Source organism: Pseudomonas sp. 2822-17, assembly GCF_002742485.1.
GTDB classification, from domain to species: domain Bacteria; phylum Pseudomonadota; class Gammaproteobacteria; order Pseudomonadales; family Pseudomonadaceae; genus Aquipseudomonas; species Aquipseudomonas cyclaminis.
Genome location: NZ_LJRZ01000740.1, coordinates 113679 through 156867 on the forward strand (window position 1 = coordinate 113679; position 43189 = coordinate 156867).

General features: G+C 59.6%; 45 protein-coding genes. 23 read left to right on the top strand and 22 right to left on the bottom strand.

Annotated elements, in window-relative coordinates:
• Positions 1 to 113 precede the first annotated feature (113 nt).
• Both AOA60_RS26150 and htpX read left to right on the top strand, forming a co-directional pair.
• On the top strand, positions 114 to 1325 hold the full coding sequence (locus tag AOA60_RS26150) for a pyridoxal phosphate-dependent aminotransferase (RefSeq protein WP_017136168.1): 1212 nt from the start codon (positions 114 to 116) through the stop codon (positions 1323 to 1325).
• Positions 1326 to 1630: 305 nt separating this feature from the next.
• Positions 1631 to 2518 (top strand): protease HtpX, encoded by an 888-nt coding sequence (htpX, locus tag AOA60_RS26155; RefSeq protein ID WP_099586798.1) that lies wholly within the window; start codon positions 1631 to 1633, stop codon positions 2516 to 2518.
• Between the two features lie 57 nt (positions 2519 to 2575).
• On the opposite strand, the gene AOA60_RS26160 is transcribed toward htpX, so the two are convergent.
• A complete protein-coding gene (locus tag AOA60_RS26160; protein WP_099586799.1) occupies positions 2576 to 3232 on the bottom strand; it encodes a thiopurine S-methyltransferase in 657 nt (218 codons plus the stop codon).
• 103 nt (positions 3233 to 3335) lie between these two features.
• On the opposite strand from AOA60_RS26160, the gene AOA60_RS26165 reads away from it, so the two are divergent.
• Positions 3336 to 4103 (top strand): class III extradiol ring-cleavage dioxygenase, encoded by a 768-nt coding sequence (locus AOA60_RS26165; protein WP_099586800.1) that lies wholly within the window; start codon positions 3336 to 3338, stop codon positions 4101 to 4103.
• 86 nt (positions 4104 to 4189) lie between these two features.
• Here the strand turns inward: AOA60_RS26165 and AOA60_RS26170 are convergent, their stop codons facing one another.
• Positions 4190 to 5863, bottom strand: coding sequence for a DEAD/DEAH box helicase (locus AOA60_RS26170; protein ID WP_027606997.1), 1674 nt, complete (start codon positions 5861 to 5863; stop codon positions 4190 to 4192).
• 422 nt (positions 5864 to 6285) lie between these two features.
• On the opposite strand from AOA60_RS26170, the gene AOA60_RS26180 reads away from it, so the two are divergent.
• Positions 6286 to 7077: a crotonase/enoyl-CoA hydratase family protein gene (locus AOA60_RS26180; RefSeq protein ID WP_099586801.1), complete on the top strand. Its 792-nt coding sequence runs from the start codon at positions 6286 to 6288 to the stop codon at positions 7075 to 7077.
• Positions 7078 to 7174: 97 nt separating this feature from the next.
• On the opposite strand, the gene AOA60_RS26185 is transcribed toward AOA60_RS26180, so the two are convergent.
• Positions 7175 to 7930, bottom strand: a complete 756-nt coding sequence (locus AOA60_RS26185) for a spermidine synthase (protein WP_099586802.1) — start codon at positions 7928 to 7930, stop codon at positions 7175 to 7177.
• Between the two features lie 124 nt (positions 7931 to 8054).
• Here AOA60_RS26185 and AOA60_RS26190 point away from each other — a divergent pair, with 124 nt between their 5' ends.
• Positions 8055 to 9401 carry a class II 3-deoxy-7-phosphoheptulonate synthase gene (locus AOA60_RS26190; RefSeq protein WP_099586803.1) on the top strand — a complete coding sequence of 449 codons (1347 nt, stop codon included), beginning with the start codon at positions 8055 to 8057 and terminating at the stop codon, positions 9399 to 9401.
• Between the two features lie 104 nt (positions 9402 to 9505).
• Here the strand turns inward: AOA60_RS26190 and AOA60_RS26195 are convergent, their stop codons facing one another.
• Together AOA60_RS26195 and AOA60_RS26200 are read right to left on the bottom strand one after the other, a co-directional pair.
• Entirely contained in the window at positions 9506 to 10720 is a 1215-nt protein-coding gene (locus AOA60_RS26195) for a winged helix-turn-helix domain-containing protein (protein ID WP_099586804.1), read from the bottom strand.
• A 45-nt stretch (positions 10721 to 10765) separates the two neighbouring features.
• A complete protein-coding gene (locus AOA60_RS26200; protein WP_244653888.1) occupies positions 10766 to 10972 on the bottom strand; it encodes a DUF1127 domain-containing protein in 207 nt (68 codons plus the stop codon).
• 70 nt (positions 10973 to 11042) lie between these two features.
• On the opposite strand from AOA60_RS26200, the gene AOA60_RS26205 reads away from it, so the two are divergent.
• The gene (locus tag AOA60_RS26205) at positions 11043 to 11924 is read left to right on the top strand and encodes a LysR family transcriptional regulator (RefSeq protein WP_099586806.1); all 882 of its coding nucleotides are present in this window, start codon (positions 11043 to 11045) and stop codon (positions 11922 to 11924) included.
• Here the strand turns inward: AOA60_RS26205 and AOA60_RS26210 are convergent.
• Positions 11914 to 12663: a sulfite exporter TauE/SafE family protein gene (locus tag AOA60_RS26210; protein WP_099586807.1), complete on the bottom strand. Its 750-nt coding sequence runs from the start codon at positions 12661 to 12663 to the stop codon at positions 11914 to 11916. The two genes, AOA60_RS26205 and AOA60_RS26210, sit on opposite strands and share 11 nt — an antisense overlap.
• Before the next feature lie 108 nt (positions 12664 to 12771).
• Between AOA60_RS26210 and AOA60_RS26215 the strand changes: the two genes are divergently transcribed.
• The 4 genes from AOA60_RS26215 (at position 12772) to AOA60_RS26230 (ending at position 15863) form a co-directional block, all read left to right on the top strand.
• Entirely contained in the window at positions 12772 to 13722 is a 951-nt protein-coding gene (locus AOA60_RS26215) for a LysR family transcriptional regulator (protein ID WP_099586808.1), read from the top strand.
• A gap of 78 nt (positions 13723 to 13800) precedes the next feature.
• Positions 13801 to 14253, top strand: coding sequence for a MarR family winged helix-turn-helix transcriptional regulator (locus tag AOA60_RS26220; protein ID WP_099586809.1), 453 nt, complete (start codon positions 13801 to 13803; stop codon positions 14251 to 14253).
• A 146-nt stretch (positions 14254 to 14399) separates the two neighbouring features.
• Positions 14400 to 14819 carry an organic hydroperoxide resistance protein gene (locus AOA60_RS26225; protein ID WP_099586810.1) on the top strand — a complete coding sequence of 140 codons (420 nt, stop codon included), beginning with the start codon at positions 14400 to 14402 and terminating at the stop codon, positions 14817 to 14819.
• 27 nt (positions 14820 to 14846) lie between these two features.
• Positions 14847 to 15863: an alpha/beta hydrolase gene (locus tag AOA60_RS26230; protein ID WP_099586811.1), complete on the top strand. Its 1017-nt coding sequence runs from the start codon at positions 14847 to 14849 to the stop codon at positions 15861 to 15863.
• Between the two features lie 64 nt (positions 15864 to 15927).
• Here AOA60_RS26230 and AOA60_RS26235 read toward each other — a convergent pair whose 3' ends face one another.
• Both AOA60_RS26235 and earP read right to left on the bottom strand, forming a co-directional pair.
• Positions 15928 to 16500, bottom strand: a complete 573-nt coding sequence (locus AOA60_RS26235; RefSeq protein ID WP_032889016.1) for an elongation factor P — start codon at positions 16498 to 16500, stop codon at positions 15928 to 15930.
• Between the two features lie 49 nt (positions 16501 to 16549).
• Positions 16550 to 17683 (bottom strand): elongation factor P maturation arginine rhamnosyltransferase EarP, encoded by a 1134-nt coding sequence (earP, locus tag AOA60_RS26240; RefSeq protein WP_099586812.1) that lies wholly within the window; start codon positions 17681 to 17683, stop codon positions 16550 to 16552.
• Between the two features lie 129 nt (positions 17684 to 17812).
• On the opposite strand from earP, the gene AOA60_RS26245 reads away from it, so the two are divergent.
• Both AOA60_RS26245 and AOA60_RS26250 read left to right on the top strand, forming a co-directional pair.
• Positions 17813 to 18184, top strand: a complete 372-nt coding sequence (locus tag AOA60_RS26245; protein ID WP_099586813.1) for a hypothetical protein — start codon at positions 17813 to 17815, stop codon at positions 18182 to 18184.
• A 12-nt stretch (positions 18185 to 18196) separates the two neighbouring features.
• The gene (locus AOA60_RS26250; RefSeq protein ID WP_099586814.1) at positions 18197 to 18679 is read left to right on the top strand and encodes a GreA/GreB family elongation factor; all 483 of its coding nucleotides are present in this window, start codon (positions 18197 to 18199) and stop codon (positions 18677 to 18679) included.
• 5 nt (positions 18680 to 18684) lie between these two features.
• On the opposite strand, the gene cysB is transcribed toward AOA60_RS26250, so the two are convergent.
• The 5 genes from cysB to AOA60_RS26275 all read right to left on the bottom strand — a co-directional run bounded on the left by cysB (position 18685) and on the right by AOA60_RS26275 (position 22587).
• Positions 18685 to 19659, bottom strand: a complete 975-nt coding sequence (gene cysB, locus AOA60_RS26255) for an HTH-type transcriptional regulator CysB (RefSeq protein WP_003189876.1) — start codon at positions 19657 to 19659, stop codon at positions 18685 to 18687.
• Between the two features lie 104 nt (positions 19660 to 19763).
• The gene (locus tag AOA60_RS26260) at positions 19764 to 20264 is read right to left on the bottom strand and encodes a universal stress protein (protein WP_099586815.1); all 501 of its coding nucleotides are present in this window, start codon (positions 20262 to 20264) and stop codon (positions 19764 to 19766) included.
• Positions 20265 to 20317: 53 nt separating this feature from the next.
• Positions 20318 to 21235, bottom strand: coding sequence for a 5'-nucleotidase (locus tag AOA60_RS26265; protein WP_099586816.1), 918 nt, complete (start codon positions 21233 to 21235; stop codon positions 20318 to 20320).
• 15 nt (positions 21236 to 21250) lie between these two features.
• Positions 21251 to 22204, bottom strand: coding sequence for a putative 2-dehydropantoate 2-reductase (locus AOA60_RS26270; RefSeq protein ID WP_099586817.1), 954 nt, complete (start codon positions 22202 to 22204; stop codon positions 21251 to 21253).
• Positions 22201 to 22587 carry a thioredoxin gene (locus tag AOA60_RS26275; protein WP_099586818.1) on the bottom strand — a complete coding sequence of 129 codons (387 nt, stop codon included), beginning with the start codon at positions 22585 to 22587 and terminating at the stop codon, positions 22201 to 22203. Before AOA60_RS26275 ends, AOA60_RS26270 begins: the two co-directional genes overlap by 4 nt.
• Between AOA60_RS26275 and AOA60_RS26280 the strand changes: the two genes are divergently transcribed.
• Positions 22586 to 23020, top strand: coding sequence for a pilus assembly protein PilZ (locus AOA60_RS26280; RefSeq protein ID WP_099586819.1), 435 nt, complete (start codon positions 22586 to 22588; stop codon positions 23018 to 23020). The genes AOA60_RS26275 and AOA60_RS26280 overlap by 2 nt on opposite strands.
• 130 nt (positions 23021 to 23150) lie before the next feature.
• Entirely contained in the window at positions 23151 to 24227 is a 1077-nt protein-coding gene (locus AOA60_RS26285) for a 3-deoxy-7-phosphoheptulonate synthase (RefSeq protein WP_032888996.1), read from the top strand.
• Between the two features lie 63 nt (positions 24228 to 24290).
• On the opposite strand, the gene AOA60_RS26290 is transcribed toward AOA60_RS26285, so the two are convergent.
• Positions 24291 to 24572 (bottom strand): GNAT family N-acetyltransferase, encoded by a 282-nt coding sequence (locus AOA60_RS26290; protein WP_064451529.1) that lies wholly within the window; start codon positions 24570 to 24572, stop codon positions 24291 to 24293.
• Positions 24573 to 25184: 612 nt separating this feature from the next.
• On the opposite strand from AOA60_RS26290, the gene oprI reads away from it, so the two are divergent.
• Positions 25185 to 25436: an outer membrane lipoprotei OprI gene (oprI, locus tag AOA60_RS26295; RefSeq protein WP_003172710.1), complete on the top strand. Its 252-nt coding sequence runs from the start codon at positions 25185 to 25187 to the stop codon at positions 25434 to 25436.
• Between the two features lie 153 nt (positions 25437 to 25589).
• On the opposite strand, the gene AOA60_RS26300 is transcribed toward oprI, so the two are convergent.
• The 3 genes from AOA60_RS26300 to AOA60_RS26310 form a co-directional block, all read right to left on the bottom strand.
• Positions 25590 to 26558, bottom strand: coding sequence for a L,D-transpeptidase family protein (locus AOA60_RS26300; protein WP_099586820.1), 969 nt, complete (start codon positions 26556 to 26558; stop codon positions 25590 to 25592).
• 86 nt (positions 26559 to 26644) lie between these two features.
• The gene (locus tag AOA60_RS26305; protein ID WP_003172705.1) at positions 26645 to 26938 is read right to left on the bottom strand and encodes a hypothetical protein; all 294 of its coding nucleotides are present in this window, start codon (positions 26936 to 26938) and stop codon (positions 26645 to 26647) included.
• A 58-nt stretch (positions 26939 to 26996) separates the two neighbouring features.
• Entirely contained in the window at positions 26997 to 27602 is a 606-nt protein-coding gene (locus AOA60_RS26310; protein ID WP_160385058.1) for an arylesterase, read from the bottom strand.
• Between the two features lie 10 nt (positions 27603 to 27612).
• On the opposite strand from AOA60_RS26310, the gene AOA60_RS26315 reads away from it, so the two are divergent.
• The gene (locus AOA60_RS26315) at positions 27613 to 28296 is read left to right on the top strand and encodes an ABC transporter ATP-binding protein (RefSeq protein WP_016972350.1); all 684 of its coding nucleotides are present in this window, start codon (positions 27613 to 27615) and stop codon (positions 28294 to 28296) included.
• Positions 28296 to 30806 (top strand): ABC transporter permease, encoded by a 2511-nt coding sequence (locus tag AOA60_RS26320; RefSeq protein ID WP_099586822.1) that lies wholly within the window; start codon positions 28296 to 28298, stop codon positions 30804 to 30806. The genes AOA60_RS26315 and AOA60_RS26320 overlap by 1 nt, the downstream gene beginning before the upstream one ends.
• A 45-nt stretch (positions 30807 to 30851) precedes the next feature.
• Here the strand turns inward: AOA60_RS26320 and greB are convergent, their stop codons facing one another.
• Complete coding sequence (gene greB / locus AOA60_RS26325) at positions 30852 to 31325, bottom strand: transcription elongation factor GreB (protein WP_053130756.1); 474 nt, start codon at positions 31323 to 31325, stop codon at positions 30852 to 30854.
• Between the two features lie 112 nt (positions 31326 to 31437).
• Complete coding sequence (locus AOA60_RS26330) at positions 31438 to 32424, bottom strand: hypothetical protein (RefSeq protein ID WP_099586823.1); 987 nt, start codon at positions 32422 to 32424, stop codon at positions 31438 to 31440.
• A 211-nt stretch (positions 32425 to 32635) separates the two neighbouring features.
• Here AOA60_RS26330 and AOA60_RS26335 point away from each other — a divergent pair, with 211 nt between their 5' ends.
• From AOA60_RS26335 to AOA60_RS26345, 3 genes are read left to right on the top strand one after another with little or no spacing between them, the layout of a single operon-like run.
• Positions 32636 to 33562, top strand: coding sequence for an ATP-binding cassette domain-containing protein (locus tag AOA60_RS26335; RefSeq protein ID WP_099586824.1), 927 nt, complete (start codon positions 32636 to 32638; stop codon positions 33560 to 33562).
• Entirely contained in the window at positions 33559 to 34284 is a 726-nt protein-coding gene (locus AOA60_RS26340; RefSeq protein ID WP_099586825.1) for a heme exporter protein CcmB, read from the top strand. The genes AOA60_RS26335 and AOA60_RS26340 overlap by 4 nt, the downstream gene beginning before the upstream one ends.
• A gap of 15 nt (positions 34285 to 34299) precedes the next feature.
• Positions 34300 to 36045 (top strand): Gldg family protein, encoded by a 1746-nt coding sequence (locus tag AOA60_RS26345; RefSeq protein WP_099586826.1) that lies wholly within the window; start codon positions 34300 to 34302, stop codon positions 36043 to 36045.
• Positions 36046 to 36049: 4 nt separating this feature from the next.
• Here AOA60_RS26345 and AOA60_RS26350 read toward each other — a convergent pair whose 3' ends face one another.
• From AOA60_RS26350 to AOA60_RS26360, 3 genes are all read right to left on the bottom strand, one after another.
• Positions 36050 to 36358 (bottom strand): hypothetical protein, encoded by a 309-nt coding sequence (locus AOA60_RS26350; protein WP_099586827.1) that lies wholly within the window; start codon positions 36356 to 36358, stop codon positions 36050 to 36052.
• A gap of 260 nt (positions 36359 to 36618) precedes the next feature.
• On the bottom strand, positions 36619 to 37053 hold the full coding sequence (locus AOA60_RS26355; protein ID WP_099586828.1) for a DoxX family protein: 435 nt from the start codon (positions 37051 to 37053) through the stop codon (positions 36619 to 36621).
• Positions 37054 to 37155: 102 nt separating this feature from the next.
• A complete protein-coding gene (locus AOA60_RS26360) occupies positions 37156 to 38577 on the bottom strand; it encodes a transglycosylase SLT domain-containing protein (protein WP_099586829.1) in 1422 nt (473 codons plus the stop codon).
• Between the two features lie 236 nt (positions 38578 to 38813).
• Between AOA60_RS26360 and AOA60_RS26365 the strand changes: the two genes are divergently transcribed.
• From AOA60_RS26365 to AOA60_RS26375, 3 genes are all read left to right on the top strand, one after another.
• Entirely contained in the window at positions 38814 to 39620 is an 807-nt protein-coding gene (locus AOA60_RS26365; RefSeq protein ID WP_099586830.1) for a TatD family hydrolase, read from the top strand.
• A 96-nt stretch (positions 39621 to 39716) separates the two neighbouring features.
• A complete protein-coding gene (locus AOA60_RS26370) occupies positions 39717 to 41198 on the top strand; it encodes a methyl-accepting chemotaxis protein (protein ID WP_099586831.1) in 1482 nt (493 codons plus the stop codon).
• 198 nt (positions 41199 to 41396) lie between these two features.
• Positions 41397 to 43189 (top strand): DUF6531 domain-containing protein (locus AOA60_RS26375; RefSeq protein ID WP_256592888.1); only part of this gene is annotated, 1793 nt, incomplete at its 3' end.

Here is a 43189-nt window from a genome sequence, read left to right on the forward strand (position 1 = left end):
CTGGCACCCGCGCTATCGGCATTCAAACGTATTTATGGGTGCGGGTCCCGCAGGTTTCACAGTACGGTAGTGTCCACACCGTCTGGATCGTTCATTTTCAGGATCACATCGCCATGCAGGTCAGCAAATCGAACAAGCTCGCCAACGTCTGCTATGACATTCGCGGCCCAGTGCTCAAGCACGCCAAGCGCCTGGAAGAGGAAGGCCATCGCATCCTCAAGCTGAACATTGGCAACCCGGCGCCCTTTGGTTTCGAAGCGCCGGACGAAATCCTCCAGGACGTGATCCGCAACCTGCCTACCGCACAGGGCTACAGCGACTCCAAGGGCCTGTTCAGCGCACGCAAGGCGGTGATGCAGTACTACCAGCAGAAGCAGGTTGAAGGTGTCGGCATCGAAGACATCTACCTGGGCAATGGCGTGTCCGAGCTGATCGTGATGTCCATGCAGGCGCTGCTGAACAACGGCGACGAAGTGCTGGTACCAGCACCGGACTATCCACTGTGGACCGCCGCCGTGACCCTGGCCGGCGGCCACCCGGTGCACTACCTGTGCGACGAGGGCGCCGATTGGTTCCCGGACCTGGCCGACATCAAGGCCAAGATCACCCCGAACACCAAGGCGCTGGTGATCATCAACCCGAACAACCCTACCGGCGCCGTTTACTCTAAAGAAGTGCTGCTGGGCATGCTCGAACTGGCCCGCCAGCACAACCTGGTGGTGTTCTCCGACGAGATCTACGACAAGATTCTCTACGACGATGCGGTCCATATCTGCACGGGCTCCCTGGCGCCGGACCTGCTGTGCCTGACCTTCAACGGCCTGTCCAAGTCCTACCGCGTGGCGGGCTTCCGCTCCGGCTGGATCGCCATCTCCGGTCCCAAGCACAACGCCCAGAGCTACATCGAAGGTATCGACATGCTGGCCAACATGCGCCTGTGTGCCAACGTGCCGAGCCAACACGCAATCCAGACCGCACTGGGCGGCTACCAGAGCATCAATGACCTGGTTCTGCCCCAAGGCCGCCTGCTGGAGCAGCGCAACCGCACGTGGGAACTGCTCAACGCGATCCCGGGCGTGAGCTGCGTGAAACCCATGGGTGCGTTGTACGCGTTCCCACGGATCGACCCGAAGGTGTGCCCGATCCTCAACGACGAGAAGTTCGTGCTCGACTTGCTGCTGTCGGAAAAACTGCTGGTGGTGCAGGGCACCGCGTTCAACTGGCCGTGGCCGGATCACTTCCGCGTGGTTACCTTACCGCGTGTGGATGACCTGGACATGGCGATTGGACGTATCGGCAATTTCCTCAAGTCCTATCGCCAGTAGGGGATATGGCGCTGTACGACCGACATTCGGTCGTACAGCGATTATCTGGCAACACTTCTCTGTCTTTACCCCTCCCCTCATACCGCCCGTGCCGCTCTATGGCCTCAAGCCCCCTATAATTGTTGGGCCACACGACCATGAACGGCTTGTAAGGGGTAGCATTCCCGGTCGGAAAATCCCTTCAAGACTCTACATTCGAGCTGTAGGACACAGTTTGAAATAGTCGCTCGGTTGAATCACCCCATGCCGCACCTTATATACCCCGCAGTAAGCGACATATTAAGCATGAGGAGAACTCTACAACCATGATGCGCATCCTGCTGTTCTTGGCCACCAACCTGGCGGTCGTGCTGATTGCCAGCATCACCCTGAGCCTTTTCGGCTTCAACGGGTTCATGGCGGCCAACGGGGTTGATCTGAACCTCAATCAGCTGCTGATTTTCTGTGCGGTCTTTGGTTTTGCCGGCTCGCTGTTCTCGCTGTTCATCTCCAAGTGGATGGCGAAGATGAGCACCAGCACCCAGGTCATCACCCAACCACGCACTCGCCATGAACAATGGCTGATGCAAACCGTGGAGCAGTTGTCCCAAGAGGCAGGTATCAAAATGCCCGAAGTCGGGATTTTCCCTGCTTATGAGGCCAACGCCTTTGCAACGGGCTGGAACAAGAACGACGCGCTCGTGGCCGTCAGCCAGGGCTTGCTCGAACGTTTCTCACCCGATGAAGTGAAGGCAGTACTCGCGCACGAGATTGGCCACGTTGCCAACGGCGACATGATCACCCTGGCACTGGTGCAAGGCGTGGTGAACACCTTCGTGATGTTCTTTGCGCGGATCATCGGCAATTTTGTCGACAAGGTGATCTTCAAGAACGAAGGCGGTCGCGGTATCGCCTACTTCGTGGCGACCATCTTCGCCGAAGTGGTACTGGGCTTCCTGGCCAGTGCGATCGTGATGTGGTTCTCGCGCAAACGCGAGTTCCGGGCAGACGAAGCCGGCGCACGCCTGGCGGGCACCAGCGCAATGATCAGTGCGCTGCAACGCCTGCGCTCCGAACAGGGCCTGCCGGTGCACATGCCTGACAGCCTGACCGCCTTCGGCATCAACGGCGGCATCAAGCAGGGCCTGGCGCGCATGTTCATGAGCCACCCACCGCTGGAAGAGCGTATTGACGCGCTACGTCGTCGGGGCTGATACCCGGTAATGCAAAAAAGGGGCGATCGGATCGCCCCTTTTTTTGTGGGCGCCCCTTTATACCCGCGCCATTTTGTAGACGCGCTCGTCCAAGCCCGTGACGCCGTCCTGCACGAACTTCCAGCTCTCACCAAGAATGTCTTGCTCCTCGATCACCTGCAGGCTCCAGTGCGCTTCCAGCAGCACCTTCACCTCGTCATCCGTCACGGCAAACGGCGGGCCGGCCTTTTGCGTCTGGTCGTAGTCGAGGGTGATGAGCAATCCTTGGCAGCCTGGGCGCAAGCGGCTGTTCAGATGCTCGGCGTACTGCGCGCGCATCAGCGGTGGCAAGGCGATCAGGGCGGCGCGGTCGTAGAGCGCAGTGCAATCAGCCAGCACCTCAGCGTCCAGGGCGAAGAAATCACCGCACCACACTTCGATCAAATCCGCCTGGTACACCTTGAACGCGCCGCGCCGAGTGGTTCGCGGCGTCAGGTTCTGCTCACTGAAGAAGGCTTCAACCGCTTGCTCCGACAGTTCAACGCCGAGCACGCGATAGCCGTGGCTGGCCAGCCACATCAAGTCCAGGCTTTTGCCACACAACGGCACCAGCACCTTGGCGCCCTCAGCCAACGCCAAAGAAGCCCAATGCCTTTGCAGGTAAGGGTTGACCTCGGGCAGATGGAAGCCGATCTGATTGCGCGCCCAGCGCTCCTGCCAAAACTTAGGTTCCATGAATCCCCCAGAAATCTCGATCAAAAGGCACTAAAACTTATATTAGATTTAGATCAATGATCTGATTGAAGATGGGCCCATGTTAACGCTCAGGACCCCACTTATGCTCCCTAGCCTGTTTATCTCACACGGTTCGCCCATGCTCGCCCTGCAACCTGGCGCCAGCGGCCCGGCGCTGCAACGCCTGGCGGCCGAGCTGCCCCGCCCGAAGGCAATCGTGGTGGTGTCGGCGCATTGGGAAAGCCAGGATTTGCTTGTCAGCGGCAGCGCCGCACCGGAAACCTGGCACGACTTCGGCGGCTTCCCCCGTGAACTGTTTGCCGTGCAATACCCGGCGCCGGGCAACCCGCAACTGGCTCGCGAGATTGTCCAACTGTTACATGCCGATGGCCTGAATGCGCGCATTGACGACCAGCGCCCTTTCGACCACGGCACTTGGGTGCCGCTGTCGCTGATGTACCCCGCCGCGGATATCCCGGTGGTGCAGGTGTCCCTGCCCAGCCACATGGGCCCTGCCCTGCAGACACAAGTCGGCCATGCCTTGGCCAGCTTGCGAGAGCAAGGTGTTCTGCTGATCGGTTCCGGCAGTATCACTCACAACCTGGGCGAACTGGACTGGCACGCCGGGCCTGAAAGCATCGAGCCTTGGGCGAGGGGTTTCCGCGACTGGGTCGTGGAGAAGCTTGTTGCCAACGACGAAGCCGCACTGCACGACTATCGCCGCCAAGCGCCCTACGCAGTTCGCAGCCATCCAAGCGATGAACACCTGTTGCCGCTCTACTTTGCGCGTGGTGCGGGCGGGGGTTTCAGCATCGCGCACCAAGGTTTCACCATGGGCGCGCTGGGCATGGACATTTACCGCTTCGGCTAACTCGTAATGGTTAAAACAGCGACGCAAAAAAAATCCCCGAACCAGTCGGGGATTTTTTATGTGCGATCAATCAGCCCAAGGGCGGATCAATCTTCGCGGTAGCGACGCAGCTTCAGCTGCTTACCGGCAACGCGAGTGTCTTTCAGTTTGGTCAGCAGCTTTTCCAGACCGTCTTCCGGCAGCTCCACCAGGGAGAAGCTGTCACGGACCTGGATGCGACCGATGGCTTCACGTGCCAGGCCACCCTCGTTGAGGATAGCGCCCAGCAGGTTCTTGGCAGCGATACCGTCACGCGCGCCCAGCGCGGTACGGCAACGAGCCCGACCTTCAGCCAATGGAACCGGAGCACGACGCTCACGATCACCACGGTCTGGACGGTCGCCAGTACGCTCTGGACGATCACCGCGTGGCGCGTTGTTCGGTACCAGTGGGCGTTCTTTCTCGATGGCTGCCAGGGTCAGGGCCTGACCGTTGGTTGCCTTGCGCAGCAGAGCTGCAGCCAGGGCACGTGGGGTGCAGCCGATATCGGCGGTCAGGCGGTCCAGCAGGTCGCCGTGGGTCGATTCAGCGTCAGCCACCAGTGGCGACAGGCTGTTGGTCAGTTTCTTGATGCGGGCATCGAGAACAGCCTGGGCATCCGGCAGGCGGACTTCGGCAACTTTCTGACCGGTTACACGCTCGATCACTTGCAGCATGCGGCGCTCACGTGGAGTCACCAGCAACAGTGCACGACCTTCGCGACCTGCACGGCCGGTACGGCCGATACGGTGAACGTAGGACTCTGGATCGTAAGGCATGTCAACGTTGAACACGTGGGTGATACGTGGAACGTCGAGACCACGAGCGGCTACGTCGGTCGCTACAACGATGTCCAGACGGCCATCCTTGAGGGAGTCGATCACGCGCTCGCGTTGGTTCTGGGCGATGTCACCGTTCAGCGCAGCGGCTTTGTAGCCTTTGGCTTCCAGGGCACTTGCCAGGTCCAGGGTCGCTTGCTTGGTGCGCACGAACATGATTAGGGCGTCGAAGTCTTCGACTTCCAGCAGGCTCAATACAGCCGAGGTCTTCTGGTCAGCGTGAACCAACAGGTGAGCCTGTTCGATCGCGGTAACGGTCTGAGTCTTGGTCTGGATCTTCACGTGTTGCGGATCGCGCAGGTGGCGTTCGGCAATGGCACGGATCGACTGTGGCAGAGTGGCCGAGAACAGTACGGTCTGACGGGTCGGTGGCAGCGCCTTGAAGATGACTTCCAGGTCATCCATGAAGCCCAGCTTCAACATTTCGTCAGCTTCGTCGAGAACCAGGTGGTTCACGGTCGACAGCACTTTTTCGTCGCGACGCAGGTGGTCGCACAGGCGGCCTGGGGTCGCCACAACAATCTGAGCGCCATTACGGATGGCTTTCAGTTGCGGGCCCATCGGCGCGCCGCCGTAAACGGCAACAACGGTAACGCCTGGCATTTGCTTGGCGTAGGTTTCAAAAGCGGTTGCTACTTGCAGCGCCAACTCACGGGTTGGCGCCAGGATCAGGGCTTGCGGCTCGCGCTTGGCAGGATCGATGCAGTGCAGGATAGGCAGGGCGAACGCGGCGGTTTTACCGGTACCGGTTTGCGCCTGGCCAATCATGTCCTGGCCGGCCATGATGATCGGGATCGATTGCTGCTGAATCGCCGAAGGTTCTTCGTAGCCGGTCGCAATGACGGCAGCAAGAATGTTCGGGTTAAGATTAAAAGCGGCGAAGCCGCCGGTTTCCTGGGTCATGGGTCTGCCTCTAAGTGCATCCGCAAAGACCCATGCTCCAAAGCTGCGCATGCCGTGTTGAGACTCAAGAGTCGCCCTGGCTGCTTTGTCGGCGGGGATTTGCGAAAACGAATGAATGAAAAAGATTCGTCAAGGGAGAGTCCGCTGTGCGGACGTGCAGCCGAAGCTGACTTCGGGGAATTGCGCTACCTAAACGCGGCCCGGTTAAAGGCCGGCGCGCACTATACCGGAAATACCTGAAAAAGGGAGCTTTTTTTATCGCAAAGCGCCGATAAACCGCGCTGCGTCACAGTCTTTGCAGATAAGCCGGCCAGGGTCTATTTTTCAAAGGCCCGGCCCTGTTGGTGATAACGCTTAAACGATTCACCCAATGTTCGAGACCTTTGGTCTGAAATCCTTCCCTGCGCCCGAGGGCACACCCGATGAATCAAGCCAGCAGCAGCCGCGTCAGCCGTGAACTCCAGGGCCATGTCCTGCTGTTGGGCCTGGACCGGGTGGCCAAGCGCAATGCCTTTGACCTGGATTTGCTCAATGAGCTGAGCCTGGCGTATGGCGAATTTGATCGAAACGACGCTGCGCGGGTCGCTGTCGTCTTTGCCCACGGCGACCACTTCACCGCCGGGCTGGACCTGGCCAATGTCAGCGCCGTGATGGCCGGCGGCTGGCAACCGCCGCTGGGGGGCTGCGATCCGTGGGGCGTGTTCGCGGGTCCGCGGGTAAGCAAACCGGTGATCGTCGCCGCCCAAGGCTACTGCCTGACCATCGGTATCGAATTGATGCTGGCGGCGGATATCAACCTCTGTGCGAGCAACACGCGCTTTGCGCAGATGGAAGTACAGCGTGGGATCTTTCCGTTTGGCGGTGCGACATTGCGCTTCCATCAGATCGCCGGCTGGGGCAACGCCATGCGCTGGCTGCTCACTGGCGATGAGTTCGACGCCCATGAAGCCCTGCGCCTGGGTCTGGTGCAGGAAGTGATGGCCAGCGAAGACTTGCTGCCCCGCGCCATTGAACTGGCCAACCGCATTGCGCGCCAGGCTCCGCTGGGCGTGCAGGCTACCTTGATGTCGGCGCGACTGGCGCGCATGGAGGGTGAGACCGTGGCCGCCGCTGCCTTGCCGCCGATGGTCGACAAGCTGTTTAACAGTGCAGATGCCAAGGAAGGTGTACGGGCGATGATCGAGAAGCGGCCGGGGGTATTCAAAGGCATTTGAGTGGGCAACTCCGGCGCCATCAGGGCAAGCCCCTCCCACAGGAGAATGCGGTCCAATGTGGGAGGGGGCTCGCCCCCGATGACGTCAGCACAGACAACTAAGTAGCCGGCCGAATCGCCTTGATCAACGGCTGTAACGAATACCCCAGACGCGGCGCCAACACTTCAGCCCGATTAGAAAGCGCAGCCAGATCCAGCACCTGATCCAACTCCGAAGGCACCAGCAAAATCACATTGCCCTCCTTCACCGGCAGCTCCCAGTAATGCCGGTGATACAGCCCACGCAACAACGCCGCGCCCAGTGGTTTACCGTCGTCAGTCGCCCACTGGTTGATCACCAGCCAACCACCGGGGTTGAGCTTTTTCTGGCAGTTTTCCAGGAAGGTCCAGGCCAGGTGCCCGACGCCCGGGCCGACATCGGTATAAAGGTCGACGAAAATCAGGTCGGCCAATTCGGCAGTCTCCAGCAATTCCAGGGCGTCGCCGATGCGGATGTACAGGCGCGGATCATCGTCCAACCCCAGGTACTCGATGGCCAGACGTGGCACGTCCGGGCGCAGCTCGATGGCTTCGACGTCTTCCAGGGGCAAGAACTTCAGACACGCCTGGGTCAAGGTGCCAGCGCCGAGACCGAGGAACAACGCGCTTTCCGGCTGTTCATGGCACAACGCGCCGATCAGCATCGCGCGGGTGTAGTCGTACTCCAGCCAGCTCGGATCGGCGGTGAACACGCAGCTCTGCTCGATGGCGTCGCCGAATTCGAGAAACCGGTAATCGGCCACTTCGAGCACACGGATCATGCCGAAGTCATCATGGACCTCGGCCAGCAGGCGCTCGACACGCTCCTCTGTCATCACTACTCCTAACGGGTTTGCTCTACGCCAAAGGCGCGATTGTCGGCCAACCGGCAGCAGCAGGTCACGCACTAATTGCTGATAACATTGGCGCCCGACCGTCAATCAGCCAATCGAGTTCATGATGAGCCAACCCTGGAGCCCCGACAGCTGGCGCGCCCTGCCGATCCAGCAACAACCCCAGTACCCGGACGCCGCACACCTGTTGCGGGTGGAGCAGAACCTGGCCAGCTACCCGCCGCTGGTGTTTGCCGGGGAAGCCCGTGAGTTGCGCCGCCAGTTTGCCGAAGTGACTCAGGGTCGCGCCTTCCTGTTGCAAGGCGGTGACTGCGCCGAAAGCTTCGTTGAGTTTTCTGCGGCGAAAATCCGCGACACCTTCAAGGTGTTGTTGCAGATGGCGATTGTGATGACCTTCGCCGCCGGCTGCCCGGTGGTAAAAGTCGGGCGCATGGCCGGCCAGTTCGCCAAGCCGCGCTCATCCAACGACGAGACCATCGACGGCATCACCCTGCCCGCCTACCGTGGCGATATCGTCAACGGCATCGGCTTTGACGAAAAAAGCCGCGTACCCGACCCGGACCGCCTGTTGCAGTCGTACCACCAGTCCACCGCCACCCTCAACCTGCTGCGCGCCTTCGCCCAGGGCGGTTTCGCCGACCTGCACCAGGTTCATCAGTGGAACCTGGACTTTATCGCCAACTCCGCGCTGGCCGAGAAGTACAGCCAACTGGCGGACCGCATCGACGAAACCCTGGCCTTCATGCGTGCCTGCGGCATGGACAGCTCGCCGCAACTGCGCGAAACCAGCTTCTTCACCGCCCACGAAGCGCTGCTGCTGAACTACGAACAAGCTTTCGTACGCCGTGACAGCCTGACCAACGACTACTACGACTGTTCGGCCCATATGCTGTGGATCGGCGCCCGCCCCCGCCAGTTGGATGGCGCCCACGTCGAGTTTCTGCGCGGCGTAAACAACCCGATCGGGGTCAAGGTCGGCCCGAGCATGAACCCCGACGACCTGATCCGCCTGATCGACATCCTCAACCCGGACAACGACCCAGGCCGCTTGAACCTGATCGCCCGCATGGGCGCAGGCAAGGTCGGCGACCACCTGCCCAACCTGATCCGCGCCGTACAGCGCGAGGGCAAGCAGGTGCTGTGGAGCTCAGACCCGATGCATGGCAACACCATCAAGGCCAGCAGCGGCTACAAGACCCGCGACTTTGCGCAGATCCTCGGCGAAGTGAAAGAATTCTTCCAGGTGCACCAGGCCGAGGGCAGCTACGCCGGCGGAATTCATATCGAGATGACCGGGCAGAACGTCACCGAGTGCATCGGCGGCGCGCGGCCGATTACCGAGGATGGCTTGTCGGACCGCTATCACACCCATTGCGACCCACGGATGAATGCCGATCAGTCGCTGGAGTTGGCGTTTCTGATTGCCGAGACCTTGAAACAGGTCAAGCGCTGAGATTTTGGCTGATAGGACTGAGGCCATCGGGGGCAAGCCCCCTCCCACATTTGGACCTGTGAACGCAGTCAAATTGTGGGAGGGGGCTTGCCCCCGATGGGGCCCTAGAGCCCAGCAAGCCGCAGCCGAGCGGCACTTGGCCGTTGGCAATTGATCTGCACCTGCTCAAGCCCCAACCATTGCGCCATTTGCCGCAGATGATGCGCCAGCGCCAGCATCCCCTCCTCATCCAGCCCAGGCTCTTCCTCGTGCACCGCATGCACCGCCAAGCGCCCATTGGCGCGTTCGGCCCGCAGGTCGACGCGGGCGGCGATCCGCTCGTTGTGCAAAAACGGCAGCACGTAATAGCCATACACCCGTTTGTCTTGCGGGGTGTAGATCTCCAGTCGGTAACGGAAATCGAACAGGCGCTCAGTGCGGGCGCGTTCCCAGATCAACGAGTCAAAGGGCGACAGCAAGGCGCTGGCCGGTACGTTGCGGGGCGTTTTTGGCTCCGGCAGACAATATGCCGACTGCTTCCAGCCCTGAACCCGGCAGGTCAGCAATTGGCCGTTCTCCACCAGCTCAGCCAAGCGAGCGCGACTGTCGGCAGGGTCGAGGCGAAAGTAATCACGCAAATCTTTTTCAGTGCTGACCCCCAGGGCGGTGGCACTGTGCAGCAACAACCCGCGCTGGGCCTCGGCTTCAGCCAACGGGGCTTGCTGGAGAATGTCGGCGGGCATGACGCGCTCGGGCAAGTCGTAAAGGCGCTCGAAACCGCGTCGACCGGCCACGGTGACCAGCCCGGCAGCAAACAACCATTCCAGCGCGTGCTTTTCATTACTCCAGTCCCACCAGGGGCCGGCGCGCTCCTCACGGGTGGACAGGCTGCCGGCGCCGAGTGCGCCCTGTTGTTCAACGGTCTTGAGCACACGCTGAATGATGGCCTGCTGCTCGCGTCCAAAACGCGCCATCTGCGCATAAATGCCCTGGCCCTGCTGCGCCCGCACCATGCGCCACCGCATCAATGGGTACAACGCCATGGGCAATAGCGAGGCTTCATGCCCCCAGTATTCGAACAGCGAACGCCGCCGGCCCTGGCTCCAGGCAGCCTCCTCAAGCAGTAAAGGGGAATAGTGACCCAGGCGGGAAAACAGCGGCAGGTAATGAGAACGCACCACGGCGTTGACCGAATCAATCTGCAACACGCCCAGGCGGTCGATCAATCGGTTGAGGTGCGCGGCCTTGATCTGCGCAGGCGGCTGGCGCCCGGAAAAACCCTGAGCCGCCAGCGCCATGCGTCGAGCTTGCTTGAGTGAAAAGGACAGGTCGGCGGGCATGGAAAACTCCTTGAGGGCTCGCGACCTACCCTACTGCATCCCGGGTCATTTTCGCAGCGGGTCTTCCCAGAAATGCCGATGGGTTTCCTGTTCCACATCGGCGCGGCTGAGGCCGATGTCCTTGAGCGCATCATCGCTCATGCTCGCCAGCATCTGGCGTTCGTAGCGCAATGCCTGCCAGCGGGCAATCCTTTGAAACAACCCGGCAAACGGATGCTTCGCCATCAACACGTAACCTTTCTGACCTTTCATCTTCTCGCCCTCCCTTGGGGATGACGCCAGTGTGTGCGGGGCACTATGATCAATCCAACGAATGTTTCTTATGCAATACATCTCGGAGATTGATCAATTGTCCGGCTACCCGAGCATCGACACTGAAGTGCTGCGCACCTTCGTTGCCATCGCTGACCAGGGCGGTTTTACCCGCGCTGGCGAGCTGGTCAACCGCACTCAATCGGCGGTAAGCATGCAGATGAAGCGTCTGGAAGAAGACGTGTTGCAGCGCAAGCTGTTCGAGCGCGATGGCCGGCAGGTGCGACTGACACCCGAGGGCCAGGTGCTGCTGGGTTATGCGCGGCGCATCCTGAAACTGCACAGCGAGGTGTTCAACACCCTGCGCGAGCCGCATATGGTGGGGCTGGTGCGGATCGGCACGCCGGACGACTACGTGATGCGCTTCCTGCCGGGGATCCTCAAGCAATTTTCCAAGGCGTACCCGCTGATCCAGATCGAGCTGCATTGCGAGTCGTCAACGGTGCTGATGCAGCGGCGGGACCTGGCGCTGACCGTGATCAGCCGCGAGCCCGGCAAAGAAATCGGCGAACTGTTGCGCACTGAGCGGATGGTCTGGGCAGCAGCGCCGTGCTTCTGCGTGGAGGAACACGACGCCGTGCCCCTGGCGGTTTCCGGCGACGACTGCCTGTATACGCAGTGGACCCGTGCCGCACTGGATGCCTGCGGCCGGGACTATCGCCTGGCGTACCACAGCACCAACGTCGCGGCGATCCAGGCGGTGGTGAGTGCCGGCCTCGCCGCGATGATCTGCATGGAAAGCCTGGTGACCGACGACTTGCGCATACTCGGCAGCGACGAGGGGTTCCCACCGCTGCCGTCGATGAATCTGCACTTGCTGCGCAACCCGCACATCACCTCGCCGATCACCGAATGCCTGGCCGAGTACATTCTGGAAGGCTTCAGAGTTTAAAGGTCAGCATCACCGCGCACACCACCAGGAAGCCGCAGAACAGGCCACGCAACAAACGCTCGGGCAAGGCATGGGCAACTTTCACGCCCCAACTGATACTGAGCAGGCCACCCACTGCCAGGGGTATGCCGATCATCCAATCCACTTCGTGGTGCCAGGCGTAGGTGACCAGGGTCACGCCGGTGCTGGGCAGGGCCAAGGCCAGGGACAAGCCTTGGGCGACCACTTGGGTAGTGCCGAACACACTGGTCAGCACCGGCGTGGCCACCACGGCCCCGCCTACACCAAACAAGCCGCCCATGGAGCCGGACGCGGCGCCCAGCACGCCCAGCCAGGGCCAGGAATAACGCATCTGCGCGGTCGGCGGTGCGTTGCGGGTGAACATGCGCAACAGGTTGTAGGCCGACAACGCCACCAGAAACGCAATGAAGCCAATCCGCATCGCCCCTGCATCCAGGCCCACTGCCCAGATCGAGCCCAACCAGGCAAAGCTGAAACCCGTGATGCCCAGCGGCAGCGCGTGACGCAGTTCAATCCGGTTGCGCTGGTGATAACGCCACAGGGCGAGCATCACGTTTGGCACCACCATCACCAGCGCGGTGCCTTGGGCGATCTGTTGATCCAGGCCAAACAATACGCCGAGCACCGGGATCGCAATCAGCCCGCCGCCGATGCCAAACAGCCCGCCCACTGTGCCCAAGGCCGCGCCCAATACGAGGTACATCGCTAAATCCCACACCGCTCATTACTCCATAATCCCAGGCCTCGCATGCTACGCAGTCGGCCCTGGCGCGGAAACGCACAGCAACGCACAATGGCTGTGCCAATCTCGCATAAGCATTCAGTCATGAACCCCAATACCCTTACCGACCAGTTGAGTCTGTTTCTCGATGTACTGGAAACCGGTAGCTTTTCCGCCGCCGCACGCCGTCATCCGTTGACGCCCTCCGCGGTAGCGCGGCGCATCGACAGCCTGGAAAGCTCCGTGGGCAGCCGCTTGTTCCAGCGCAGTACCCACGCGGTAGTGCCGACGCCGGCGGGCCTGGCGTTTGCAGAGCGGGCGCGGCGGATTGTCAGCGAGTTGCAACTGGCACGGGCTGAAGCGGTGTCTCTGAGCCATGCGCCGGAGGGCTTGATCCGCGTGGATGCGCCCGCGGCGTTTGGTCGACGGCACTTGGCGCCAGTCATCGCGGATTTCCTGAAGGTGTACCCCGGCCTGGATGTGCACCTGCATCTGATCGATAGTTTTGTGGATATGCAGGGCGCGCATCTTGGCAAGGTCGACCTGGTGCTGCGGGCCGGGCATATCGTCGATACCCGTCTGATCGCCACGCCCCTGGCCAGCATCGTGCGTATCGCCTGCGCCAGCCCGGCCTACCTCAAAAGCCGTGGCACGCCGGCCCATCCCCGGGAGTTGAGTGATCATGATGGCCTGGACTGGGATGGCCTGGCTCCGATGTTCGCGTGGCGCTTCGAACTGGACGGGCGCCGTGCGACCTATCGCCCACAGCGCATCCGCATGAGCGCCAACAACGCAGAAGCGCTGCTCTCAGGCGCCTTGGCCGGCTTGGGCATCGCCCATCTACCCACTTGGCTGGCCAGCGAATACCTGGTGCGTGGCGAATTGCTGCCGCTGTTTTGCGAAGATGGTCTGCCTAGCCCGGAAACTACCGGGATCTATGCGCTGCGCCTGGAACAACAGGCCAACGCACGCAGCCGCTTGCTGCTGGAATACCTCAAATCCCGTTTCAGCCCTGTTCCGCCATGGGATCTGGCGCTGCAGAGCGGCCTGGTCTGACCTTCTGGACAGAATTGTCTGGCGCATTAAAGATTTGCTCGCTAGATTCCAGCCCATACACGTATTTAAGGCACCGCCATGAGCAAAAACCCTGACCCGTGCGAACCACTGATGCTGAATAACCAGCTGTGTTTCGCGTTGCACTCCACTTCATTACTGATGACGAAGGTCTACAAGCCTCTGCTGCAAGCGCTCGGCCTGACGTACCCGCAGTACCTGGCCATGATGGTGCTGTGGGAAGAGGATGGTTTGACTGTCGGCGAAATCAGCAGCCGCCTGCTCACGGACCCTGGCTCCCTGACGCCACTGCTCAAACGCCTGGAAGCCGAAGGCCTGCTCAGCCGAACGCGCAGCCGCGAGGATGAACGCGTGGTGGTGGTGGAACTGACTACCGCCGGCCGTGCCTTGCAGGACAAGGCCATGGGTATTCCACAGTGCATCCTTGGGGCCAGCGGGTTGGAGTTGGAACAATTGCGCAAGCTGCAAGCGGATCTGATCGCATTGCGCAGCAACCTGCAAGGCGCCGTTTAATACACCCAATGAAAATGTGGGATGTGGCGCTTCACGAAAAATACTTTTAAATTTATCTTGCGCGCTAAACATTAGCGCTATACATTCGCCTCACCAACTACTTAGCGCGCAAACATTTATCGCTATACACCAGTGAGGACAACACCATGCAAACGCTCTATACCGCAGTAGCCACCGCCACCGGCGGCCGTGATGGTCGCGCTGTTTCCAGCGATAACATCCTCGACGTCAAGCTCTCCACGCCAAAAGAGCTGGGCGGCGCCGGAGGTCAAGCGACCAACCCGGAACAACTGTTCGCTGCCGGCTACTCGGCCTGCTTCATCGGCGCCCTGAAATTCGTCGCCAGCCAGACCCAACGCAAAATCCCGGCTGACGCCTCGATCACTGCCCACGTCGGCATCGGCCAGATCCCCGGCGGTTTCGGCCTGGACATCGACCTGCATATCAGCCTGCCTGGCCTGGCGCAGGATGACGCGCAAAGTCTGGTCGACGCAGCTCACCAGGTCTGCCCGTACTCCAACGCCACCCGTGGCAACGTCGATGTGCGCCTGCATGTAACCGTCTAACCCACGCTGCAACTCAAGGAGAAGAACATGAACACATTTGGTAAAGCGCTCACCGGCACCCTGCTCGCCTTGTCCATCAGCCACGCGTTCGCCGCCAATGGCGACGTTGAGCACAACACCCAGGCTTTCCTGGATGTATTGAACGCCGGCACCGGCAAGCCGATGGAACAATTGACGCCCAAGGAAGCGCGCGCGGTGCTGACCGGCGCCCAAGCCGGGGTGAAGCTGACGCTGCCCAAGGCTGATGTGAGCCAGAAGACCATCCAGGTCGATGGCAAGCCGCTGGACCTGACCATCGTGCGTCCGGCCGGGGTCAAAGGCACATTGCCAGTGTTCATGTTCTTCCACGGCGGCGGTTGGGTGCTGGGGGATTATCCGACCCACGAACGCCTGGTCCGTGATCTGGTCGTGGGTTCCGGGGCGGTGGCGGTGTTCGTCAACTACACGCCGTCACCCGAGGCACATTACCCAGTGGCGATCAACCAGGCGTACGGCGCAACGAAATGGGTGGCCGAACACGGTAAAGAGATCAATGTCGACGGCAAGCGCCTGGCGGTCGCGGGCAACAGCGTCGGCGGCAATATGGCGGCCGTGGTCAGCCTGATGGCCAAGGACAAGGGCACGCCGGCGATCAAATTCCAACTGCTGTTATGGCCGGTGACTGACGCCAATTTCGAGACCGCGTCCTACAACCAGTACGCCGAAGGGCACTTCCTCACCAAAAATATGATGAAGTGGTTCTGGGACAACTACACCACCGACGCCAACCAGCGAGCCGAGATCTATGCCTCGCCGCTGCGGGCCACCACGGACCAACTAAAGGGTTTGCCGCCCGCGCTGATTCAGACGGCCGGCGCCGATGTGCTGCGTGATGAAGGCGAAGCCTATGCCCGCAAACTGGATGCAGCCGGTGTGCCGGTGACCACCGTACGTTACAACGGCATGATTCACGACTACGGTTTGCTCAATGTAGTCAGCCAGGTGCCGGCGGTGCGTTCGGCCCTGCTGCAGGCATCGGATGAGTTGAAGCAACACTTGAAGTAAAAACAGCGCCCATAAAAAACCCGACTCATGGTCGGGTTTTTTATTTCGTACGGTAGGGCCAGAATTACTTCTTGGCGCGACCTTTGTACGAACCGCCTTCGCGGGTGTCGATCTCGATCAGGTCGTCGATTTCGATGAAGTCAGCTACCTGCAGCTCGGTACCGTTAGCCAGCTTGGCTGGCTTCATTACCTTGCCCGAAGTGTCGCCGCGAGCGGAACCTTCGGTGTAGGCAACTTTACGCACGATAGTGGTCGGCAGCTCTACGGAAACCAGGCGCTCTTCGAAGAAGATCGCTTCGCAGATGTCTTCCATGCCTTCTTCCACGAACGGCAGAACGGCTTCGATGTCTTCAGCGTTCAGCTCGTACATGGTGTAGTCGGTGGTGTCCATGAACGTGTAGGTGTCGCCGCTGATGAAGGACAGGGTCGCTTCTTTGCGGTCGAGGATTACGTCGTCCAGTTTGTCATCGGCGCTGTAGACGATCTCGGTCTTGTAACCGGTCAGCAGGTTCTTCAGCTTGGTCTTCATGATTGCGCTGTTACGACCAGACTTGGTGAACTCAGCTTTCTGAACCAGCCAAGGGTCGTTTTCGAGACGGATCACTGTACCGGGTTTCAGTTCTTTACCAGTTTTCATTGCATATATCCGAAATTTGGATGGGATTTACAAAAATCAAGGTGGCGTATCATATCCAACTTTCATAAAACTGTACCAGCGCCGTCGCAAGATCGGCCTGCAAGGCCTGCTCCAGACACCACGTTTCGGCGTTCTGGCTGACCTCTGGCCAGTGTTCCAGCAGCATTTTCCACGGCTGCGCCATGTCGCCCTCGGTGTTCCAGGCCTGCCAAAGCGCGACCAGTGCCGCCTTTACAGCGGGTGACAAGGCGGCGGTGTACAGCTCCAGGAAGGCATCGAGCTTGTCGAGGTGGATGTCCTCGTCCTGGCGATAGATGTGCCACAGCAGCGGGCGCCCGGCCCACTGGGCGCGCACGAACGAGTCTTCACCGCGCACGGCGTTGAAGTCGCAGCACCACAGCAGGTGGTCATATTGCTCCTGACGCACGAACGGCAGTATCTGCACGGTCAGTGCATCACGCTGATGAACCTCCCCGGCGGCGAGCTCTTCTACTCCAAGCCAGCGCTCTACATCACCGAGGATGCGCCCTTCCGGCACCAATAGATGAGTGGCACGCCCGTCCGTCGACAATACGTCCAGCCAACTGGCCAGCCCGGCATTTTCATACGCAAACAGTGAGAACAGACGCGCACCATCAGTTGGAAACACCCCCAGCGATTGCAGGAATTGTCGCTGCGCAGCGATATCCCGCTGAAAAGCCCTACGCTGTTCCAGCAACCCGGCCTCACGCAACAGACCGCCCGTACCGGGTCGGAAGCCGGGGAAAAAGAAATACTTTTGTACCCCCTTGAACTTCACCGACGGCAGGCGATGACAGCCCACTACCCAATCCTCGGCACTGAGATAATCCAGGTTCATCCACAACGGCGTGCGCTCACACTCGGCCATGGCTTCCATATAGTCAGGCGGTAACTGGCAAGCGAAAGCGGCTATCACCGCATCCGCGGCAGGGGTTGGTGACCAATCGGCTGGCCAGTGGCGCACATCGACGCCCTCTTGCCATTGTTGCTCGCGCTGCACATCCACCTCGGGGCACATGCGTTCGAAGGCCCGCAGGTCATCGACCCACAAACGCACCTCGCAGTCATGCTCCGCCACCAATTGCCGGGCCAGGCGCCATGTCACGCCAATGTCGCCGAAGTTATCGACAACGCTGCAAAAAATATCCCAGCGGGCTTTCATTCCGGGCTCCAACACTCAAAGGCTCGATTGTCCGCATAAATGCGCCGATGCAGAAGGCTTGATCGCGATTATTCTGCATGGAGGCTGTGCGACAATCGCCGCCATTATCCCCGTAGCAAGGAGTTCCACATGCCCTCTAGCGCGCCTTTGTCGCTGCTCAAGCTGTGCATCGCTATCGCCTTGGGCGTATGGCTGGGGTTTATCGCCATCGCGCTGACCACTTGGCTGGCCTCGCGCTACCTGTTTCCGCAAAGCCTCGCGCCGGTGGCCCAGGCGGTCCAGCAATTGGGTAAACCGGCCGTTGTCGCGCCGGAGCCGCCCAACCGCATGTTCGAGCAGTACCAACAAAACCTGCAAAAGCAGGAACAGCAACAAACCCTGGACCAGGCGCGTAGCAACGCCCGTAACCTGTCCAACCCCAAATGCCAGTTCTGGCTGCAACAAGACCAGAATGCGCCCAATGAAAAAAGCCGGGCCAATGTCCTGCAATTCTGCGAATGATCAAGCACAGCCATGAATAAGCACGCCGTCCTCCAGTTGATCCTGGAAAAGCTCACCGTCGACCTCGATATAGCCCAACGCGCCGCGCAGACTGCCTACGAAACCGCGACTCATGAAGAAAACATCGCGGAGAACAAGTACGACACCTTGGGGTTGGAAGCTTCTTATCTGGCGGCCGGGCAAGCCAAACGGGTCGAGGAAATCAAGCAGTCGCTGACGCTGTGCAAGAACCTGCCCGTGCGCGCCTACGATGATCAGCGAGGGATAGAAGTCGGTGCACTACTGGGTCTGGAGGACGAGAACGGTCGCCAGCAATGGCTGTTCCTGGCGCCTGATGCTGCGGGCTTGAAGGTGGATGTGGTCGGGCAACCGGTGACGGTCATCACACCGCGCTCGCCTCTGGGCAAAAGCCTGCTGGGCAAGTTCGAAGGGGATGAAGTGGAGATTCTGGTGGCAGGCGCTCGGCAACTCTTTACGGTTACCGAGGCCCGATAAGCCACTCAGTGAACAGGCAGTTCAACGCCGTCGAACAGCTCTTCCAGCTCCTGCTTGTTGTGGCACTGGATCGCCTTGGCCATGACTTCGCGGGTCAAGTGCGGCGCAAACTTCTCGATGAAGTCGCACATGAAGCCCCGCAGGAATGTGCCACGGCGGAAGCCGATCTTGGTCACACTGGATTCGAACAGCTCGCTGGCGTCGAGCACCACCAGGTCTTTGTCGAGGTTGGTGTCGACCGCCATCTTGGCGACGATACCCACGCCCAGGCCCAGGCGCACGTAGGTCTTGATCACGTCGGCGTCGGCGGCGGTGAACACGACTTTCGGCGTGAGGCCGCGATGACTGAAGGCTTCGTCCAGCTTGGAACGACCGGTGAAACCGAACACGTAGGTCACGATCGGGTATTCGGCCAGGGCTTCGAGGGTCAGCTTCGGCAACTTGGCCAATGGGTGACCCTGAGGCACCACCACGCAACGGTTCCAGCGGTAGCACGGCATCATCACCAAATCACCGAACAGCTCCAGGGCTTCAGTGGCGATGGCAAAATCGACGGTGCCGTCAGCGGCCATCTCGGCGATTTGCATCGGCGAACCCTGGTGCATGTGCAGGGCCACGTCCGGATATTGCTTGATGAAATCGCGAATCACCGGAGGCAATGCATACCGCGCCTGGGTGTGCGTGGTGGCGATCGACAGGGTGCCTTTCTTCTCGTTGGAGAACTCCTGGGCAATCTGCTTGATGCTTTCGACTTTACGCAGGATCTCGCCGGCGGTGGTGATGATGCGCTCACCGGCCGGGGTGACGCGGGTCAGGTGCTTGCCGCTGCGCGCGAACACTTCAACGCCCAGCTCGTCTTCGAGCAGGCGGATCTGCTTGCTGATACCGGGTTGCGAGGTGTACAGGCTTTGAGCGGTAGCGGAAACGTTGAGGTCGTGGTGCGCCACTTCCCAGATGTAGCGCAGTTGTTGAAGCTTCATATGTGTCCCTCAAAGCAGATAGACGCCACGGGTATCAGCGACGGTATATAACTATATTAAAGGTTAGACAGATAAATCTAGAACTTTTTATCGTTTCCTACCGATCACATGTCATCACTGCGGCGACGTTGTAACGACGGCACCAGGTAAACCGGTACGCTGGACAGTTGCAGTACCCGTGCCGCGGTACGCCCCAGCGGCGTGGTCGCACCCGTTGCGTGGCTGTGGCTGCCGACTATCAGCAGATCTACCGACAGTTTGCGCAGTTGGTCCAGAATCACCTCGCACGGATCTCCCTGGATCACGCGTACCGAACGGATCAACTTCAGGTCCTGCTCACCCTCCCCCAACTCCTCGCGGAAACTGTCGAGCACCCGCTGCTCGATAGTCGCCATCACCGTGTTCAGCCCCCGGCTCTGCCACTCGCTCAACGCGGCTTCATCAAGGTAGCTCTGCAACACCGATTCGGCGAACAGCCCGATCGGCTCGACCACGTGAATCACATACAGGTCAGCCTTGAACGTTCGCGCCAGCGCCAGCGCATGTTGCATCACATAGGGCGCGTAAAGACCGAGGTCCGTGGCGTACAGCATCGAACGAATCATAAAACCTCCTGGACTGCCAGGCTGGAGGAGATTGAATGAGCTTAGCAGCGCGCCTAACTCTCGGCCTGAATCCTCAATTCATTACTGATGCCATGGGGCACGTGCCCAGTGGCCACCACTTCCCTGGCTTTCTCGCAATGACCGGCCTGGTCATCGAAAAACACATCAGCGGCAAACGCCTCCAGAAACGCGGACTTCTCCAGGCCGCCAAGGAACAACGACTCGTCCAGGCGAATATCCCACTCACGCAACGTGCGAATCACCCGCTCGTGAGACGGCGCCGAACGGGCGGTGACCAATGCGGTGCGGATCGGGCAGGCCTCGTCAGGGAACTCTCGCTGCAATAAGTTCAGCGCCGCCAGGAACCCCTTGAACGGACCGCCAGGCAACGGCTGGCGTGCGGATTCGCGCTCACTGGCCTGGAACGCCGCCAACCCGTCGGCCTGGTACACGCGCTCCGACACATCGGAAAACAACACTGCGTCACCATCAAAGGCGATGTGCAGTTCCTCGCTGGAGGCACGGCGCGGCCCGCCCGACAGAATCGTCGCTGCTGCAAAGCCCGCATCAAGGGCACTGCGCACATCTTCAGCATGGGTCGAAAGAAACAGATGGCAACCAAATGCAGCCAAATAAGGATAAGGACTACGCCCTCCTACGAAAGCAGCGCGGGAAATATCCAGGCCGTAGTGCTGAATCGAGTTGAATACACGCAGGCCTGTGTCAGCACTGTTGCGCGATACCAGCACCACTTCGACCCGAGCGCGCCCTAGGCTGGCATTGAGGCTCAGCAGCTTCTTGACGAGTGGGAAGGCGTCGCCGGGTTCGAGGATTTCTTCCTCGTGTTCGATCTGGTATTTGCGATAGGCCTCTACTCCTTGGGCAAGATAGACCTTGTGGCTGTCGCCCAGGTCGAACAAGGCCCGCGACGAAATCGCCAACACCAGTTTGTCGCCCAATCCCTTCGCCATGCGTTTACCCCCGACTCAGCGGTTATGCCGATCAATAAAGCTCAAGGCCTGGTACAGCGCCTGCATTCGCGGCAACTCGCAGCCGGCGGCCTTGGCAGCGGCAAGAGGGCGGGCGTAGATCGCTGCCAGTTCCAGCGGACGTTTGTGCACGTGGTCGTGATACATGCTCGGCAGGTAGTCGTCCATGGATTCAGTCATGGTGAACATCTGCCCCGCGTAACTGGCGGGAATCTCATGGCCGCAGGCGTGCGCGCCCTGCACCACTTCGGCCATCAGCGCCTGGATCAGTTCGCGGCTGGATTCGTCCGCCATCAACGCTGTGGTGCCGCTGCCCAGCAAGACAGAGAGGCCGTTGAAGGGCACGTTCCACACCAGCTTGTGCCAGCGCGCCTGATGCACATTGGCCATGGCCTGGGATTCGATGCCGGCCTGGTGAAACAAGGCGGCACCGGCCTCGACGATGGTCTTTTGAAGGGGTTCGTCGTTGGCCGCCGAACCGCTGTGATAGCCCAGGTTGACGCGCCCCAGCGCCTGATGCTCGACAATACCGGGGCCCGAGCGGTGCACACCGATGTAGCACAGCCCACCCAGCAAATGCAGTGACGGCGGCAGGTGTTCGCGCAGGCTGTCCTCGACGTCCAGGCCGTTCTGCAGCAACACCACCTTGGCATCCGGCGCGGCGACCTGGGCGAGCGTCGGCGCAAGCTCCACGTTACCCGTGGACTTCGTGCCCACCAGCAGCCAGTCGCAGGGTGGCATATCGGCAGCGCTTGCATACGCCTGCACCGGTTGCAAGTGCAGTTGGCCATGCACGTGGCTGTTGACACGCAGGCCATGCTGGCTGACCACCGCGTACTCGCTGCGCAACAGGAAGTGCACATCGAATCCGGCACGCGCCAGCATCACACCATAGAAACCACCAATGGCGCCGGTGCCGATAATACCGATGCGTGGCGATTGAGCTGTCATGGCAAGTCCTCAGGAATACGGGTAAGCGCTTGTTTTACAGCGCTGGCAAGGTCAGAACGTGTAAGACGTGTCTGTAATTGCCCGAGGAACTGACCCTCGCACACCACGAACAACGCGGGCAAATGAAAGATCTGGTAGCGTTCGACCGCGCCGCCGTTATGCCCGGCATCTACCCAGCACACGCGGTCCACCGGCAGCTGCCAACCGGGCAACTGCTGGCGCGCCCAACGGCAACTGGAGCATCCTACGCTGGTGAACACCACGAGCGAAACTCCTGGCAATCCCAGCAATTGCTGGTCAATATCCAGGTCGGTCAATTCCAGTTCCTTCACTATACTGCTGCCACCGCCGTCTACAGGATGGTGCTCGGAGTCCGTGTACATGGGTCGTTTTTTACCTCACCCTGATGATGTCGCTGTCGAGTTAATCCAACGCCCCTCTCCCGCCATACCGCGCCAACGCCTGCTCACTCACGGCCTGGGTGGCATTGCCTGCAACTGGCCGCGCGCCTGGCGCCAGGGCACGGCGGTTGACTTGCGCATCCCTTCCCTGGGCGCCACCGCCCGATATCCAGGCTACATAGCATGGTGTCGCAAAGTGGAAAACGGCTACCGCGTGGGTATCTCATTTACCGATGAACATGCATTGTTTGGCGCACGCATGGGCGAGCAAGCATGCCGGATAGAGCGCTACTGCCGCCAGCACGAAGATGCCGAACCGACGCCCGAGCAGATCGAAGCCCTGGCCCGGGAGTGGGTGTCGCGCCATGCAGGCGAGTTCTCCCATGAGGCGTTTGTGCAGCCAGCACTGGATTAAAGCGGGCTTTGCCCATTGTCGCGGGCCCGTGTTACGCGCTAAGGTTCCTCCCCCCTGCATCCAAATCATGCTGTGCCCGCCGCACGGGGATGGCTGGCGGCCGGCACCCGTGACCCTGACGAGTAACACGATGGCTGATTTACCGATCAATGACCTAAACGTCGAATCCAACGAGACGCTGATCACGCCCGATCAGCTCAAGCGCGAAATCCCCCTGAGCGACGCTGCCCTGCAGACCGTCACCAAGGGCCGCGAAGTCATCCGTGAGATTCTCGACGGCACCGACCACCGCCTCTTTGTGGTGATTGGCCCATGCTCGATCCACGACCTCAAGGCCGCCCACGAATACGCTGAGCGCCTCAAAGTGCTGGCGGCAGAAGTGTCCGACACCTTGTACCTGGTCATGCGCGTCTATTTCGAGAAGCCGCGTACCACCGTCGGCTGGAAAGGCTTGATCAACGACCCGTACCTGGACGACTCGTTCAAGATCCAGGATGGCTTGCACATCGGTCGCCAGTTGCTGCTGGACCTGGCTGAAATGGGCCTGCCCACCGCTACCGAAGCACTGGACCCGATCTCCCCGCAGTACCTGCAGGACCTGATCAGTTGGTCGGCCATCGGCGCGCGTACCACCGAGTCCCAGACCCACCGCGAAATGGCGTCCGGCCTGTCCTCGGCCGTGGGCTTCAAGAACGGCACCGACGGAGGCCTGACCGTGGCGATCAACGCGCTGCAATCGGTCTCCAGCCCTCACCGGTTCCTGGGCATCAACCAGGAAGGCGGCGTTTCCATCGTGACCACCAAGGGCAATGCCTATGGTCACGTGGTGCTGCGCGGCGGCAACGGCAAGCCCAACTATGATTCGGTCAGCGTTGCGTTGTGCGAGCAAGCGCTGAACAAGGCCAAGATCAAGCCGAACATCATGGTCGATTGCAGCCACGCCAACTCCAACAAGGATCCGGCCCTGCAGCCGTTGGTGATGGAAAACGTTGCCAACCAGATCCTCGAAGGCAACCAGTCGATCATCGGCCTGATGGTCGAGAGCCATTTGAACTGGGGTTGCCAGGCCATTCCAAAAGACCTGGCCGACTTGCAGTACGGCGTGTCGATCACCGATGCCTGCATCGACTGGGCCGCCACCGAAAATACCCTGCGCAGCATGCACGCCAAGCTCAAGGACGTATTGCCAACACGCAAACGCACCTGAACCTCAATTGCGCACACAAAAACGCCGGGCTAAACCCGGCGTTTTTTATTGTCTGCTGATCGCTCAGAGCTTCGCGGCATGGCGCTGGTGGCGCTCCATGTAGCGTTCCACATAGGAGCAGGACGGGATCACCGTGTAGCCAGCGTCTTCGGCGAACTTCAGGGCCTCTTCGGTCAGCGCCGCCGCAATACCACGGCCCCGCAGTGCGTTGGGCACGAAGGTCCGATAGATATCCAGGGTCTGCTTACCGAGGTCCATATAGGTCAGATAGGCACGATGACCGTCCACATTGGTCTCGAACTGATGACCAGCCTGGTCATGGTGGATGGACAACGCCTCGCTCATCACTACTCCTCGCGGGTCTTGAATTCTGACCCCTACCTTACCGATGTTTTTCCGGCGAAGGAACATCTACGCCACCCCGTGCCGGTTTCGACAACGAGAAAACCTTGAGCGCTCACAACCAGCACGTAGGGAATAGTAGGCACCAATCCTGCAATTGCTCAAGGCGCACTCGTCATTCCCTGCCGCTGGTGGATATAGAAAGGGCCTCGACCAAACACTGGTCGAAAGCCTGAACATTGCCGGCAGTTGAACCTTGAGACGAACAGGCGCTCTTAAAGTCACCTCTACATGCGTAAAAGATACCCGGCCAAGCAACGCCAAACGCAACGTAAGTGTCGGCGCGGATATATAAATCCCCACCTGTTTGCAAAGCTTAACGCATGCAGGCCGGCCCTTTCAGCCTGGATCCAATCTTCACCCAAATGAAAAAATCTGGATGGTTTTTATACAAACCTCCAAAAGATTAGCCAAAATAGATTCGGCGCGAGAATTTTTTTTGCTTCTTGCGCTACGTCAGTTTACTTACTACAAGTAATGGGTAGTATGTACGCCGGCTATTTGCTCACTCTGAGAAAGTAGCCATTTAATAGAAAGTCCTTGAAGGGGAACACGATGAACAACGTTCTGAAATTCTCTGCTCTGGCTCTGGCCGCAGTTCTGGCTACCGGTTGCAGCAGCGTCTCCAAAGAAACCGAAGCTCGTCTGACTGCAACTGAAGACGCAGCAGCTCGCTCCCAGGCCCGTGCAGACGAAGCCTACCGTAAAGCTGATGAAGCTCTGGCTGCTGCTCAAAAAGCACAACAGACTGCTGACGAAGCTAACGAGCGCGCTCTGCGCATGCTTGAAAAAGCTAGCCGCAAGTAATAATCCCTCGGGGTTGTTATCAAGCCGATCCATTTATGGGTCGGCTTTTTTATTGCCTGAATGCGGGAAGGGGCTTGCTGCCGATGGCGGTGTCTCAGTAAACACATCCGTTACTGAACCACCACATCGGGAGCAAGCCCCCTCCCACACGTTTTACTGCTGAAGATCGATTGGCGCGCTGGAGGCCACAGGTGCGCCACCCGGCACACCGATCTCGGTCGGCAGGCCATCTTCCGCCGCGACCACGTCGCGTACCTGATCCCAGTTCACCCGCAACTGGTTGGCCAGGTCTTCACGCTTGAGCAAGGCGTTGATCACCGCCGTGTGTTTGTCGACCACCGATGGCGTTCCGTCATCGTTCAACGGTGTATGCGCTTCCAGATAAACCTTGCCGCCGCTGCTGCCGAACTTGTAGGCATCGTTGATGATGCGCACCGAAGTGCCCACCGGCACCATGCCAGCCATCTCCAGCACATTATTGTTGAACATGCGGAAGCAACCGTGACTGGTACGTGTGCCGATGCCGAACTTCATGTTTGAACCGTGGATCAGGTAACCCGGTGTGCCCAGGGTGAACTTGAACGGGCCCAACGGGTTATCCGGGCCGGCAGGCACCACGTTCGGCAATGGATCACCGTTGGCAGCGTGTTCGGCCTTGATCGAGGCCGGCGGCGTCCAGGTCGGGTTAGGCGTCTTGGCGATGATGCTGGTATGGGCAATCGGCGAGCCCCAGCCTTCACGGCCAATCCCCAACGGGAAGGTGTAGACCACGTTTTGGCCCTTGGGGAAATAGTAGAGCCGGTATTCCGCCAAGTTGATAACGATGCCCTCGCGAGGCCCCGGCGGCAGGATAAACCGTGTCGGCAGCACGATCTCGGTGCCCGCACCCGGCAACCAGGCATCGATACCCGGGTTGGCCGCGACCATTTCCGAATAGCCCAGGTCGTACGTGGTGCCCAGGTCGGCGAAAGTGTCTTCGTACTTGGCCTTGATTACCTGGACCTGACCGACGATATCTTCACCCGGTGGTGGCAAGGGCAGCTGCAAAGCGGATGCAGAGCCCGCCGCACAGAACGCAGCGAGAGACAGGCAGCAGGTGACGACGGAGAGGCGCGACAACATCCGGAAAATCCTTCGCAGAACGACGGGTAGGTAAAAATCGATTGTATACGTGATGTGAGCTTCTAGCTGCAAGCGTGTAGCGGCTCCTAGAGCTCGAAACGCAGCTCCGGCCAGATCGGCGGCGTGCCGCGCTTCTGGGACTCAAGAATGGCTCGGCACAAGGGGCACAGGCGCTGATCCTGGAAAATCGAGCGATCGACCAGCGACCAGCGAGGTTGCGCTGGCAGCAAGGTACCGCACAGCGTGCGATCGATGGAGCCGCCCAGTTCCAGCTGACGCGTCACCAGATGCACCCGCACTTCCTGGCAGGCGAACAGATCCAGCTGCTCGTCCGGCTCGATCAGTTGGTAGTTAAACAGGGACCAGGCAGGACGCGACATCGGGGGCTCCAGATCGGGGGGGCGCCACCTTAGCCGAAAGCCTGCCGGTAGAAAAGCGTCATAGCAGCGGTTTTAGCGTCGGCCAGACATTTTCCAGCAACTTGCCCTGGGCAGCGACCGCCGGGTGCAGCCCGTCCGCCTGCATCAACTCCGGATGGCCGCCGACGCCTTCAAGGAAAAACGGCACCAAAGGCACCTTTTTTTGCTCGGCGACATCGCCGAATACCTTCGCGAAGGCATCGACATAACGCTTCCCGTAGTTGGGCGGAATCTGCATGCCCAGCAACAGCACCTTGGCGCCGCTGTCCTGGGACTTCTGGATCATCGAAGCAAGATTTTGTTGCAATTGCGCAGGGGGCTGGCCACGAAGGCCGTCATTGCCACCCAATTCGATAACCACTACGTCAGGCTTATGCTCTGCAAGCGCCGCCGGCAGCCGCGCGAGGCCTCCAGCACTGGTATCGCCACTGATGGACGCGTTGACCACTTTATCGTCGAAACCTTCCTTCTTGAGCCGTTGCTCCAGCAAGGCAACCCACCCTTTGCGTGTATCCAGGCCGAAACCGGCACTGATACTATCGCCAACGATCAGGACTGTACCCGCCGCTGCGTTCTGGGCCATGCACATCAAGGCCAGGCCAGCACTCAAAAACCACATTCGCATCGGATTCTCCATGGGCGCAAGCATTCTCACCGCGCGGAACCTTAGCAAAGTGGTTCCCAGCGCGGAAGGTGAACTGACTATCCTGCACGAACTGAGCCTGGAACTGAACAAGGGCGATAGCCTCGCTATCGTCGGCAGTTCCGGCTCCGGCAAATCCACCCTCCTTGGCCTGCTGGCCGGCCTCGACCTGCCCAGCAGCGGCGAAGTCACCCTCGCCGGGCAAGCCCTCAGCACACTCGACGAAGACCAGCGTGCGCGTATCCGCGCCGAACATGTGGGCTTTGTATTCCAGTCTTTCCAACTGCTCGACAGCCTCAATGCGCTGGAGAACGTCATGCTGCCGTTGGAGCTGGATGGCCGCAAAGATGCCCGCGAGCGCGCCAAACACCTGCTGGAGCGCGTGGGCCTCGGCCAACGCCTGACCCACTCGCCGCGACAACTCTCCGGTGGTGAGCAGCAACGGGTAGCCATTGCCCGCGCCTTTGCCGCCGAACCGGACGTGCTGTTTGCCGACGAACCCACCGGCAACCTCGACAGCCACACCGGCGAGCGCATCAGCGACCTGCTGTTCGAACTCAATAAAGAGAGCGGCACGACCCTGGTGCTGGTCACTCACGACGAGCGCCTGGCCCACCGTTGCCGACGCCTGATCCGCCTTGAAGCCGGCCTGATGGTCGCGCCCCTGGAGCCTTGATGGCACGTTTGCCGCTGTTGCGCCTGTTCAGCCTGGCCATGCGCCAATTACTGCGCGATGCCCGCGCCGGCGAATTGCGCGTGTTGTTCTTCGCCCTGCTGGTGGCTGTGGCCGCCAGTACCGCTATCGGTTATTTCGGCGCCCGCCTCAACGGCGCCATGATGCTGCGTGCCACCGAGTTCCTTGGCGCCGACCTGGTGCTGGAAGGAAGCTCACCTGCCCGCACCGAGCAAATCCGCTCCGGGACCGAGCTGGGCCTGGATCACGCTCGCGTCGTGGAGTTCTCCAGTGTTATCGCCACCGATAACGGTATCCAGCTCTCCAGCATCAAGGCGGTCAACGAGCAATACCCGTTGCGAGGCGAACTGAAGAGCGCGGCCGTGCCCTTTGGCGATGAAACCCCAGGCGGCGGCCCCAAACCCGGTGAAGCCTGGGTCGAGGCGCGACTGCTGACGGCATTGGATCTCAAGGTCGGCGACAGCGTCGATGTCGGCATGAAAACCCTGCGCCTGGCCCGCGTGCTCACCTACGAACCGGATCGCGCCGGCAACTTCTACAGCCTCACGCCGAGGGTGATGATCAACCTGGCGGACCTGGATGCCACCGGCGTGGTCCAGCCCGGCAGCCGCGTCAGCTACCGTGAACTGTGGCGCGGGCCTCAGGGCAGCACAGCGCTGCAAACCTATCGTGACCTGCTCAAGCCGGGCCTGGCCGCCAACCAGCGCCTGCAGGACTCACGGGACGGGAACCAGCAGATTGGCGGCGCCCTGGGCAAGGCCGAGCGCTATCTGAACATGGCCAGCCTGGTCGCCGTGCTGCTGGCTGGCGTGGCCGTCGCCTTATCGGCCAACCGCTTTGCCACCCGACGCTTCGACGCCAGTGCACTGCTGCGTTGCCTGGGATTGTCACGACGCGAAGCCATGTTGCTGTTCAGCCTGCAACTGACGGTGCTGGGTTTGCTGGCGAGCCTGGCCGGCGCCCTGCTTGGCTGGCTGGCGCAGTTTGGCCTGTTCTATTTCCTGCACGACTTGCTGCCGGCAGATGTGCCCCCCGGCGGACTGCTGCCGGCCGTTGCCGGGATCGGCACCGGGCTGGTCGCGCTCGCGGGTTTTGCCCTACCACCGCTGGCCGCACTCGGGCGCGTACCGCCGCTGCGCGTATTGCGGCGCGACCTGCTGCCCATCCCGTCCAGCACCTGGATGGTCTATGGCGCTGCGCTGTTTGCCCTCGGCCTGATCATGTGGCGCCTGAGCCTGGACCTGGTGCTGACCTTCGCCCTGCTGGGCGGCGGCGTGGTGGCGGCGCTGGTCCTTGGCGGCTTGCTTCTGCTGCTGTTGCAAAGCCTGCGGCGTCTTCTGGCTCGTGCCTCCCTGCCCTGGAGATTGGGCCTGGGCCAACTGCTGCGCCACCCATTGGCAGCGGCCGGCCAGTCACTGGCGTTTGGCTTGATCCTATTGTCCATGGGCTTGATCGCCTTGCTGCGTGGCGAATTGCTCGATACCTGGCAAAACCAGTTGCCCAAGGATGCGCCCAACTATTTCGCGCTGAACATCCTGCCGGCCGACAAGGACGCCTTTGGCGCCCGCCTGCTGGAAGTGCAGGCCCAATCCGCGCCACTTTACCCTGTGGTACCGGGGCGGCTGATCAGTATCAACGGCGAGCCGGTGCAGGACATTGTCAGCAAGGACTCCAGCGGTGACCGCGCAGTACAACGCGACCTGAGCCTGACCTGGGCCGCCGACCTGCCGCCTGGCAATGCCCTGACCTCAGGTTCGTGGTGGTCACAACAACCGACTGATGAGATACCGGGTGTGTCGGTAGAGGCCAAGGTCGCAGAAAGCCTCAAGCTCAAGCTGGACGATCACCTGGTGTTCACCATCGCCGGTGAAAATCGTGAAGCGCGGGTCACCAGCCTGCGAACCATCAACTGGGATAACTTCCAGCCGAACTTCTTCATGATTTTCCAGCCGGGGACCTTGAAGGACCTGCCTGCCACCTACCTGACCAGCTTCTACCTCGCGCCAGGGCATGACCAACAGATCGTCGATCTGTCGCGAGCCTTTCCGGCGGTGACGATCCTGCAGGTCGAGGCTCTGCTGGAGCAGTTGCGCAGCATCCTCGCCCAAGTGACCCTCGCGGTGGAATACGTGCTGTTGTTTGTGCTGGCTGCGGGAATGGCCGTGTTGTTCTCGGGCCTACAGGCCACTTTGGACGAGCGCATCCGCCAAGGCGCACTGCTGCGGGCGTTGGGCGCTGAGCGCAAGTTGCTGGTCAAGGCGCGGCGTATCGAGTTTGGCTTACTAGGCGCCGTCAGTGGCTTGCTGGCAGCACTGGGCACCGAACTGGTGACGTGGGTGCTGTACCGTTATGCCTTCGACCTGGCCTGGCACCCGCACCCGTGGTTGTTGCTACTCCCGGTAATCGGCGCCGTACTGATCGGTGCCGCCGGTGTATTCGGCACACGCCGCGCGTTGAATGCCAGCCCGCTGACGGTATTGCGCGAAGGCTGAAACGCCGATGGCCCGCACTCTTTAACGAATGCGGGCCATCATTGCCTACTTCACATATTCAATTGCGGTGATCCACCAGCACACTTCACCACCTGGCGTCTGCACGATGGCCTCATCGTCGACTTCCTTGCGCAACAAGGCACGAGCCATCGGTGAGTCAATGGATATGTAATCCATCCGATCGTAAATCTCGTCATAGCCAACGATGCGAAAACGCTTGGTCTCGCCCTGCTCGTTTTCAATATCCACCCACGCGCCAAAAAAGACCTTCCCTTCCTGCTCGGGCATGTACTCCACCACGCGCATGTCTTCCAGGCGCTTGCGCAAGTAGCGCACACGTCGGTCGATTTCGCGCAGCAGCTTCTTGTTGTACTGGTAGTCGGCATTCTCGCTGCGATCCCCCAGAGAGGCGGCCCACGTCACCTTGCGCGTGGTATCCGGGCGCTTCTCGCGCCACAGATAATCCAGCTCTTTCTTCAGCGCTTCATGACCTTCTTTGGTAATCAGCTTGGTACTCAAACGCTTGCATCCCCAGGCAATGTCCACAGGTGCCGATAGACCAGGCAATCACACCCGGCTTCGGTTGGCTGGCACTGATAATAAATGAACCCGGGAAAGTAGCCAGGCCAGTCTAACCATCCATGGCCTGATCCAGTTCAAGCAGCATACCGCGCAAACTCTGGCGCAAGCCTGATACTTGCGAGGTCATCACCTTCAGGGCTTCGGTCCGCTGGCTGACAGCCAACGACTGGTCATGCAGTTGAGTGATGCGCTGTTCCAATTCCCGGCCCCTTTCATCCAGCTGACGTTGCTCTTGCTGCAATCGGGCCTGCCATTGATCAAGCGCCGTTTCCCGTTCGATGGCAGCAAGTTTTTGTTGGGTCAGTTCCTGAGCGACGCGAGCAAGGTTGGTCAGCGTACTGTCCACTTCGAACAAAGTACTCTGGGACAGTGGAGCCAGATGCTTCGGCTGCTCCGGGACGTCTGGCACATTCGGGACAACAGGCTCTGCCGGCACCATGGTCATGGGCATCTCGACGGGGGCCTGTCGCGGCTCTTCCACCGTAGGCTCATGAATCGGCAGCCGGGGAGGCTCAACCGGATTTACACCCCTGGTAGGCGCGCTCATTTTCGATGAGAAGCGAATGGAGGGCACGATTAATGAAGCGCTTTCGATTGCCGGCATCACCGGGGCAGACATACCCAGAGTAATGACTTTCATCACCAACGCCTTCTTGATGATCACCGAGTGATGTTCCTCGGGCCTGGCGGGTGGCAGCTTGCAGCCTTTCAAATCGACAAAATGGTAAGGCACCTGGGTTTCGGTAACAGCACCCGCCTTAGCCCCCGATGCCGCTGATATGAGAATCTGCTTGAACACATGCATTGCCACTTGCAGGTCTTCCTTGGATTCAACACCGCCCAAAAAATACCGATCAAGTTTTTTGCGCAAGGCCGCGATATACACCCTGGAACTCGCCGGTTCCACCTCTTCATCCAGGCTATAAACAAGGAAGTTGGAGGCAATCTGACCTACAGCAAACCCACAGAGCAATGCACCGTTGACCGGAGCATCCTGACCGTCGCGTTCAAGAACAAGGGTACGTAGAAGCATCATGGTAATCAGGCCTCATTACAAAATTCGGAAAGTCTCTATAACCTTCAGATAAACCCTCGACAATCAAAGGCTCAAAAAGCACGAAACAATTGTTCCAGCGATTTACTCGGCACGCACGTAGGACTTTCCTTATTAAGGCTGATCGACGTTCCCAAAAACAGCTATTACTCGTACCCTTTTTCAACCCCACTTATAAGTCGCATTAAAATAAATGATAGAAATAATCAACCTGACAAAACATTCAAACAAGAAAAAAATAATCAGCGATTTCTCATTTAGCGCAAACAAACAGGAATGCCTGGGACTGTTCGGGAAAGATCCTACAGTTAAAACCGCACTACTCGATTTAATTTCGGGTTCGAGCGCACCGTCCAGCGGACATATACTTATTCAAAACCTCAACACTAAAGCCCATCCACTTAAAACAAAAAAAATCATTGGTTACCAACGCCAGAGGTGCCTCAGTCATCCTACGATGTCGGTTAAAGAGTTCCTCGACTATATGGCCACCCTTCGCGGACTCCGTGGCAATGAAAAACGCGCACGGGTAGAACAAGTCGCTACACAACTGGAATTATTGCCAGTACTCAACGCCTCCCTTGATGTTCTTTCTACTGGATTAAAGCGCAAAGTCGCGATTGCCCAGGCCATCCTGCATGCACCGGCCTTGCTATTGCTGGATGAACCTACCGAGGGATTAACGCCTGACCAGAAACACAAACTCAGGGTGCTCATACAGTCATTGACGCAAGACATGACGGTGATCGTTGCGTCCCGCCATTGCGATGAATTGTCCGAGTTCTGTACGCGCGCGCTGGTTATCGCAGGCGATCGCTTGGTAACCGATACCCCCATGCCGGATTTACAAAGCGACTCCCGCCATTTCCAAGCCGTGACCCTGGCTTCAGACATGCCCTTGGACTTGCTCGCCCTCGCTGTGCTGCCTGGGGTCGCGGGCATCGAGGAGCATCGGCATGCCCCTGGCACGGTGACCGTCCTGGCCATGCCAGGACATACCATCTACCCGCACATCAACACGCTCATTGCCAATCGCCGCTGGAAAATCAACTCACTGAATCTAGAGCCTGGTCGCATAAGCGATGTGGTTCACCATCTGAGCCGAGAGGCCTCTCTTTGAAACTGCTGCCCGCCATTTTCAAGCGTCAGTTCGCTCACTACGCCAGCACACCCGGCACCTACGTGAGTGTCGCCATCTTTTCAGTAACGTCCGTGACATTGGGGTTGCACATGAGCCCGTGGCCGGCACAAGACAACAGCCACTTGCAGATTTTCTTCCAGTTACACCCCTGGCTCTATTTGTTATTGATCCCCCTACTGGCGGCGCAACTCTGGTCGGACGAGTCCAACTCAGGATTTCTCGACCTGATGAAAACATTGCCGATCACAACATTTGAATGGGTCGTCGGAAAGTTCCTGGCCGCCTGGGTCGTGGTAGGCATAGCCCTGATATTGACATTCCCCCTCGTCATCATTACCAACTACTTGGGCAAGGCAGACAACAGCGTTATTGCCTCACAATTTGTGTCGAGCTGGCTGTTGGCAGGGAGTTATTTATCGGTCGGTTGTTTCATGTTCACACTAGTACGTCAGCGCACCGCCCTGTTCATTCTGACAGTGGCTTTGCTACTCGTCGTCAGCGGCCTTTCTTATTTACTCGATGCACTTGAGCATCAGGCCCCGATCTGGGCGGTAGACAGCCTGGTCTCGCTCAACCCTTTTTCAAGGTACAGCGCGATCGACAATGGAAAACTCGCGCTTCGCGACACGCTTTACTTCGTTAGCACAATCCTGACCTTTCTAGCAGCGACAACAGTAACCCTCAACTACAAGCACAGCTGAGAAGGAAAGCCCTCCATGCGACCTACTCTGCGCACCGGCATGACTCTTATTGTCATTTTGTTATTATTTTTGGCGTTCAACTTAGTGTGGGTCGCAAAGCTTCCTGATATCCGCTGGGATTTATCACGAGAGAAGACCCACACTTTGTCTCATCAAGCCCAACAATTACTCGCATCATTGGAAAGTCCCCTGGACGTGTATTACTTCAATGCCCACAACGACCCGAAACGAAGCTACGCCTTGAAACGCTATGGCAAGCGCATCGAGGACGTATTGCTGGAGTACGAAAAAGCAGCGAAGGGCATGATCAACCTACACCTTATTGATCCCAAACCTTTTTCAGAAGATGCCTACAAAGCCAGGCTGTTCGGTCTCGACGACACTGCGGGCTTCCTGGGGCTGATCGGTACTCGCGCCGGGCACGGAGCGCAACGCATCGAATCGTTCAGCCTGGACCGGGAGCCATTGCTCGAATACGAAATCAGCCATCTGATCCATAAACTGCAACACCCAGAGCGAGCCGTCATAGGGCTGGTGCCGGGGTTGGAGATAGGGGCGTCAACTGGCCGGTTGCTGAAGGAACTGCAGCGACACTTCAACCTGGTCGATCTGGGCACAAGCGCCGAGCGCATACCGGAGCAGGTCAAAACGCTCATGGTCGTGCATCCACGGGCACTGCCTGAGCGGTCACTGTATGAGATTGAACAATTTGTATTGAAGGGCGGTAGATTAATGATGTTTATCGATCCCCTCAGCGAGCAACACTCGAACACGCGTGCGCCCCATAACCGGCTGACTGAGTTGCTTGCGGCTTGGGGTATACAGATGCAGGAGGACAAGTTTCTAGTCGACAACCGCTATGCCGCGTCAATCACATCAGCACCCGGTCAGCCAGCAACGCCGCACCCAGGCAGTTTGGATCTGCCTCCCCAGGCAATGAATGCACACGACATCAGCAGCCGCAAAGTGAACAACGTAGCGGTATCGAGTAGCGGCGCCCTCACGCGTCGCCAAAAAGCGCGCACCACCTTCACCCCTCTCCTGCAAAGCTCTGGCCAATCTGTGTTGGTGGAAACCAACCGATTTGCCTCTCCAAACGAGTTCGACTCAATGGCCGATGAGGCGTCCACTCAAGCGCAACGCCATGTGATTGCCGCTCGCATAGAGGGTCCGGCTTATTCCGTATTCCCAGACAGCCTCGAAGGGCAGCCAGCAGGTGTGCAAAAAGCGGCGCTCATCCATGTGGTAGTGGTTGCCGACACTGACTTGCTGACAGAGCAAGTCAACAGCACGGCACCCCACGGCAACACCCTGTTTGTGTTGAATACACTGGATAACTTGTCCGCAAGCGATGCGCTGCTCAATATCCGCCCACGTGCGGTGGCGAACAGGTCACCGAACATGCTCGAACGAATGCGTGACGACGCTGCACACACATACAGTGAGAAGGCGAGTGAGTTGGAGCGGCGCCTGCTACGTACTGAGCAGGAATGGAAAAGGCTGAGCCCAGAGCCCACCAACCTCAGTTCCCAGGCAGTAGACAGCACCGCCCAACTGCTTGCACTCAACAAAGAGCGCCTGCGCTTACCCATGGAATTGCATGCCTTGAAGGCCGAGGCATACGCACGCGTGCACTTCCTGGAGTTCGCTATGAAACTGGTGGTGACGTTGGCGGTGCCGCTGACGCTGTGCCTGATTGCCTGGGTGGTGTTTCTAGGTAACCGACGACGTCGCTTGCGAGCGGACGCCGTACGTCACTGAGGCTCTAACGCCTGGCAATCAGCCCCTGACGGGCAATGCGGGTCAACTCTCGGATGACCTCCTGCGCGTTGCTGGCGCTGGGCGCCTGAATAACCGCCAGGTCGAAGCTGTTATTTGCAAAGCGGGCCAGGGAATCGCCGTCTTCGACAAACTGGATCAGGAACGCCGAAGGCCGCCCGGTGCGACGTGGCCAGCCGTCCAGATAACGTAGCAACGTCGGTTGGTGCTTGCCGCCCAAGAGGATTTTTGGATTGCGTTGAGTGAGGTCCGCAGTGATCGGAGCCAGGCGTATCAGGGGGCGTAGTGCATTCATCGTGTCGTGTCTCTGCCTCAAAAGTCTGCGGGCAGGTGAGAGGCAACACCGAACCAGCGCTTTAGCGGTATTTCGAAGCTGTCTCCTCAGGGGAAAACAGGCTTCTGTCGGGCTGCATTGAGTCCCAGTGGCGCCCCGCAATTAGCTGTTTAAATCGGCGCATGGACAGCATCCTAGAGAAGCCGAAGGGCCGATGTCAAGAATCCCGAGCAATGAAAAGGCCCGCACATGGCGGGCCTCTTCGGGGTGCTGCAGAGCGGTCAGTTAGCGATGGCGCGGTCGGCAGACAGTTTGCCCGCACCTTCCAGCAGCACCGCCAGGGAACCGCCCAACAAGGCCAGTGCGAACTCATAACCGTTGTTGGCCATGAACAGGCCGTTGTGGATGTGTACCGAGAAGATCGCCACCAGCGACAGAATGGTCAGGCCCAATGCCGCCGGGCGCACCAGCAAACCGATGATCAGCGCCAGGCCGGCGAAGAACTCGGTTCCGCCCGACAGCAGCGCCATCAGGGTACCCGGTGCCAGGCCGATGCTTTCCATCCATTGCGCAGTGCCCGCCAAGCCATAGCCGCCAAACCAACCGAAGAGTTTTTGCGAACCGTGGGCGGCAAAGATGATGCCGACGACAATGCGCAGGACGGTCAGACCGTAGCCGGCACGGGTGGACAGCAGGCTTTTAATCATTGGGCTCATGGGGTAAATCCTTTTCGAAGTAGGTTGGGTTGGCCGCCACATTAATCAGTTTAAGCAATGATAAAAGCCGAAAAAATGCCTAATTAATATCGATAAAATAGATTATTTGCGTGAGACAATCTTCGCCGCTGCCGGCTCCAGGGACTCCCGCTCCCGATCAAACGCCAAGTAGTACTTGTTCACGCTATTAACATAGCTGACGCCGCCCATCCCTACCTGCTCCATGGCAATGCGCTCCACCTGGAAGAACCATTGGTTGGGATTCAGTCCCCGGCGCTTGGCCTCGGTGCGCATCCCTTGCACCCGCTCCGGCCCCATGTTGTAGGCCGCCAGTACAAAGGCCATGCGTTCGCGCTCGTTGAGCTTGGGGCTGGAAAAGAACTTGCGACGGATCAACGCCAGGTAACGCGCGCCTGCCTGTACATTACTGTCGAGATTTTCGATGTTGCTGACGCCCACCCGTTGCGCTGCGGAGGGTGTGATCTGCATCAGTCCGGTAGGGCCGCCGCTGTTGCGCGCCCCAGGGTCGAGGGCAGATTCCTTGAAGGCCAGTGCGGCCAGGTTCAGCCAGTCCATGCCCTGTTCACGGGCGTGTTTTTGCAGCACAGGGCGTAGTTTTTCCAGGCGCTGACGGTCTGCGCGGGCCAGCGGATTACGCACTTGGTAGAGGCGTCTATAGATACGCTGGAATGCCACGTCCTGATCTGATGGCGTGCGATAGGTCTTGAGAAATCGATCAATACTGGCCCGCAGCATCGAAGCATCCTGGCGCACAAACCAGTATTCATCGCCGGGCTCGCTGATGACGACTTGTTTGTCGAAGCGCAACTTGGGCAGGATCTTCGACCAGCGTTCGGCGATCGGTTTCTCGACGATAGTGAGATGAAAAATCCCCGCCTGGACCATTTCCAGTACGTCTTCCACCGCCAGGGTCGGGTCCACCCATTCCACCTTGACCGGTGGCTGCTTGTGCAGGGCCAGCTTCTGATTGACCTGGCTGATGGCGTCCGCCGCCGCACTGCCGGTGGTCAGGGCCAGGGTTCGCCCAGACAATTGCTCCAACTTGGTAAACCGTCGCTCCCCCTTAACACCCACCAGCCACAACGGAACATCGCTGGCAATCGGGTCACTGGTGCTGACTTTATGAGCCGCCTTCACATCCAGTAATTCGCCAGGCGCCACCAGATCGCCTTCGCCACGGGCCAGCGCGCCGAGCAACTGGTCCTTGGCCTTGGGGATAATCTTGAGGTTGATTTCCTGGCCATCCCGGGCGTGACCATTGAGGTATTGTTCAAAGGCGCGCAGGCGGTGGTATTCGACACCGATAGCCTGGCCCTGCACTTCGCCTGAGCTGTTGCGGCTCTGGTTGACCAATACCCGCAGGGTGCGGCTGGAACGAATCTGCGCCAGGTCACGAACCTTGCCGGGTTTGGTCACTTCCAGCGGCCCGTCCAGACGCGCAACCGCTGCCATGGGCAGCAGTAACGTCAGGCACAACATAAGCAACGCCGAGGGTCGGATCATCCGCTCTCCGGAAAGAATACTGGCCAACGCGCTCGCGAAAAACGACGCGGTGGGGGTCAGAAACAGAGCGCTTTATGCGCAGGCTTTGCGCGCAACGGTGGCACAGTGCAAGGCGTTCAGCCAACCACCATGTCACTTGCGACGTTCAAAGACAGCTATAACTCGTTGTAGTTCTTCGTTTTTCTTATAAATCTACAGCTCTGATATGCTTTCCGGCCGCAGGCGGAGATAGCACCATGCAACTCATTGATATCGGCGTCAACCTGACCAACTCCAGTTTCGACGGCAAGCACCAGGCCGTTCTCGACCGCGCCTACGCCGCCGGCGTGCAACAACTGGTACTCACCGGCACCAGCGTGGACGGCAGCGAACAGGCCCTGGAGCTGTGCGTCAAACTCGACGAAAGCGGCCAACGCCTGTTCAGTACCGCAGGTATCCACCCCCACTCCGCCAGCGACTGGAACGGCGATAGCGCCCAGCGTTTGCGCGGTTTGCTCGGTGAGTCCCGGGTACGTGCGGTGGGCGAATGCGGCCTGGATTTCAATCGGGATTTCTCACCGCGCCCACAACAGGAAAAAGTCCTGGAAGAACACTTGGCCCTGGCCGTCGAACTAAAGCTTCCGGTGTTTCTCCATGAGCGTGACGCCAACCAACGCCTGCTGGAGATTCTCAAGGACTACCGCGACCACCTGACCGCCGCCGTGGTGCATTGTTTTACCGGCGAACAGGCGGCGCTGTTCAGCTACCTCGACCTCGATTTGCACATTGGCATCACCGGCTGGATCTGCGACGAACGCCGTGGGACACACCTGCACCCGCTCGTCAGGGAAATTCCCCGAGGCCGTCTGATGCTGGAAAGCGATGCGCCTTACCTGCTGCCCCGCACCCTACGCCCCAAACCGAAAAATGGTCGTAACGAGCCGGCCTACCTGACAGAAGTCCTGCGCGAAGTTGCCCTGCACCGCAATGAAAGCGCGCAAGACCTGGCCGAACACAGCACTGCCTGTTCCCGCGCTTTTTTTGGGTTGCCGACCGTGGATTGATGCGGCGCATTGACCCACGTCAAAACCGGCTTTCTGAATAGCGGCACAATAATGGCACCTTGCCAATGCTGTTTCCGCTATCAGAGAAAACCTTCCATGGGTGCCTGGCTTAGCAATATCTCGCTGAAGTACAAATTCTGGGCCGTCAACGCGGTTGCCTTCATCACCACCCTCCTGCTGGTGCTGTACGCCGTGCAGCTCGAACAGCAGGCGCGCATCACCGCGTCCCAAGCGTCGGCGCAGGCCCAGGGGCGATTGCTGGGTGCCTGGCCAACCGATCAGCCACTGCCGAAGGACGCGCACTGGCTGACGTTTGCGCGAGGCCAAGTCCCACAGCTCGGCGATCTGGATCTGTCAGCCCTGAGCACCACCACCGGTTGGGTCGAACTCAATCACATGCCGCTGTTTGGCGAGAATCCATTGATGGGCGCCGAAGTCATCGCCCGCCCGGACGGGCAATATATTGGCGTGCTTGCCTATGCACCAAGCTTGAGCCAGGTGTTCGGCGAACGCTTCGCCAATTACGCCGTGGCGGTGGCAATCTTGATGCTCGCGATGCTGGGCGCTTCGCAGTTGCTGATCCGCTTCCTGCTCAGTCAGCTCAACACGCTCAAGGACGTCATGCTGCACGTGGAAAAAACCGGCGATCTATCGGCCCGCGTCCCCCTGGCCTGCAAAGATGAAGTCGGCCAGATGGCCAGCGCGTTCAATGCCATGCAGGCTGGCTACCAACGCGTGGTCAGCACCGTGGCGCGCACTGCCCGGCAACTCGACGAAGGCGCCGCGCGCCTGGCCAGCAGCATGAACGAGGTGCAGCACGGCATGCTCGGCCAGCAAAGCGAGACCGACCAGGCCGCCACCGCCATCAACGAGATGACCGCCACCGTCTATCACATCGCCCAACATGCCGGCGCCACCCGGGACTTATCCCAGACCGCCGACACCCTCGCCGGCAGCGGCCAGGAAGTAGTGACGCGGGTAAGACACTCGATTGCCGGGCTGTCCAGCGGTGTGCAACAAACCGCCGAAATGATCCAGAAGCTCGCCGAAGACAGCCAGAAAATCAACGGCGTGGTCAGCGTGATCCACAGCATCGCCGAACAGACCAACCTGCTCGCCCTCAACGCCGCCATCGAAGCCGCCCGGGCCGGAGAAATGGGCCGCGGCTTTGCCGTGGTCGCCGACGAAGTGCGCAACCTGGCCAAGCGTGTGCAAAGCTCCACCGACGAAATCACCCGCATGGTCTCAGCGCTACAAGCGGGCACCCGCGACGCGGTGGACTTTATGCAGGAAAGCTCGTTCAAGGCAGACGACTGCGTGCAACAAGCCCAGGAGGCCGGCGCGGCACTCGCCGAAATCACTGGTGCCGTGGCGCAAATGCGCGAGAGCAACACCCAGATTGCCGTCGCCGCCGAGCAACAAAGCCACGTGGCCGAAGAGATGAACCGCGCGGTGGTGAGCATTCGCGATGTGACCGAAAACACCGTACAGCAGACCGTGGATTCGGCCACGACCAGCAATGAGCTGGCGACGCTGGCCGGGGAGTTGAGCAAAGCGATTGGGCAACTGAAGCTGTAGGACTTCCCTACCTGTAATCCGACTCCTACGCTAGCCCCACCATTTACCCGAAATTTTGGCGAAACCTCCTAGCCATCCTGGCGAATAACGCCGACTTCTTTATCTGACGAACCTCTCCAAAGTCTCTCGCCTGATGATTCAGTGCGAGGGACCGCCGATGTACTTCTCAATGACCGCCCTGCCACATAGGGCTGCCTCTTGATTCCCGTCATCGCCAGCTTCGTCCTGGCCCCCATGGATCCCAAGGCGCCGGATAGTGAGCGCGTCTTCGGTGATTTTCGCGATTGCCTGAACACCTTTGATGCCTGGGCCGAAAGCTTCTGGAGCGGTTCGGCACTGGAGGTGGAACAGGTCTTCAAGGTGGGAGACGAGGTAGAGCTGGTCACGCCGGTTTCGTCCAAGACACCCAGTAAAACCGTCGCCATGTGCAGTGCCCAGGGCTCGCTGACCCTGGTGCATATGTTCGAAAGCACCCGCTTCGTGCCTATCGGCAATACGCCAGTGATGCTCCAAGCCATTGCGGCGGATGGCAGCCCGATGGGCGCGCCGCTGCATCGGACTATCGGCCCCAGCGGCATCCTCGAAATCACCGAGTGTGATCGCAATCAGCCGTACCAAATCACCTTCTACCCCACTGTTTCCCAAGATCACGTCAAGGCGCTGTATGCGTCTTATCAGTCCGTGATTGCGGGGCTAGAAGGTCGGCTGCGGGAAGAGTGGACGGCGACTTTCCAACCCCAATGGAAGGACTTTGCCAGCGCCAGCTCTTTGCAACGCAGCGCGATGCAGGGCGTGGCGTTTTCCACCGGGATGGCCAAGGCGCTCTACAACCTGTGGGACAACATTTCCCAGATGTACGACCTGCTGGCGGATCTCAAGGCCAACAGCCAGAAGTTGTTGGCGTACCTCTCTCAGGCTGAGCTTGATGAACTGCTGAAGCTGGGTAGCGACGCGATTGCCAAGGGTTTGTTGGTGCTTAGCGATGAGCCGCTGTTGTTCATTTATGTCTCGGCGATCGTCAGTTGGATACGCCTGCTGCCACCGCCGGAGATGTATGAATTACTGGGCGAGATCACCGGTGAAGTGCTGATCAACCTGCTGCTGATGTGGGCGACGGCCGGGACGGGTGTGACGCTACGCCTGGGTGCGCAGACGCTGAGCGCCATCAAATCCAAACGGGCGCGGGCGTTGTTGGAGTTGCTGGCCGATCACCTCGTGGGGCCGAAGTTGGACGCGCACTCGGAGGCGCTCAAGCCTTTGCTCTTGAGCAGCGCAGCGACGCCGATCAAGGCAGTGCCGGCTGCGCCGTTGAAGGCTGGGGAGAATCTGGTTTCGAACGCGGTGCCGGCGGTTCGTAACAAGACTCAGCGGACGCTGTTGGTTCGCCAGGAACATGTCGACGACGCGCCTGCCGTGGCGACGAATCCGAAGGGGGATGCTGCTGCGGCGTCGGATAAGACCGTCACCAATGGCTGTCCTGTATCGATGGTCACTGGGGAGGAATTGCTGACCCTCACTGATGGCACGTTGGTCGGAATTCTGCCGTTTGAGTGGACACGGTTGTATCGCACCAGTGCGGTGGACGTGGATCTCGGGCTGGGGTTTGGCTGGAGTCATTCGCTGGCGCATCGGCTTGTTGTGTCAGGCGATTCGGTGGTGTGGACGGATCATGAGAACCGCTCGACTGAGTTTCCACTGCCGACAGTTGCTCGACCTGCAATCACCAATAGCCTGGCCGAAGCTGCGATCTACTTGGGGGATTTTCCGGATGAGTTGGTGCTGGCGCAGGCGTCGCGGTTTTATCACTTTCGCGATGGGGTGCTGGTCTCGATCAGTGATGCGTATGACAACCGGCTGCGGATTTCCCGGGACTATTTAGGGCGCATTGAGCGGCTGGATAACGGTGCCGGTTGTGCGCTGTTTTTACGCTATGAGTCGGGCCGCATTGTGGCGGTGGACTACCAGGTTCAGCGGGCCAAGGGACATGAGCC

Coding starts and splice junctions, on each gene's coding strand:
- AOA60_RS26310 (WP_160385058.1), bottom strand. CDS start 27,602: ATGCGAATGTGGTTTTTGAGTGCTGGCCTGGCCTTGATGTGCATGGCC.
- earP (WP_099586812.1), bottom strand. CDS start 17,683: ATGAAAGCCCGCTGGGATATTTTTTGCAGCGTTGTCGATAACTTCGGC.
- AOA60_RS26270 (WP_099586817.1), bottom strand. CDS start 22,204: ATGACAGCTCAATCGCCACGCATCGGTATTATCGGCACCGGCGCCATT.
- AOA60_RS26205 (WP_099586806.1), top strand. CDS start 11,043: ATGCAATACATCTCGGAGATTGATCAATTGTCCGGCTACCCGAGCATC.
- AOA60_RS26225 (WP_099586810.1), top strand. CDS start 14,400: ATGCAAACGCTCTATACCGCAGTAGCCACCGCCACCGGCGGCCGTGAT.
- AOA60_RS26280 (WP_099586819.1), top strand. CDS start 22,586: ATGGGTCGTTTTTTACCTCACCCTGATGATGTCGCTGTCGAGTTAATC.
- AOA60_RS26330 (WP_099586823.1), bottom strand. CDS start 32,424: ATGATGCTTCTACGTACCCTTGTTCTTGAACGCGACGGTCAGGATGCT.
- AOA60_RS26345 (WP_099586826.1), top strand. CDS start 34,300: ATGCGACCTACTCTGCGCACCGGCATGACTCTTATTGTCATTTTGTTA.
- AOA60_RS26220 (WP_099586809.1), top strand. CDS start 13,801: ATGAGCAAAAACCCTGACCCGTGCGAACCACTGATGCTGAATAACCAG.
- AOA60_RS26160 (WP_099586799.1), bottom strand. CDS start 3,232: ATGGAACCTAAGTTTTGGCAGGAGCGCTGGGCGCGCAATCAGATCGGC.
- AOA60_RS26230 (WP_099586811.1), top strand. CDS start 14,847: ATGAACACATTTGGTAAAGCGCTCACCGGCACCCTGCTCGCCTTGTCC.
- oprI (WP_003172710.1), top strand. CDS start 25,185: ATGAACAACGTTCTGAAATTCTCTGCTCTGGCTCTGGCCGCAGTTCTG.
- AOA60_RS26260 (WP_099586815.1), bottom strand. CDS start 20,264: ATGATTCGTTCGATGCTGTACGCCACGGACCTCGGTCTTTACGCGCCC.
- AOA60_RS26190 (WP_099586803.1), top strand. CDS start 8,055: ATGAGCCAACCCTGGAGCCCCGACAGCTGGCGCGCCCTGCCGATCCAG.
- AOA60_RS26250 (WP_099586814.1), top strand. CDS start 18,197: ATGAATAAGCACGCCGTCCTCCAGTTGATCCTGGAAAAGCTCACCGTC.
- AOA60_RS26185 (WP_099586802.1), bottom strand. CDS start 7,930: ATGACAGAGGAGCGTGTCGAGCGCCTGCTGGCCGAGGTCCATGATGAC.
- AOA60_RS26360 (WP_099586829.1), bottom strand. CDS start 38,577: ATGATCCGACCCTCGGCGTTGCTTATGTTGTGCCTGACGTTACTGCTG.
- AOA60_RS26180 (WP_099586801.1), top strand. CDS start 6,286: ATGAATCAAGCCAGCAGCAGCCGCGTCAGCCGTGAACTCCAGGGCCAT.
- cysB (WP_003189876.1), bottom strand. CDS start 19,659: ATGAAGCTTCAACAACTGCGCTACATCTGGGAAGTGGCGCACCACGAC.
- AOA60_RS26315 (WP_016972350.1), top strand. CDS start 27,613: ATGGGCGCAAGCATTCTCACCGCGCGGAACCTTAGCAAAGTGGTTCCC.
- htpX (WP_099586798.1), top strand. CDS start 1,631: ATGATGCGCATCCTGCTGTTCTTGGCCACCAACCTGGCGGTCGTGCTG.
- AOA60_RS26300 (WP_099586820.1), bottom strand. CDS start 26,558: ATGTTGTCGCGCCTCTCCGTCGTCACCTGCTGCCTGTCTCTCGCTGCG.
- AOA60_RS26165 (WP_099586800.1), top strand. CDS start 3,336: ATGCTCCCTAGCCTGTTTATCTCACACGGTTCGCCCATGCTCGCCCTG.
- AOA60_RS26215 (WP_099586808.1), top strand. CDS start 12,772: ATGAACCCCAATACCCTTACCGACCAGTTGAGTCTGTTTCTCGATGTA.
- AOA60_RS26265 (WP_099586816.1), bottom strand. CDS start 21,235: ATGGCGAAGGGATTGGGCGACAAACTGGTGTTGGCGATTTCGTCGCGG.
- AOA60_RS26170 (WP_027606997.1), bottom strand. CDS start 5,863: ATGACCCAGGAAACCGGCGGCTTCGCCGCTTTTAATCTTAACCCGAAC.
- AOA60_RS26305 (WP_003172705.1), bottom strand. CDS start 26,938: ATGTCGCGTCCTGCCTGGTCCCTGTTTAACTACCAACTGATCGAGCCG.
- AOA60_RS26350 (WP_099586827.1), bottom strand. CDS start 36,358: ATGAATGCACTACGCCCCCTGATACGCCTGGCTCCGATCACTGCGGAC.
- AOA60_RS26290 (WP_064451529.1), bottom strand. CDS start 24,572: ATGAGCGAGGCGTTGTCCATCCACCATGACCAGGCTGGTCATCAGTTC.
- AOA60_RS26195 (WP_099586804.1), bottom strand. CDS start 10,720: ATGCCCGCCGACCTGTCCTTTTCACTCAAGCAAGCTCGACGCATGGCG.
- AOA60_RS26150 (WP_017136168.1), top strand. CDS start 114: ATGCAGGTCAGCAAATCGAACAAGCTCGCCAACGTCTGCTATGACATT.
- AOA60_RS26355 (WP_099586828.1), bottom strand. CDS start 37,053: ATGAGCCCAATGATTAAAAGCCTGCTGTCCACCCGTGCCGGCTACGGT.
- AOA60_RS26365 (WP_099586830.1), top strand. CDS start 38,814: ATGCAACTCATTGATATCGGCGTCAACCTGACCAACTCCAGTTTCGAC.
- AOA60_RS26320 (WP_099586822.1), top strand. CDS start 28,296: ATGGCACGTTTGCCGCTGTTGCGCCTGTTCAGCCTGGCCATGCGCCAA.
- AOA60_RS26335 (WP_099586824.1), top strand. CDS start 32,636: ATGATAGAAATAATCAACCTGACAAAACATTCAAACAAGAAAAAAATA.
- AOA60_RS26370 (WP_099586831.1), top strand. CDS start 39,717: ATGGGTGCCTGGCTTAGCAATATCTCGCTGAAGTACAAATTCTGGGCC.
- AOA60_RS26275 (WP_099586818.1), bottom strand. CDS start 22,587: ATGTACACGGACTCCGAGCACCATCCTGTAGACGGCGGTGGCAGCAGT.
- AOA60_RS26245 (WP_099586813.1), top strand. CDS start 17,813: ATGCCCTCTAGCGCGCCTTTGTCGCTGCTCAAGCTGTGCATCGCTATC.
- AOA60_RS26200 (WP_244653888.1), bottom strand. CDS start 10,972: ATGAAAGGTCAGAAAGGTTACGTGTTGATGGCGAAGCATCCGTTTGCC.
- AOA60_RS26235 (WP_032889016.1), bottom strand. CDS start 16,500: ATGAAAACTGGTAAAGAACTGAAACCCGGTACAGTGATCCGTCTCGAA.
- AOA60_RS26285 (WP_032888996.1), top strand. CDS start 23,151: ATGGCTGATTTACCGATCAATGACCTAAACGTCGAATCCAACGAGACG.